This window comes from Pseudooctadecabacter jejudonensis (assembly GCF_900172275.1).
Classification (GTDB): Bacteria; Pseudomonadota; Alphaproteobacteria; order Rhodobacterales; family Rhodobacteraceae; genus Octadecabacter; species Octadecabacter jejudonensis.
On the sequence record NZ_FWFT01000001.1, the window covers coordinates 792,777 to 848,921 of the forward strand.

Below are 56,145 nucleotides of genomic sequence, written 5' to 3' on the forward strand. Positions count from 1 at the left end.
GGTCGGCGCTGTCACGGCGGATCAATTCCAACCGGCCGCCAATATTGCTCAGCGGTGTGCGCAGATCATGGGCCACGCCGACGCTCACGCCCTCAATATTGGCAGTCAGACGTTCCACCTCATCCAGCATGGTGTTCAATCCGCCCGCCAGACGGTCAAATTCATCGTGTCGTCCAGATTGCGGGGCGCGGACCTCCATCTCACCGGCGGCCACGGCGGCTGTGGTGTCTGAGATATCCTCAATCCGGCGAAACACCCGTTTGCTCACGGCAAAGCCCGTGATCAGCGACAGCGGCAAGACGATCAGCAACATCGCCAAAGTCGCAAAAATCGCAAATGACAGCGTGTTTTCCCGCGCGGGATCCACAAAAGCCCCGATCGACAATCTGTCCCAGCCGCGCAAGACCACCGTGTTGACGCGCACAGGCGTGGTGATCTCTGGGTGCTCCAGGGTGACCACCTCCCAGCCTTCTTCGCCGTGCAGCCCGTCAAAGCCCGCCTTGGGCGTGTAATCATCCGCCCGCAGCACCCACAGCAAATCCCCATTCTCCAACAGCTCAAAAATCAGGTCATCGGACCAAATAACATCTTCGTCGTCCCCAATCGCCTCCTCGATCAGGTCCTCCTCACCTCGGCTGTAGTAGACCTCTTGGGCGTATTCGACCTCCGCCTCAATCCGCGCCACCTGGGCTGCGTCGATGCGCCAGATCATGGCCCAGCAGATGGCCCAGAGGATCGCAAGGCTGACAAGCACAAAGGCCGCGCTGGACCTCAAGATGTGTTGAAACACCGTGGATCCCAGCGTGTTGGTGGCGCGCGGACGATCAGCCAAGGACATATCCTGCCCCCCTGACTGTGCGAATAACCTCTTCGTCGAAGGGCTTGTCGACCTTGGCGCGCAACCGGCTCATGTGGGTCTGGACCAGCGATGTTTTCGGGTCGAACCTGTAGCCCCAAACCTGTTCCAACAGGATGGTGCGCGTCACGACCTCACCTGCGTGGCCCATCAGAAAGTCCAGCAGACGGAATTCAAGCGGCGACAAATCCAGATCGGTCCCCTCGCGGGTCGCGACACGGGTCACGCGGTTGATGTGCAAAGGCCCTACGGTCATCTCCGTCACCTCCGGCGTGCGCGCGGGCCTGCGTGCAATGATCTTGAGCCGCGCCAGAAGTTCGGACATGGCGAACGGTTTCAAAAGGTAATCATCCGCCCCGGCCTCCAACCCTTCAACACGGTCATGAATGGCGGTGCGGGCGGTCAACATCAAAACGGGGGTGGTCACCCCTGCCCCCCGCATCAAACGCAGCGCGTCAACGCCGTCCATGCCCGGCAACATCCGGTCCAACACAACCGCATCAAAATCACGGGTCGAAACCGCCAAGATCCCCTCCTGTGCTGCGGTGCACAGCTGCACGTCCCATCCGGCCTCTTGCAGGCCGCGTGTCAAATAGGCGCCCGTCTCGGCGTCGTCTTCGATGATCAGAATGTTCAAACCGCAGCCACCCGAAAATCGATCTAGGGAATCGCGATGGCGGCACGGTCAAACGTCGCCTCAGCCGCGGTGCCGTCGTCATAGACAATCTCAACCGTAACGGACGTCACGGACCCTGCGGGCCGGATCACATAGGGCAGAAAATTCGCCACATCCGTGATGGCATTGGGGGTTGTGGTCTCTGCATAGCAGGGCTCCATAGCCAGAACATTGTCTGCAGGGGCGCCGTTGAACCCATAGCGGATGTCCCAAAGGCCGCAGCGCCAGGCCAACAGATGGGTGAAATAGACGTAATCCTGCCCGTTGTAATCCCGCACGCCCACCCAATTGGCGCGGGTGACATCAAGGATCGGGCGCACTTCGGTCGCGGTGGTGAACCGGCCCGTGGGCGTCTGGTCTTCGGCGGGGCGGCTGGCGTCCATGTCATCGCCTGTGCCGGTGATGTCCGTGGCAGCGGTGGCACTCGGCACGACGGGTGGGGCCGCGTCTCGGCCAGGCGCGTCAATGCCCAAAGCCAACCCGAAAATATATGGAATAAACAAATCAATCACGGATCGTCCCCTTCACCCAGCCCCCCATATTGATGGGTTTCGTGCGTCTTGTGTCAGCACTATAGTCCCCCCAACAGGTGAACGGGCAAGAAAAATGGCAAAACCGAAAACAGGTGCGGATTTCGACATTGTGGCTGTCGCACAAGCGGGCCGGCTGCAATATGAGGCGATTTTGCTGGCCGCCTCCCTGCGGGCCAATGCGCCTGATTTTGCAGGGACATTGTATATTGCGGAACCACAGCCCGGTCCGCTCTGGTCCAAAAATCCGACCATGCGGGATGAAATCAAGGCGGCGTTGCAGGACTTTGGGGCCGTGATCCTGCCCTTTGAAAACGTAGCCTTCGGGGAAAGCTATCCCCACGGCAACAAGATCGAGGCGCTGTGCGCCATGCCTGCGGGCCGCGATTTTCTGTTTTTGGACACCGATACCTTGATCCTGGGCGATCTGGGCGGGCTTACGACAGATTTCAGCGCGCCATCGGCGTCGATGCGGCGCACGGGCACATGGCCCGAGGAGGAGCTTTATTGGCCAGGCTACGCGGCCACGTGGAAATCGCTTTATGATCGGTTTGGGCTGGAGTTTGAAAGCACCCTCGATCTGGATCAACCGGATGAATACTGGGAACGGTATTTGTATTTCAACGCAGGCTGGGTGACGGGCCATGATGCGCCGACCTTTGGGGCACGCTGGCGCGATTGGGCGGTGGACATCCGCGACAACCGCCCCGAAGAGCTGGTTCTGCAATCGCTGGATCCCTGGCTGGATCAGGTGAGCCTGCCTCTGGTCATCCACAGTTTTGGCGGCGGACGCCCCGGCCCGGACCTGGCGGGGCTGGACGGTGATTTGACCTGCCATTACCGCATGTTGCCGCTGCTTTATGCCCGCGAGGCAGACGCCGTGGTGGCGGCGCTGGAGGCGGTGAGTGCGCCCAACAAGGTCAAAAAATGGCTCAAGCAATACGATCCGTTCAAGCGGATGATCTATCAAGGGCGCGGCGCCAAGGTCCGTGCGCTGTTCGATCAGGATGATCTGCCCCCCCGCGAACGTCAAATCCGCAACACCATCAAGCGGGAAGGGTTCTGGATGCGGTAGTCTGGATCTGACGATCCGGTCCTGCGGACGGCGGGGGCCAAATTTTCTGACGAAAATTTGGGGCGTTTTATCGGTGGTGGACCGCTGTGTGTCATAGGTCGCGTTTGAGGTATTTTTGACCCAAAGAAGCAGGCCGTCCGCGCGCCCACGCAGGTGTGATTTTCGGATGCGCGGGCGGCGGTGTTAGGGGGGGGGATATGAGACAGCTGTTGGTGTGTTTATGGATGGGTCTGCAGGCCCCTGTTGCCCAAGCCTGCACCGGCCAGGACGCTTGTGAGTTGGGGGAGCGCAGCTATCATTTGCGCGTTCCGGACAGTTGGGACGGGGCCAGCCCCCTGCCCGTTTTGTTGCATTTTCACGGGTGGGGCCGCGCGGGTGGATTGATTGTGCGCCATGACCGGATTGCCACGGGCAAGGTGGCGGAGGATGTGCTGCTGGTGGCCCCGACAGGGCTCGGCGGATCGTGGGATTTTCGGCGGGTTGGATCGCGTGACAGTGCCTTTGCACGCGCGGTGTTGGAGGATGTGGCCGCGCGGTATCCGGTGCTGGCCGATGCGATCTTTGTGTCAGGGTATTCGTACGGGGCCTATATGGCGTGGCGATTTGTCTGCGACGATGGCGCAGATATTGCGGGTTTGCTGGCTGTGGCAGGCAGTTTTGCAGACACAGCCCCGTGTGAGGCCGCGCCGCGTGAAGTGCGCCAGGTTTACGGGTTGTCGGATCAGGTGTTGGATTTTCCTTACGGCCCCGCGGGCGAGACAGACACCCCCGTGGCCCTTTGGCGAGACCGGTTTGACTGTAACGAAGCGAACGAAAACCCCACACCGACCGAATGGAACGCGCGGTCGTTTTTGACCTTTGAGCGTCAGATATGGACCTGCGCAGGCGGACGGATTGTGCTCGACCTTCACCCCGGCGGGCATTTCATCCCCCACGACTGGATCCCCATTCAGGTGGATGAGATTTTACAAGACCAGCGGCCCTAGGAACATGTGTCCCAATCGCACCCTTTGCGTGGGTTGCGTGTTCGCACATGGGGCCAATCTTGCGAGAAATGGTCTTGCCCCTGTCCATCACATTGAGGTTATGGCCCGTCCTCGGTACAGTCTGGACCAATTCAACCAAGGATAGACCATGACCGACACACCCACCTATGGCTTTGACACCCTGCAAATCCACGCAGGCGCCCGCCCCGATCCTGCCACCGGCGCACGCAATACACCCATTTACCAATCCACCGCTTACGTGTTTCGCGATGCCGACCACGCAGCCGCTCTCTTCAACCTGCAAGAAGTCGGCTACATCTATTCCCGCCTGACCAACCCCACCGTGGCCGTTTTGCAAGAACGCATCGCCACGCTTGAGGGGGGTGCGGGCGCTGTCTGCTGCTCCTCGGGTCATGCGGCCCAGATCATGGCGCTGTTCCCGATCATGTCACCCGGCAAGAACGTCGTGGTCTCCAACCGCCTTTATGGCGGCACGATCACCCAGTTCAGCCAGACCATCAAACGGTTCGGCTGGGAGGCAAAGTTCGTCGACATGGACGATCTGGATGCGGTCAAAGCCGCCATCGACGACAACACCCGTGCGGTGTTCGGGGAGGCGATCGCCAACCCCGGCGGCTACATCATGGACGTGCGCGCCATTGCGGATATCGCGGATGCGGCTGGCCTGCCGCTGATCATCGACAACACCACCGCCACGCCGTACCTGTGCCGCCCCATCGAACATGGCGCCACCTTGGTCGTGCATTCCACCACCAAATACCTGACTGGCAACGGCTCCGTCACGGGGGGCTGCGTCGTGGACAGTGGCAAGTTTGACTGGACCGCATCCGATAAATTCCCGTCGCTGAGTGAGCCGGAACAGGCCTACCATGGCCTCAAGTTTGCGGAAACCTTTGGCCCGCTGGCCTACACGTTCCACGGCATTGCCATTGGTCTGCGCGATCTTGGCATGACGATGAACCCGCAGGCGGCCCACTATACGTTGATGGGCATCGAAACCCTGTCGTTGCGCATGGACCGTCATGTGGAGAACGCCACCAAGATCGCCAAGTGGCTGGAGGCCGACGACCGGATTGAGTACGTCACCTACGCGGGCCTCGAAAGCTCGCCTTATTTTGAGCGTATCAAAGACGTCTGCCCCCGCGGTGCGTCCTCGCTGTTCACCTTTGCCGTCAAGGGCGGATACGACGCCTGTATCAAACTGGTCGACGCGCTGGAAATTTTCAGCCACGTGGCCAACCTGGGCGATGCGCGGTCGTTGATCATCCATTCGGCGTCCACCACCCACCGTCAGCTGACCGCAGAACAGCAAGAAGCTGCGGGCGCAGGCCCCGGCGTGGTGCGCGTGTCCATCGGATTGGAGGACGCGGATGATCTGATTGCAGATCTCGATCAGGCCTTGTCCAAGGCCGTGTCGTAAGTCAAACGACAAAACGCAGACTGCGGTCCACGCACCTGCGGGATCGTCCTTGATCACAAAAGCCCCCCGCACCCTTGGGCGCGGGGGGCGAACGTTTCTACAGCGCTTTGCGAAAGATCACCTTGTCGTCGCCATGCGCCCAAAAATCGCGAATGCGGGCCTCTTCTTCATAGCCATTCTGGGCATAGAACTGACGCGTCAAGGCGAAGTCATCGGTGCCAGAGGTGTCCACGATCAGGATGCGCTGCCCCTTGTTCTTGAGGTGTTGCTCGGCGGTTTTGACAAGCGCCGCCCCGAGCCGCTTGCCTTGCATGTCCGGACGGACAGCCAGAGCAAGCATGTTCCACGTGCCCTCGGCCAATTCTTCTGGAACCGTGTAGCACAGACCGACCGCCTCGCCGCCCTTGTGGCAGGTCAGCCAGAAGGCTTCCGTGTCACCTGACAAAAATGGTGCCAACATGTCTGGCAGCATCTCGCTTGGGAAAAGCTCGGTCCCATCCAACACGGCCTGTAGCCCCGCAATGTCGTCAGTTGATGTGGGTCTGATAATTGGGTTTGTCATTTTCTTGATGTCCTTTTCGGGTGTCATACTGAGGGATCACGGACCAACTGCCGAGGTTTGTGGCGCGGTCAGGTCGTCCGTTTTCTGATGTGATGAACCGCCGTGTCTTCAGGCGTTCGGTAAGCTTCAGTAGGCAATCAGCCAGAACTTGGCCGTCGCCCGCAAAGCTTGCGACACTGCGCACTTTGCCGTTCGTCATGCGCTCAAAATGGATGGATCCACCTTGCGCCAGAACGTGCAAAACACGTCGCTCGTCTCTTGAGATGTTCAATGGTTTGTCTCTTGATTTTATGTCACGCAAAAAGGCCTCCGGCATCTCGCGCGGAAGTCTCTTGGTTCAATCTGGTCCAATCGGGCGGACCTTAGCGGCGGGCCGCAATCGTAAACATAAAATCTCCATCGCTCTGCATCCTTGCAGGGCATAGCAACAGCTTATTGCAGACAGCGCCTGTCGGCAAGTCGACGTGACGCCCAACCGTCAAGGCGTCCGCCTAATCGTCCATCCCAAACACCATGTTGATGCTGGCCGACACCTCAATCTCACCCGCAGCGACGGGCACATCGAAGGACGGGGCTGAGGCCATGGCCTCCATCATCACCGGCTCCGCACGCAAGGCGCGGTACTGTGGCGCGCCCTGTTCGGCGATCTGCAAAACGTCTCCCACAGCCACGCCCGAGGCTTCGGCATAAAGGGCTGCACGCGCAAGGGCGTCGGCCACGGCACGACGGCGGGCCTCATCCATGGCTGCGGACGGGTCTTGCAATCCAAAGCTCACCCCATCCAGCCGGTTGGCGCCGTCGCCCACAAGTGCCGCCAACAGCCCGCCCAGGTCATCCAAATCGCGCACCTGCACCACGACCGTGTTGGTCGCGTGATAGCCCACAATCTGCTGGCCGCTGCTGATGACACTGTTGGAATAGCGCGGACGCAATTGCACAGCACCTGATTGTACGTCTGCCGCCGCGACGCCCTCGGCATCCAGCCGCCCCAAAATCGCCAAGGTGGCCGCACTTGCCGCATCAAGCGCCTGCGCGGCCGCCTCCCCTTCGGTTTGTACACCCAACCGGATGGTCGCCATATCAGGGGGCAAGGACACCTCGCCCATGCCCGTGACAGAAATCGTGCGCGCGGCCTCATCTGCTTTGGCAGACACACCCGCCAAAACCAAAGTCGCAACAACACACATCAGGGCAACAAAAGACCGCATCATAAAATCCTCACATAATCGAATGCTCTTAGTATGACGTTAAAGCAGCCCCGATCCTTGGGGGAATTCTCAAAAAATCTCCCGCTTGGTTTGGGCGAAACCATGCCTTACAAAGCGCCCCAACTGGAATGGGGAGTTTGCAGCCCCGCGCGGGGATGCTAAATCACGGCCATGACACCAAATTTTGCCCTTTCGCTCTCTTTCGATGGCCTGCGCCTGATGCACCGTGTGGACGGGGGCTGGCTCTTGGTGGGTCAAGTGGCGTTGGACGATCCGGACATGGCGGGGGCGCTGGCGCGGCTGCGCACGGCGGCCCAAACGCTTGATCCTGCGCCGATGGCCACAAAACTGCTGATTCCCAACGATCAGATCAAATACATCGCCCTCGACACCACCCGCGCAGACGAAGACGACGTGCGCGCCGCCCTCGAAGGGGCCACGCCCTACGCCGTGGATGAACTGGTGTATGATTTCGCGAAGGGCGGCGGGCGCACCTACATCGCCGCCGTCGCACGGGAAACCTTGGACGAGGCACAAGCCTTCGCCAGCGAACACGACTTCAATCCGGTCAGTTTTGCGGCTGTCCCCGAACCGTTTACCTATGTGGGTGAGGCGTTTTTGGGGCCGGTGGGCGACCATCCCGCCGAACGAGACAGCGATGCCGTCGTGGTGATTGGTGAGGCAGACGTCACCCTCCCCGATGCGCCGCTCCCGACCCAAGAAACCGCCACAGCGCCAGATACGATGCCTGCTCCGATGCCTGAGGTCGAGGCCGAGGCGGGCGCACACGCTGAGGCAGAAGCGCAAGCCGCGCCCGCCGAACCTGCACCCCCAGCTGAACCGGACACCACCGATCCGACGGACGCCAACCCTGCGCCGGAAGCAGAAGCTCAGCCGGAAGCAGAGGCGCAGCTCGAAGCAGAGGCGCAGCCCGAAGCAGAGGCGCAGCCCGAAGCAGAGGCGCATCCGGAAGCAGAGGCGCAGCCCGAAGACACCGCACCATCCACTGAAGACGCTGCGCCTGATCCAGCCCCAGCGCCCCTTGATCAAGCAGACGACACTGCCACTGCAGTGGCCCCGCCCCCTGCTGATCCATCGCCGGACAGATCCCCGCAAGAGGCCGATCCCGCAGAGGCCCCGATCGTCCCCACACCTGCGGACAGTGAGGCGCCCGAAACTGCGGCAAATGATGACGCCACCCCGACCGAGGGCCAAACGCCCCCCCCTGCGGGACCAAGCACTGAGGCATCCTCTGCCCCCGCGCCTGAGGCCGACACCCCCCCGATGTTTGCGTCCCTTCGGGCGGATCGGTCTGACGGTCTCCCCCCCGCGCCAGCGCCAACCACCCCAGAACCATCAGCCGTCGAACCACTAGCCACAAACACCCGCACAGAGCCGACCTTGGCCCGCCCGACGGGGGCCACCCTCGCCGTGCCCACAGGCCAAGGCACCGACCCGATGCCACCTGTTGCGGCCCCCCCTCGTGACGATATCGCAGCCCCACCCGTTGCAGCGCCCGATCCACAGGTCCCTGGCGGGGCTGTCGATGCCGCACCCGCCATCACCGGTGAGGCCGCAGCAACCGTGACACCAGACGTGACCGCCGCCACCCTGCGTGCGGACGCCGACGCTCAAGTGCCCGCTGAAACAGACAGCAAAAGCACAGGTGCCGCAGCCCTTGGCGCAGCCACGGCAGTCGGCGGCGCGGTCACCGGCGCGGTGGGCGGCATGTTTGCCAGCCGCCGCATGGCCCGCGCGGATCGTCAAGCCAAAGAGGCCGAGGCCGCAGCAGCGGCCGCAAAACCGGATGAAAAATCTCGGCTGACGGTCTTTGGCGCGCGCAAGAAAACGCCTCCGAAGAAAAAGGTGGTGGGCGGCAAACCGCGCTTCCTCGGCCTGATCCTGACGGCGATCTTGTTGCTGTTGCTTCTGGCGGTGGCCGCCTTTGCAGCACTGTCCAACGAAACCGTGGCCCGCTGGCTGGGCCTTGGCGGGGCCGACACGCAAATCGCCGCCACCGACGACACCGCCCCGGTTGACGACACCGCAACGCCAGAAGCGGTAGTCCAGCCCGACGTCACAGAGCCCGAGGTCGCCGCAACAGACACGCCCGCCCCGCCAGCCGCCCCTGCGACGGGCCGCATCCTCACGCCCGAAGAAGCCCAGCGGATTTATGCAGCCACCGGCGTGTGGCAACGCGCCCCGCGCATCGGCCAAACCCCGCGCACCACAACTCTCGCCACCCTTGATCTGGCAGTGTCGCCTCGCCCCGTGCCCCGCGTGCCCGCCAGTCCCTTGGCCGACGCCAACAGCGTGGCGGGCGACGCGGTCATTGCCACGCCGGTCGATCCCCCGCCGCCCTCCGCCACGTTCAATTTCGGCGCCGATGGCCTTGTCGTCGCCACCCCTGAGGGCAGCGTCACACCGGACGGCATTTTGGTGATCGCGGGCACACCACCGCTCAATCCGCCCACGCGGCCCGGGACTGTCGCGCCTGAAATCACACCGCAAGATCAGCTCGCCGCCGTGGTGCCTGACACAGCCGCCCCCCTCTCTGACGCCCCTGATGGCGTCATTGTCATTTCTGGCAGCCCCGCGATCACACCGCCCATCCGGCCCGGCACAGCGGCCCCGGCGCCCACCCCGACGACGCAGGCCCTGGCCGAGGGCACAGCGCCCTTGGTGGCCACCGACGGGCTTGTTGTTCTGGCGGGCGCGCCGCCCGTCCTGCCCCCCGTCCGGCCGGGCACCGTCGCCCCCGTGGTGACACCCCCCGTCACGCCACTCGTCACGCCACCCGCAGCCGAACCTGCACCAACCGCACCCGCCGAAACAGTTGAATCCGCACCGGATCAACCCGAAGGCCTGAACGTGATCGCAGGCTCACCGCCTGTCTTGCCGCCCGTTCGCCCCGGCACCGTGGCCCCGCAAGAGGACGCCAGCGCCCCCGATTTGACCACCGATGCGACCACAGCGCTTGCCACATCAACCGCGCAAACGCCGACCCCTGACACCCTGCGCCCGGCCCCGCGCCCCAACGCCATTGTCGAGGCCGCCGTGGCCCGCGCCAACACCCCCGTGCTGGGCACGCTGACCTTTGCACAGGCCGCAGCCTTCCGCCCGCAAACGCGGCCCGCAGGCCTTGCCCCCGCGCCTGATACAGGGCCTGATACCGAACCTGAACCAGACCCAACTCCCGCCGCCGCCGACCCCACTGGGCTGCAACTGGCGCCAGAAATTGCCGCCGCCGTACAGGCCGCCGCGAACCGGCCCAACCCTATTGTAAACCCGACGCGTCAGGCCATTGCCGTCTCTGAACGCCCCGACAGCCGCCCACGCAACATGGCGCGCATCGTTGAACGCGCGCAGGCCGCACAGGCCCGTGCCGCCCAACAGGTCGCCGCCGTGGCCCCGCGCACCGTGCAACCCAGCGGGCCGACAGGCAGCGCCGTTGCCCAGAACGCCACGTTGGACAACGCGATCAACCTGCGGGATCTCAACCTCATCGGCATCTATGGCGGCTCCGGCGACAGGCGGGCCCTCGTGCGGCTGGCCAATGGCCGCTATCAGCGTGTCACGGTTGGCGACCGTCTGGATGGGGGCCGTGTGACCGCCATCAGCGCCGGCGCTCTCAGCTACACCAAACGCGGCCGTGCCATCACCCTTGAGGTCCCGGGCTAAGCCGCAGGCGCATCTGCGGCCTGCACACCCCCCCCTGCCTCTTGCCAACCGCGCGGCACTGGCCGATAGCTAGGGCATGCAGGACATCCTCCTTCTCGCCACGCTCCTTCTGGGCGCCGCCGTCATCGCGGTGCCACTGGCTTCGCGCCTGGGCCTTGGGTCGGTGCTGGGCTATCTCTTGGCTGGCATCGCCATCGCCCCCCTTATCAGCGCCGAAGCGGCAGAGCTTCAACACGTGGCCGAATTCGGCGTCGTCCTGATGCTCTTTCTCATCGGGCTTGAGCTTGAACCCCGCGTTCTTTGGGGCATGCGCCACCGGCTCATTGGGTTGGGCGGCTTGCAAATAGGCCTCTCTACGATGCTGTTGACGGCGCTGTTCTGGGCCACCGGCCAGCCGCTGATCACAGCCTTCGCGATCGGGCTGATCTTTGCGTTGTCCTCCACCGCGATCGTTCTGCAAACCCTGTCCGAAAAGGGGCTGATGCAGACGTCCGGCGGGCGCAACACCTTCTCGGTGCTGCTGACCCAGGACATCGCCGTGATCCCCATGCTCGCGATCTTGCCCCTTTTGACGCTGCGCCAACCGGTCATCATCCAGCAAGACGGCTCCATGACCCGTGCGGCTGAAGACCACGCCGCCCCCCACGGCTACAGCCTGGTGGAAGGCCTGCCAGGCTGGGGGGTCACCCTTGTGACCATCGGGGCCGTCGCTGCCGTGGTGCTGGTGGGCGTCTACCTCACGCGGCCGGTTTTCCGCTATATTCATCAGGCCAAACTGCGCGAGATGTATACGGCGTTGGCGCTGCTGATTGTGGTCTCCATCGCCGCACTCATGGGCCTCGTCGGTTTGTCCGCCGCCCTTGGCTCCTTTTTGGCGGGGGTTGTTCTGGCGAACTCCGAATTCCGGCACGAATTGGAAAGCGACCTTGAACCGTTCAAGGGCCTGCTCCTTGGCCTCTTTTTCATCACCGTGGGTGCGGGCATCGACTTTGGCCGCCTGCTGTCAAACCCCGCAGGCCTTATCGCACTGACACTCGCCGTCATTGTGATCAAAGGCGTGGTCCTTTATGCCCTCGCCGTGCTCTTCAAAATCAAGGGCCGCGCCCGCTGGCTCTTCACCCTTGGCCTTGCACAGGCGGGCGAATTCGGCTTCGTCCTCATCGCCTTTTCGCTGCAACAAAACGTCCTGTCTGCCGCGTTGGGGGCGGATCTGTTGCTCATCGTGGCGCTCTCCATGCTGGTCACCCCGCTGATGTTCATCGCCTACGACCGGTTCTTTCACGGGATGGACGAAGGCCCCTCCGTCCCGGCCGACGACATCGACGACCAAGGCACCGTCCTCGTCGCAGGCATCGGCCGCTTCGGCCAAGTCATCAACCGTCTGGTGCAAAGCGCGGGCTTCAGCACCGTCGTCCTCGATCACAACTTGGAGACCGTGCAGCTCATGCGGACCTTCGGGTTCAAAGGCTACTTTGGCGATCCCACCCGCCCCGATATCCTGGCCGCAGCGGGCCTCAAAGACGCCAAGGTCCTCGTCGTGGCGCTGGATGGCAAGGCCGAGGCGATCAAGCTGGTCAAATACGCCCGCAAAACCCGCCCCGATCTGCACATCGTGGCCCGCGCCCGTGACCGCGTCCATGTCTACGAACTCTTCGCCGCCGGGGCCGACGACATCGTGCGCGAACTCTTTGACAGCTCCCTGCGCGCGGGCCGATACGTCCTCGAAAACCTCGGGCTCAGCGAATATGAGGCCGCAGAGGCCGAGATGAACTTCTACCACTACGACCGCCACATCCTGCGCGACTTGGCCGAGCTCTGGGATCCAGACATCCCCATCAGCGAAAACACGGCCTACGTGGACCGCGCCCGCGCCGCCAACCGCGACCTTGAAACCGCATTGGCCGAAAAACTCGATCAGTCAGAACGCATGACCCGCCCCCAAACAGGTGGCAACAAAACCGGACGCGGCAGCGCGCCCCGCCGCCCCGGCGGCCGCGCTCCCAAAAACAGCGAATGACCCAAAGCGGCACCAAAATCATCCTGTATCATGGCGCGCGCCTCATCAGCCTGCTGCGCGATGACGTCCCGTCGATCCCCTACCCCAACCACTGGGATCTGCCCGGCGGCGGGATCGAGGCGGACGAAGACGCAAAAGACGCAATTCTACGCGAAACGGCTGAGGAAATCGGCCTGCACATCGCCCCCGCAACCGTCACATGGACGCGCGCCTATTCAAAGGCCAATGGCTTTACCTCCACCTTCTATGCAGCCCCCGTCACTGCAGCTCAAATCGCGGCGATCACATTGGGCAACGAAGGCCAGGCATGGTCCCTCATGCCAATCGCCACCTTTTGCAGCCACCCACAGGCCGTCCCACATTTTCGAACCCGCGTCCGCGACTACCTCACAGACGCCCGCAAAACCAAGACCGAGGCATGACAACGGCCGCGCAACGCGCCCGCCCCTTCATCTGACCAGAAAAACTCAAATCCCGGGCTATCCGTCCGCCACTCCGGCTTCGGCAAAGGTTGCCATGCCCGAATGACAGGCCACAGCGCCCTTCAGCACCCCGATCGCCAGCGCCGCACCGGATCCTTCGCCCAACCGCAGCCCCAAGGACAAAAGCGGCGCTTTTTCAATGCCGTCCAGCAACCGCTGATGCGCGCCCTCGGCTGACAAATGGCCGGCCACGCAGTGATCCAAGGCCCCCGCATGGGCCTTTTCCAAAACAGCCGCCGCCGCCGAACAGATAAACCCATCCAAAATCACCGGAATGGAATGATGGCGCGCCGCCGCAATGGCGCCCGCCATGGCCGCCAACTCGCGCCCGCCCAAACACCGCAACGCCTGCAACGGGTCAGCCACGTCATGCAACGCCAATCCCCGGGCCACCACATCAATCTTGCGTTGCAGACCTGCGTCATCCACGCCCGTGCCGCGCCCAACCCAATCCTCGGCCGCGCCCCCCAAAACAGCGGCGGCCACAGCCGCGGCGGAGGTCGTATTGCCGATCCCCATCTCACCCGTCACCACCAGATCAGAGGCCGGATCGACCGCGTTCCACCCCGTGATCAAGGCCTGAATGACCTCCGCCTCGCTCATGGCAGGGGCCGCTGTGAAATCCTGCGTCGGCATGTCCAGATCCAGGGCATACACATTCATCGTTGCGCCAAACGCCTTCGACAGCTGATTGATCGCGGCCCCTCCGGCCTTGAAATTGGCCACCATCTGCACGGTCACCTCAGAAGGGAAGGCCGACACGCCTTGCGCACAGACCCCGTGATTGCCTGCAAAAATCAACACCTGCGGCGCCGTCAGCTGAGGCTGCGCCTGCCCCCGCCAGCCCGCATACCAAATCGCCAAATCCTCCAGACGGCCCAAAGCCCCCGGCGGCTTGGTCAATTGACCGTTGCGATCATTGGCCGCCGCCAATGTCTCCATATCTGGCCCGGGGGCGTCTTCCAATGTGCGGCGAAACTCGTCCAGCGTGGCGAAAGGGGCAGTCATATCAGGGCCTCATTGCAATCTCTTGGCCCAATCTCTACCGATTGGGACAGGATTGACCAGACAGGAAACGGCCAAGCGATGACAAAGGACGACACCACCCCCCTTGTCACCCTCACAGACATCCCCGCCGCCTTGGGCCTGCTGTCGCGCTTGCCCGTCCCCGTGGATTTTGAGGCCGCAACCGCGCGCGGCCCACGCTCCGCTTGGGCCTACCCCGTCGCGGGCCTCGTCCTTGCCCTCATTGCAGCGCTCTGCGCTCACATCGCCCTCAGCCTCGGCCTGCCGGCGCCGGCCGCAGCGGGCCTTGCCCTCGCCACTCTGGTGATGACCACCGGCGCCATGCACGAAGACGGTCTGGCCGACAGCGCCGATGGCCTTTGGGGGGGCTGGACGTCCGAGCGCCGCCTCGACATCATGAAGGACAGCCACACCGGCGCCTACGGCGTCATCGCCCTGATCCTCGGGCTGGGTCTGCGCTGGGTGGCCCTGACAGCGGTCATCGATGCCGGAGCGCTGTGGGCTGGCCTTATCGCCACAGCAATGCTCAGCCGCGCTGCCATGGTTCCGCTCATGGCCCGCCTGCCCCACGCGCGCAGCACGGGCCTCAGCCACAGCGTCGGCCAGCCCAGCATCACAACCGCACGCCTCGCCGAAGCCTTGGGCGTCGCAGCCTGTGTCATCCTGTTTGGGTGGTGGGGCCTCGCCCTTGTTGCTGTGGCGCTCGTCACAGCCACCGCCTGCGCATGGATCGCCAACGCCAAAATCGCTGGCCAAACAGGCGACATCCTCGGCGCGACACAGCAGATGACGGAAATCATGCTCCTGCTGGCCATGGCCACGCTCACATCCCAGTAACAGGGCACACCGCCCTGCTTCTTTGGGTCAAAAATACCTAAAATCCAACCTCACCACAGCCACACCGCGGGCTGCGGTTCACCCGCACGTCATCGCCCGCGCGACAGCCTCGTGCGAAAAAGGTGCCACCGATCTTGTGACCAACGCGCCGTCCGCCAACACGCTCACCATCACATCCGACCAATCCGCATCTGCGGTCACCAAGGCCCTCACACCGTCACAGGTCCGCAGGCCGCCGGTGATGAAATCCTCTCCAATCCGGTGATTGGTCAAACCGCCCAATTCGGCCTCCAGCTGCAGCGCACTGCCGTCCCACTCAAACACCCGCAGCACTTTTGCCAGATGGGGCCGGTCCACAAACGCAACCTCAACCCGCCCGTCACCGTCCAGATCAGCCGCAGCCACGGGCGCCAACCACCGGTTGGTGCGCCCGATGTGCGGCGTCTCAGCCCGTTTTCCGGTCTGATCATAGACCGCCAAAGATCCACCCAACCCCATGTCCGTCTCAATCACCACAACTTCAGGCGCACCGTCGCCCGTGATATCCCACAGCCGCGGTTCAAGATCTTCGAACACATGATCATCGGGCAGGCTGACCCTGTATTGACGGGCAACACCTGCGTCATCCGTCATGATGACAAGCTGGGTAAACTCGACCGCATCGCCCAAAATGCCATGCCCGTAGCGTGTCGTAGGCCCCTCGAAACGCGCCTCCACGATCGTCTCAGCAGAGGCCCCGCCCGCCACAAGACCCGCCAGCCCCAAACCGAACAGACCCCGCACGCCGCGCAAGGGACCGCGCCACCCGCGCACCGGTCGACGCGGCGCCTCCATCAGATCAAATCTGCTTTTCAGGCATATGGACGACCAAACCGTCCAGCGCATCCGTGACCTTCAACTGACAGGTCAGACGGGACTTCGCCGCATCCGGCTCATAGGCGAAATCCAGCATGTCTTCTTCCATCGGGTCTTTCGCAGGCAGCTTTTCCACCCAATCGTCCGACACATAGACATGGCAGGTCGAACAGGCACACGCGCCCCCGCAATCGGCCTCAATCCCCGGAATGCCGTTGTCACGCGCGCCTTCCATGACCGTCAGACCATTGGCCACGTCCACCACATGTTCCGTGCCGCCGTGTTCGATATATGTGATTTTCGCCATCTCCCGAGGCCCCTTCTTTTCTGGTTTCGACACAATAGATAGGCGCAACATCCGCCCCCCGCCAGTGCGATTTTTCCCAAAACTGCAAAGCTGCGGGTGACGCGCGAAAGACACGGGCGGGGCCTGCAATCCGCGCGAGGGCCACTGCAAGGTTTGTCGCGCGCACAAAAGCGGCTAGACTGCTGTCAAAACAAGGGCAAAGCCCGACCTCCAATGAGGCCCGAGCAGGACCAGACCAAGATGATCAAACCGATCCCCCTTTTGGGCCTTGTGCTGGCCTGCGCGACAGCGACGGGCTGTATGGAAGCCAGCGTGGCGCGCGCGCCAACCGCACCGGCGGCCGATACAATCGCGCCCCTTTCGGCGCCAGAGGTGGTCGATGCGCAAACCGGAACCTGTTTTGCACGTACCACAACACCGGCGTTGATCGAAACCGTGACGGAACAGATCATGGTGCAACCGGCACTCATCCGGTCGGATGGCAGCGTCGAGACCCCTGCCGCCTTTCGCACCGTCACCCGCCAGCGCATCGTGCGCGAACGCCGTGAGGTTGAATTCGAAACGCCTTGCGCACGGGTTTTGACGCCCCCTTTTGTGGCCTCCGTCCAACGTGCGCTTCTTGCGCGTGGATACTACCGCGGCCCGATCACGGGCGTCCAAGACGCCCGCACCCGCGCCGCGATTGGCCGGTTTCAGGCGGATCGTGATGATGTGCTGACGGATATGCTGACATTGCGGACGGCCCGTGATCTGGGCTTGGTGGCCGTTCCACGCGATACGCTTTGATGGGCCCGTCGCACGGGGCTGAGGTGCCGGATTTTAGGTATTTTTGACCCAAAGAAGCGAAGGTCGTGCGCCGCCTCGAACCGGTCAGCTCAACCGGACGTAGAAGGTCATGCGGGCATTTTCGGACAGCGACGCTCGGTGAATGGGATTGCGGCCTCGGGACAGCGCAGGTCTTTGAGGTATTCAAAGCGGCTGCCCGCCTTTGGTTTCTGGATCAAAAGCGTGATGGCAAAGGACGAGTTGTCGAAATGCCAGCCCAGTTCCTGCCCCCGCGCCGCATAGTGGATATTGATAGACGATAACGGGTCGGCATAGGGGAAAAGCCCCTCTTGCCCCGTCACCAACCGGACAAAATCCCGAAAGTCGGCACTGTCATAGAGCTGGCGCAGATCAGAGTCTGCCGCCACATCGTCATTGCAGATGCAGCCCTTGGACGATGTCACTTTGCGATTGGCCGCGTGAACTGCATCAAAGGCCAGATCATCGGGGGTCAAGTAGACCGAGTGGTCCTGAGCGCAGAAAGAGGCCTTTTCCAACCCCGGCCGCCGCCTCTGCCTGCATGCATGCATGCAAGTACTGGGGCTTGGATGAAATCAGCAAGCACCAACACCCCGTCACGGTTCAGTGTCGCGGCAGAGGTTTCTGCATAGGCGGCGGTGCCAATCGGGTGGCGATCCATGTCGACGATGGTGTGAATAATTGGTCCCTTGGTCAGACCCCCATCAAGCCGCGCGGCACCTCGTAGCGCAACACCCCTTATCAACGAAAAAGGCGCCCCCGGGCTTGCGGGGACGCCTTTGTCTTGAACGTGAAAATCTGCGTTATTCGAGGCCAAGGGCCACGAACCGTGGCGCACCATCACGGCGCACCAGCAGCAAAAGCGACTTGCGGCCAGCCTCTTGTGCCTCTTCCACGCGCGTCTCGAAATCCGCAATACTTGCGACCTTTTGCTGACCTGCTTCTGTGATCAGATCGCCGGAGACGAGGCCTTTCTCAGCTGCCTCAGATCCGTCTTCGACCTCAACAATCACAAGACCTGCACCTGCGGTGATGCCCATGGCCTCGGCCATTTCAGGCGTCACTTCGGACAGGGTCATGCCAAGCATGTTGGTCGTCTGGGGCTCCGCCTCTTCGCCGCCCTCTGGGAAGGCCGCAGCCTCAGCCGTTTCACGGCGCCCCAAAGTGACGGTCAGGTCGATCATGTCGCCCGCACGCAGGATTTCGACCGGCACATCTTTGCCCACGGGGCTGTTGCCAACGATCTGCACCAGTTCGCGGGTGTCCTCAATCTCCACCCCGTCGAACGTCAGAATGATGTCGCCCGCTTCCATGCCCGCATCCTCAGCGGGGCCTGCGGGAACATCGGTGACCATCGCGCCGCGCGCCTCGGCCAAGCCATCAATCGCGTCGACCATATCGACCGTCACGTCCTGGATGCGCACGCCCAGCCAGCCGCGGCGGGTTTCCCCGAATTCCTCAAGCTGGTCGACCACATTGGTCACCACAGCGGAGGACATCGCAAAGCCGATCCCGATGGACCCGCCGTTGGGCGACAGGATCGCCGTGTTCACCCCGATCACGTCCCCGTCCATGTTGAACAGCGGCCCGCCAGAGTTGCCGCGGTTGATCGCCGCGTCGGTCTGGATGTAGTCGTCATAGGTGCCTTGCAGCGACCGGTTGCGCGCAGACACAATCCCGGCGGAGACAGAGAACCCCTGCCCCAGCGGGTTGCCCATCGCCATCACCCAATCGCCCACGCGCGCGCCCACGCCGTCGCTGTCGCCAAATTCGACGAACTGCAGCGGGCTGTCATATTCAACCTTCAGCAGTGCAATATCCGTGTTCGGATCCGTACCCACCAGTTCGGCGGGCAACAGCTCAGACGGTTGCCCCTCGCCTGGGAAAAACTCAATCTCGATCTCGTCGGCGCCTTCGATCACGTGGTTGTTCGTGACGATGAAGCCATCGGCGGAAATTACGAAACCGGACCCAAGCGCAGAGGAGCGGCGCGGTTCATCCCCCCCGAAATCGTTGAAGAAATCCTCAAACGGGGAGCCTTCGGGCACCACGCCCTGCGGCCCTGTGCGGCCGGCCACGACCGTGGATGTGGTGATGTTGACCACCGACGGGCTGACCTGTTCGGCCAGATCGGCAAATGTGGCAGGGCGTTCTTGCGCAAAGCCCGGTGCAGCCAGCAGGGCCAGCGCCAAGGCCAAAAGGGCGGCCATCATCCATCCGGCCCGTTGCGAAAGTGTGTCGCGGTGTGTGGCGGCAATGGCCACTGCCTGTGATCTTGATGTGTTCACGTGATGAACCTCCTCACGAATATGGATTGCACGACAGGCACTTTGGCCTGCGGTCTGCCTCAAATGTAGGCGGCTTGCACGGCAGCGCAACGTCAAACACGACGATAAGGCAAAACCGTCACCGGAACGTGAACAGCGAGTGAGGTTAAATTTCCAATGACATCAGTGACTTGGCAAATTTCCGCCGATCTGCAGAACTTGACCACCCCAGACGGACACATGAATTTTGTTGCCAGTCGCCGGATCCTCAGGTGAAGCTGTGCGGGCGCGACCGCCCTGCCCGTATTGAGACCCCACATGACCGAAATCTTCACCCCCGCCGTCTTGATCACCTGTGCAGGCGCGACCTTCGGATTGGGGTATCTGATCATCAATCAGATGGCCCTGCGACTGATGATGTTGATCGGATCAGGGTTCTATCTGGCCTATTACGCAACGGCGGCGGATCTGCCGCTGTGGGGGGCCATTTATACCACCGCCGCGATGATGGTCGCCAATGTGATCGGGATCACAGCCCTCGTGGCACGGCGGTTCCGGCTGTCATTGCCGCGCGCCCATGTGGACATTTATCCGCATTTCGATGTGCTGACGCCCGGCGATTTCAGGCTGGTCATGAAACACGCCGAACGCCTGACCCTCACGGAAGACACCCTTATCACCGAAGAAGGGGCCGCGGTCTCCCACGTGTATTATGTCGTGTCGGGCACCGTGACGGTCACCAAACGCGGGCTGACCTTTCCGCTGCCCGATGGGCTGTTTGTGGGTGAGGTCGCCTACCTTCTGGGCCGTCCCTCCGTGGCGTCAACCCACCTGCGTGCGGGGGCCGAGGTCATTCGCTGGGATCTGGGCCATCTGGCCCAAACCGCCCGCCGCAACCCGCGCTTCAAGCTGGCGATTGATGCGATGTTGTCACGCGATCTGGCGTCCAAAGTGGCCGAGGCCGTCGCCCAGCAAAGCGCGCCCTTCGCAGGGCGCTAACGTCCTACCCCAGCGCGCCCATCAGGTGGGCCAGCCACACCAAAACCGCACCAGTGGCCAAGGTCGCCAACCCCAACAGGCGTCGCGCCTCGATGGACAACGTGCGCAACGCGGCCAACAGATCCTCAATAAGCGAAGGGGCCAGTGCGTACACCAGCCCCTCGACAATCAACACCAACCCGAGGGCCAGAAGAATGATTTCCATTTTAGTTGTCCACAGCAGCTGTGCCGTTTTCGTTGCGCAGATAGTCGAAGAACTCGTGATCCGGGCTCAGCACCAGACGGGCGTTGCCCGTGCCGATCGCTTTGCCGTAGGCCTCAAGTGAGCGGTAAAATTCGAAGAATTCACCGTCTTGACCATACGCCTGCGCAAAGATCGCATTGCGTTCCGCGTCCGCCTCACCCTGAATAACACGGGCTTCGCGGTTGGCGTCAGACACCAGTTCCACCACGGTCCGGTCGGCTTGCGCTTCAATCCGCTGGGCGGCCTCACGGCCACGGGCGCGTTCGTCTTCTGCCTCACGCTCCCGTTCCGCAATCATCCGCGCAAAGGTCGCGTTCAGGTTTTCTGCCGGCAGGTCGGTGCGTTTCAGGCGCACGTCGATCACGCTCAGGCCCAGCGCATTGGCCTCGGCAATTGCCGCATTGCGGATCCGCAACATCAACGCGGCACGGTCGGTGGACAGGATATCGTTCGATGACACAGACCCCAGAACCTCACGCGTTTCCGCGCGCAAAATGCTGTCCAGACGGCGGGCTGCGGCGTCTTCGCCACCTGTACCCACAGCCTGACGGAACCGTTCCACATTGGAAATCCTGTAGCGGGCAAAGGCATCCACGATCAACCGGCGGTCATCCAGCGGTGTGACCTCAAGCGGGTCCACGTCCAGCGCCAGAATGCGGTCGTCATAGCGCACGACCTCTTGGATCAGGGGGATTTTGAACCCGATGCCGGGCTCCTCTTTCACCTGAACAATCTGACCAAATTGCAGAACCAACGCCTTTTCACGTTCGTCCACAATAAAGATCGACGACAGCGCCGCAGCAATCGCAATCACGATCACGGGCAGTGCATAAGCAGAGCGGTTCATCAGTTGGACCCTCCAGTGTTGGTGGCCGGACGGCGCACTTCGTTCAGCGGCAGATAGGGCACAACACCGCCCCCACCCTGTCCGTTGTCATCCAGAAGGATAATATCGGTCGATCCGAACACAGCCTCAACCGTTTCCAGATACAGTCGTTGGCGCGTCACTTCTGGGGCCTTTTGGTATTCCTCCAGAACGGCCAAGAAACGGCTCGCCTCACCTTGGGCTTCGTTCACCACACGGGCGCGATAGGCTTCGGCGTCTTCAAGAACACGGGCCGCGTCACCACGGGCCTGGGCCGTCACGCGGTTGGCGTAGGCATCCGCAAGGTTTTGCAAGCGGTCGCGTTCCTGTTCGGCGTCCTGCACATCGCGGAACGCAGCAAGGGGCGAGGTCTGGCGCGAGTTGCCGTCGATATCGTCCACCGTGATCGTCTGGCTTGGGGGTTCGACCGCCTGAAGGTTCACACGGATGATGTTCACACCCGCATCATAGCTGTCGAGCGTCGCTTGCAGCTGATCCATCACACCATCGGCAATCGCACCACGATCGCGGTTCAGGATCGGGGCCAATTCGGACTGGGCGATGATCTCACGCATGGAGGATTCCGCCACGGCCGCAATGGTCGGCGCCGGATCGGCAAGGTTGAACAAAAAGCGTTCAGGCTCAGTGATGTTCCAAACCACCTGGAAATCGATGTCGACGATGTTTTCGTCACCCGTCAGCATCAGCCCCGCATCGGCGGCGGCCCCACGGCCCACGCCCACGTCGATGGTCTGTTCCTGCGTCACGTTTACAATCTCAGCCGTGACAAAGGGCCACGGTGCGAAATTCAGGCCAGGTTGGCCGATGGACGAAAATTCGCCCAAAAACAATTCCACGGACTGCTGTTCGGGCCGCACCGTGTAAAAGCTTGAGAACGCCCAAAGCGCCACAGCCGCCAGTGCCCCAAGGCCGACCATGCCGCGGGTGATCTGCGGGCCACCGCCGCCACCGGTGCCGCCGCCGTTCATGCCGCGCCGGCCATCGCCGCCGCCGATCAGAACACGCAGTTGGTCCTTGGTTTTATTCACGATCTCATCGAACTCTGGGATCTGTGGTTCATTCTGCCCCCGTTTCCCGTCGTCGCGCCCACCTTGTGGACGAAAGCGGTCGTCGTCGTCACCGCCACCGTTGCCTCCGCCCCCCCAGGGGCCGCCATTGTTTCCAGCCATTAAGCCTGATTTCCCTTGTTGCCGGACCCCGCATCGGGTCCCTTTGTATAAGTGGACTTTGTGCCCCTGAATTCAAGCGCACATTCAATCACCCGCCCTGGGGCATGATGCGCAGACAGCCTATGCCGTGCGCATCGGCTCTCGCATGGTGACCAGTTCTTCGGAGATGGTGGGATGCACCGCACAGGTCGCATCGAATTGTTCCTTGGTGGCCCCCATCTTGATCGCCACACCGGCCAGCTGGATCATCTCTCCCGCATGGGGGCTGACGATATGGCACCCCAGAACCTTGCGGCTGTCCTTGGCCACGATCAGTTTCATCAACACACGGTCGGGCCGTTCTGCAAAGGCCGTCTGCATGGGCCGGAACGAGGTGCAGTAAATCTCCACCGGTTCCTGATCCCGCGCCTCTTCTTCCGTCAGACCGATTGTGCCCATCTCAGGCTGGGTGAAAATGGCCGAGGGGATCAGATCGTGATCCACCTTGGTGGGATTGCCCTTGAACACCGTCTCAACAAAGGCCATGCCCTCGCGGATCGCCACCGGCGTCAGCTCGACCCGTTTGGTCACATCCCCGATGGCATAAATGCTGGGCACCTTGGTCTGGCTGTAGTCATCAACGACAACCTCATCGCGGCGGCCAATCTCAACCCCCGCCTCCTCAAGCCCTAGGCCTTTCGTCGCAGGCGCGCGGCCCGTGGCGAACATGACGTGATCATAGACCGCCTCCTTGCCGTTGGTGGCTTTGACCCAGATCGGTCCCTTGGCGCCTTGGGCCGTGTCGCTCTTGGGGTTGTCGGCGATCCCCCCATCAATGCCCTTGGCATCCTCCGACGGCGCACCCATGGCCGCATCCGATGCCGTGGGAAGGGCGTCCGTATCGGGCCTGTCACACGCCTGCGCCATTTCCACAATGTTGGTGCCCACGTGAATGTCGATGCCCTTTTCACGCATCATGTCAGCGATCAGCCCGCGCGCTTCGTCATCAAAGCCCCGCAGGATCTGCGCGCCGCGATAGTACAACGTCACATCCACACCCAACCCGTTCAGAATACAGGCAAATTCACAGGCGATATACCCACCGCCGATGATCAGGATCGACTTGGGCAGCTCCTCCATCAGGAAAATATCGTTGGACACGATGCCCAGCTCCGCATTGGGCATATCGGGCCGCACAGGGTATCCCCCCGTGGCCACCAAAATATGCTTGGCCGATTTTTCCGTGCCGTCCGACAAGACCACCGTATGCGGGCCCTTGACCGTCGCGCGGGCATCGAAAATCTCAACCTCGGAATTGCCCAGCAACGTGCGATAGACCTGTTCCAGACGGTCCAGCTCCGCATGCAGGCGCTTGCGGAACTTGGGCCAGTTGAAATCGCCGTCCTCCACGTCCCAGCCATAGGCGCGCGCGTCGCTGAACGCTTCGCGGTATTCAGACGCGAAGACCATCAGCTTTTTGGGCACACATCCGCGGATCACACAGGTGCCGCCCATGCGGTATTCCTCGGCCAAGGCCACCTTGGCCCCCGTGGACGATGCCACCCGCGCCGCACGGACGCCGCCGGATCCGCCCCCAATCACAAACAAATCATAGTCAAAGTCGGACATGGTCAGGGCCTTTCATAGGGTCTTTCCTAAAATCGCCCGCGCGACGGCATAGCAGCCTTATGTCACGCGGCGTTGACGACGGGTAAATCACAGCGCCTGCACGAAGACCAGTGACCGCCATCCGCCCCTGCACCCCAAGCCCCCACAATGACGTGAGGCGGCCCGGCATCCCGTGGGCCTCAGTCGTTCAGATCCGCAAACAGATTGTCCGTCTCGATAAAATCGTGCCGCGCCTCTTGCACCATACCTTCGTTGATGTCGCGCATCTCAACCCGCCCGTCGCCGTGGCCAATGACCACAATATCGCAAATGTCGATAAACAACCCGTTTTCAACAACGCCGGGGATCTGGTTCACCACCAAAGACAGCTGCCGCGCGTTGCCGATGCGGTTCAGATGCAAATCCAGAATGTGGTTGCCCTCATCCGTATAAAACGGAGCTTCCCCATTCATGCGCAGGCTCACCTTGCGGCCCAGCACATCCATCCCGATCAACGTCTCCTCGATCAAGGTCTTGGTCGTCTGCCAGCCAAACGGCACGACCTCCAGCGGCAGAGGAAAACCCCCCAACGTCTCAACCGATTTCGACGCATCCGCGATCACAACCATCTGGTCCGACGCGGTCGCCACAATCTTTTCTTGCAACAACGCGCCACCGCCGCCTTTGATCAGGTTCAGGTTGCCGTCGTATTCGTCTGCCCCGTCAATCGTGATGTCCAGCCAGCGGGCCTCATCCAGCGACATGACCTCAATCCCCACCTCACGGGCCAGGGCTGCCGTGCGCGACGACGTAGGCACACCTTTGATCTTCAGGCCGTCGTCCTGCACCCTCTCGCCCAGGCATTTGACCAACCACGCGGCGGTTGATCCGGTGCCAAGGCCCACCTTCATGCCATCCTCAACATAAAGGCTCGCCTGTTTCGCGGCCACGAATTTCGCCTTGTCGATGGGGGACAGGTCAGATGGCATCGGCGGCTCCTTGTGGGTCGTGCGGGTCTGTGGCGGGGCGTCCCGCATGGTCTTGAACACAGGTATAGGCAAGTGTGCGTCCTTGGGCGAGTCCCCTGTTCAGCGCGACCTACAGCACACCCGTTAACAAGTCTCCCAACGGCCCCAGGATGGCTGCGCTGCCATACGCCAGCCATACGCGTGCCATACGCAAACCATACGCCCGATTTAGCCCCAAAACTGCGATTAACCTTTTGCGCAAACCGCCCCTTGAGTGTCGTTTTGAGGTGGGCCGTTTCACCCAGCTGCGCCATGATGCCCCCAATCAATCAGAAAGGCCGCGGCACGTGTTTCTCTCCGTCTTTGATATGTTCAAAGTGGGCATCGGCCCGTCCTCGTCCCATACCATCGGGCCGATGGTTGCGGCCGGCCGGTTTCTGGATCATCTGCGTCAACAACCCTTTGAAATCAGGGGCTTGCGCGCTTCTCTTCATGGGTCTTTGGCCTTTACCGGCGTGGGCCACGCCACCGACCGCGCGACGATCTTGGGCCTCGCAGGGTTTCGCGCAGAGGATTACGACGCAGACAAAGCGGACGCCGAATTGGCCCGCATCATGGCCGAAGGCACAGTGCAGCCCGACGGGTTCCAACCGCTTGTTTTCAAACCAAAAGAACACCTCGAATTCGACTACGGCCCCGCCTTGCCCGGCCATGCCAATGGCATGATCCTGATGGGCACCGACGCCCAGGGAGACGTGGTCACACAGGTGACGTATTACTCCATCGGAGGCGGGTTCGTCCTCACCGAGGACGAGGTCGCCGCCGGGGCCGACAAAGACGACGGCCCACCCGTTCCATACCCGTTCAAGTCTGCCGCAGAAATGCTTGAAATGGCGTCAAAAAACGGTCTCAGCATCGCACAGATGAAACGTCAAAATGAACTCAGCCGGCGTTCCAGCGCCGACCTCAATCACGGCCTAAATCGGCTGTGGCAGGTGATGAATGACTGCATCGATCGCGGGCTTGCGACCAATGGCATCCTGCCCGGCGGGCTCAACGTGAAACGGCGCGCAAAGGGCATCCACGACGCCCTCAAGGCAGAGGCCGGCGTGAACCTGAATGCGCCGCACACCATCAACGACTGGATGTCGACCTACGCCATGGCCGTGAACGAAGAAAACGCCGCCGGGGGTCAGGTCGTCACCGCGCCCACCAATGGCGCGGCAGGCGTGGTGCCCGCCACGATCCGCTACTACCTCGATCATGTGCCGGGGGCATCCGTGTCCAAAGTGCCGGATTTCCTTCTGACGGCAGCGGCAATAGGCGGTCTGGTCAAATTCAACGCCTCCATCTCGGGGGCGGAGGCAGGGTGTCAGGCCGAGGTCGGCAGTGCCGCCGCCATGGCTGCCGCTGGCCTGTGCGCCGTGATGGGCGGCACACCGGAACAGATTGAAAACGCGGCTGAAATCGCCCTGGAACATCACCTCGGCATGACCTGTGATCCCGTGCGCGGGCTGGTGCAGGTGCCCTGTATCGAACGCAACGGCCTTGGCGCGATCAAGGCTGTGTCGGCCGCGTCCCTGTCCATGCGGGGCGATGGCACACATCTGGTGCCGCTGGACGCCGCCATTGAAACCATGCGCCAGACGGGGGCCGATATGTCCGAGAAATACAAGGAAACGGCACTGGGCGGCCTTGCCGTGAATGTCCCCAATTGCTGACCGTCCGGCCCGCCTGCGCCGCAGACGCCCCCGCGATACGGGCCTGCGCCCGTGACGCCTACGCCCAGTACATCCCGCAAATCGGCCCTCATATCCCACCGATGGACGCGGACTTTGAAGGCGACATTGCCACGAAATCCGTTCACGTCGCACACATCGACGGCACCTTTGCAGGCTACATCATTTTCTACCCGCAAGGCCCTGATATGCTGTTGGAAAATGTGGCCGTCACGACCCCTGGTCAGGGCATCGGCCCGCGCCTGATCGCCGTCTGCGAAGACGCCGCCCGGGCGCAAGACATCGCCCGTGTGATCCTCTATACCAACATTCACATGACAGGGCCGAGGGCCCTCTATCCCCGTCTGGGATACGTCGAAACCGACCGCCGGAGCGAGAACGGATTTGACCGCGTCTATTTTGCCAAAACGCTGGCCGATGAGCTGGCCGACTAAAGGGTCAGCACCACGCGCGGGGACGCCACGCGCCCCGCATTCAAATCGTCAAAGGCTGCTGCCGCGTGGGTCACGGGCCGCGCCTCATACCAATCCAGCGCGCCCAACCGCCCTTCAAACACCGCCTCTGCGGTTTGTTCAAAATCCAGGGCGCTGTAGGCGTAGGTGCCGATGATCGTGACCTCATTCATTGTCAGGCGGCGCATGTCAAAACCGCCCGTCACGTCCCCCAGCCCGATGTGGCCAATGATGCCGCCTGCCCGCACCCGAAGAGAGGCCAGCGCCCGCGACGCCACCGACCCGACAGCGTCAATCACGATGTCATACGCATCCTGCACGGGAAGGTCGGACGGGGCTGTGACAGGCATATCCGTCTTCCCCTTTAAATAGTCCGCCCGTATCGCGTTTTCCTCAACCAACCGCGTGTTATCAACGCCTTGGGTTCGCAGGCTGAGGGCCGCCGCAAATCCAAGCGCGCCCCCCCCGATCACAAGCGCCGTGCGCCCTTTCGGAAACGCCCGTCGCGCGAGCCGCGCCACATGCCACCCGCGGGCGAGAGGATCGATCAGGCTGGCCTGCTCAAACCCCAGATGGTCGGGCACCCGCATCAGATTGCGCCTCGGCACATCCACACTGCCCGCAAGACCGCCCGCCACGGAGCCAGAGCCCAGAACCTGACGGTTCTGACAAATATTGGTTTGCCCTACGACACAGGCATCGCATTCCCCGCAATAGATCAGGGGGTTTACGGCGACACACGCGCCGGTGTCATCCACACCGGAAATTTCATGGCCCAACGTCATTGGATAATTCTGGTCTGATATATCGCCACGCCAAGCGTGCACATCAGCGCCGCTTATGCCCACAGCGCGCACCGTCACGCGCACACCCTTGGCCGCATCCACCTGGGTGGCGTCGCGAATCTGCATCTTGCGCGCAGCTTCTAGGATTAGGGCATGTTCCGGCACTCGGGTCTCTTTCTTGGCGGTTATACGTTAAACCTAGCACGTCCGCGGCCCACGCGAAGGGGCGATCTTGTTACAGCCTGTCACCATCGCGTCACCTGAAGGGTCGGTTTTGGGCAGACACAGGCACGAAAAATCGGCCAAGACACACTATGACCACAGCTGCACAAACCTCTGTACGACCGGACCGCATCCCGCTGGGCATGGCGCTGATCGTGGGCTTTTGCCTGGTGGCGCCCTTGCTGGACGTCTGCGCCAAACTGGCCGCGGACCACGTGCCCGTGGGCCAGATCACTGCCGCGCGTTTTTTGGTGCAAACAGCATTGATGCTGCCGGTCTGTCTGATGATGAGGTTGCGGTTGCGTCTGTCGTCACGCTTGTGGCCGCTTATCTTCTGGCGGGCGGTGTTCTTGATTCTCTCGACCTATTTGATCATCGCCGCCTTGCGGTTCATGCCCTTGGCCGATGCGCTGGCGATTGTGTTTGTGGAGCCGTTCATCATCCTTTTGTTTGGAAAGCTGATGTTTGGTGAACAGATCGGCCCGCGCCGGATTATGGCGGCCTGTGTGGGGTTTACGGGCTGTCTTTTGGTGATCCAACCCAGCTTTGTGGCCTTTGGTCTGGTGGCCCTGCTGCCGTTGGGCACGGCCGTCAGCTTTGCGGCCTATGTTCTGGTGACACGCGCGTTGCGCGACCAAATGCACCCGGTTGAGATGCAGTTCCAGACCGGGCTGGCCGCCAGTCTGCTGCTGGTGCCCTTGATGGTGCTGGCCTATGGGCGCGGCTGGGGCGCGCTGGACCTGATTGTGCCACAAGGCATTGATTGGGCCCTGCTCTTTGGTGTGGGCTTCTTTGCGACCGTAGCCCACATGATGATGACCTATGCGCTGTCGGTGGCCCCCGCGGCCACCCTCGCCCCGCTTCATTATCTTGAGATCATTACGGCGGCGATCCTTGGGTATCTGGTCTTTGATGACATCCCCAACGGCCTTGCCCTGTGGGGGATCGTGGTGATCATGGTGTCGGGCCTTTATGTAGTGCACCGCGAACGGGCGACTGCTGCGGCCATCACCCAGCCCCCCGGCCCAATATAGTCCACCTCACAGCACCCCGATATTTCACCGGACGGTCCCCCTCGCCATTCGCAGCCCGGCCCCCTATCGTGCCCCAATGACTGATCGACCATTTCTGGGCGTCCTGCTGATGCTGGGCTTTTGCGTGCTGGCCCCCTTGGGCGACGCCACCGCCAAGGTTCTCGGGGATGAGATGTCGGTGGGCTTCTTGGTCTTCATCCGGTTTAGCGTGCAGGCCCTGCTGTTGCTGCCGCTGGTGTGGTTTGTGGGCTACCCGTTGCCCAAAGGCGCGCGCCTGATCCGCCTGACCGCCCTGCGCACGGCGCTGCACATCTGCGGCATCGGCCTGATGTTTTCGGCCCTGCAATATCTGCCGCTGGCCGATGCCATTGCCATTGCCTTCGTGATGCCCTTTCTCATGTTGCTTCTGGGCCGCGTCTTTCTGGATGAGGAAGTGGGCCCCCAACGGCTGGCCGCCTGCGCCGTGGGCTTCATCGGCACCCTTCTGGTCGTGCAACCCAACTTTGCCACCGTCGGCTGGCCCGCCCTTCTGCCCATGGGCGTGGCCGTTGTCTTTGCCTTGTTCATGTTGGTCACCCGTCAGATCGCCAAGGACGTGGACCCCATTGGCCTACAGGCGTTGTCGGGCCTGATGGCCGTGCCCCTCGTGGGCGCAGCACTGCTTCTGTTCCCACAGGTTCCCATCCTTGCCGTCTCTCCCGTCTCCGGCGGCGATTGGATCCTGTTGGCGTGGCTGGGCACGCTGGGCACCCTCGCCCATCTGCTGATGACGTGGAGCCTGCGATTCGCCCCCTCGGCCACCCTCGCCCCCATGCAATACCTCGAAATTCCCATCGGCACGATCATCGGCTATCTGGTGTTTCGCGATCTGCCCAACGGGCTTGCGGCGCTTGGCATCTGCATCACAATTGCCGCAGGGCTTTACATCATCGTGCGGGAACGCCGCCTGTCAACTCGGCCCAAACCGACCCCAACGCCTCCGGCGGCATAATCACCGCCATGCCGGGCGTCGCGCGAACCTCCACCACCTGCGCCGTTGCTTCATTCGAGGACCCGATGAAATCGCGCATGGACATAGGCGCGTCCGTGACCTCCCATTTCAACCCACGAGAGGTGACGATGCTGTCGGTGACAGGCATCAATGACACGCGTTGGCCCAGGACGGCGTCAAACCGCACCTGATCCGGCACCATAAAGACCAGATCATCCGCCCCCAGCAGCACAATCGGGCGACGATACTTTTGCAGCACATGCAACACAGCCAAGGTGTGATCCACACGGTCGCCCAAAAACCCCACGCCAAGGATTGCAGGCGCTTCGATGTTGCGCAGGCACTTGTCAAAATCTGTGCTGTTCTGTTCTGCGATGGGATGCAGAACCGCACCATACGCCGTTTTTGCGGCGGCACTTGCACTGTCCATGTCGCCGATCACAGCCTCAACCGTCAGCCCTGCGGACAACGCCGTATCGGCGCCCCCATCGGCACAAACCACTTTTGGTGCGTATCTTAACGCTTCTGTAAGAACACTATGGGCAACTTTCGCACCACCGATCAGTGTGATCGGTTCTGTACTTGAAACAATCGGTGGCTTCACGTTTGATTACCCCTGAATTTGGAAACGTGCCCCAATTTGGTCACGAAATAATACCCAAGATAACGCAGGTCTGTTCCGGATTGCGAACCAATTGATGGTAAACAACACCTCAAAGGTTTGAGTAGAAAGCGAGCTATTATGGTTGGAACAAGCAAGATTTTAACCGTCTCCTACGGGACGTTTTCCTGCACGCTGGAGGGATTCGACGATTCCTTCAACACGATGAAGGCAATTGCTGAGTACTTCCGCGGTTTGGCCGCTGATGACCGCTACTTCGGTGCGGAGCCTCCGACGCCGGACGCCGAAATGCTCGCCCGTATTGCCGAGCGTGAGATTTCGCGCCGCGTGGACGCGCGCATGGAAGACGACGGAATCGTGCTGCGTCCGGCCATGCTCGCTTCGGATACGCGGACAGGGGACGAAGGCACAGCTGACGCCGAGACTGAGAATAAGGCCGCGACTGAGGCCGCCGCCGAAGCCGACGCTCAAGCAAAGGCAGAGAATGATCGCCTCGCCGCCGAGGCAGAGGCCCGCGCCGCCCGCAAGGCCGCCCGCGAAGACGCACACCGTGCCAAACTGGCTGCCGAGGCCGAGGAAAAGGCCCGGGCTGAGGCTGAGGCTGAGGCTGAGGCTGAGGCTGAGGCTGAGGCTGAGGCTGAGGCTGAACAAAGCACCGAAGAAAGCGCAAGCGCGCCCTCAAGCACCGTGGAACTTGCAGCGCAAGACGATCAGGCCGAGGACAATGCGGAACCTGCGATGCCCGACGCTGACAACGCACCAAGTGCTGCGGAAGGCGCAGAGGCGGATCTCGACAACGCCCCCCTCGACGCGGCAGACACTCAAGTCGCCTCCTCCACTGCCCCGGCGCATCCTGACGACGACAGTGTCGCCGCCAAGCTGCAGCGCATCCGCGCCGTCGTGGGCCCGGCAGACAGTGACCCCACAAACGACCTGACCGAAGACTTCCTGCCCGCCGCCACAACCCCGGACGTGGCAGACGAGGCGGACACATCCGAAGCAGAGGTGGACACCACCAAAACGCCAGCCGCACCGGATATGATTTCGCGCCTGTTGGCCCGTCAGGCCGCCACAACACAGGACGACGACGCCGATGCCAATGCCCCGGCAGAACCCGACGCCTCGGCTGAACCACCTGCCCAGCCCAATGCCGAACCGGATGCCGAGGCCGCACAGGACGCGCCGGCCGCGACCGAACCGCGCGCCCGCGTTGTCCGCATGAAACGTGCCGACTATGAAAAATCCCAGCACTCTGAAACCGACGCGCCCGCGTCATCAGATGCGACAACACAAGCGGATGATCCAACCGAGCAAGCCCCGACGCCGGACACAGGCCCAAACCTCGGCCTTCTCGACGGGGCAGATGATCTGGACGAATACCTCGAAGACAGCGACTTCAACGACGATGACTTCGACGCAGATCTCGCCGCCGACCTGACATCAATCGCGTCAGAGGCAGCCCCAACAGCCGAGGATACAGCACCCGTGGAGGATGCACCGGCCCCAGCGAACACAGCGCCCGACACTGAAGATCAGGTCGCACAAGGCTTCATCGCGTCCGAAGAAAACGTGGATGATCAGGCGATTGATCGGCTGATGTCCGAAACCGATGTCAAAATGCAGGACCCCGAAAGCAGCCGCCGCCGCGACGCGATTGCGCAGCTCAAGGCCGCGGTGGCCGCAAAAGAGGCCGCACGTCAGGTGGGCGACGATGATACCTCCGCGCAAGAGGTCGAAAACGCCTTTCGCAACGACCTCTCCGAGGTTGTCCGCCCGGAAGGTGCGCCCCGCCCCCGCCCTGTCGTGCGCGGCCCGGCACGCACCGAACGCCCGCGTCCCGCGCCGCTCAAACTGGTGGCAGCCCAACGCGTCGATCTGCCCGCGGGCGACACACCAGCGTCGGACACACCCGTGACCCCTCGTCGCGTGGCCGCACGCACCGGTGCCCCCGCCCAAGATGCCGCCGCCAAATCCTTCGCGGAATTTGCGGAAAACATGGGCGCACGCGACCTGCCCGATCTGCTTGAAGCCGCAGCCGCCTACACCTCCTTCGTCGAAGGCGCAGGCGAATTCTCTCGGCCTCAAATCATCCGGCGCGTCCGCGCGGTGTCTGATCAGGATTTCAACCGAGAAGACGGGCTACGCAGCTTTGCAGACCTGCTGCGCGCCGGCCGGTTCACCAAAATCCGCAACGGGCGGTTCCAAGTGGCCGATGACAGCCGGTTCAACCCCGAACGTCAGGCCAGCTAGGCCCCACTCAAAATCCAAAAACGGCGCGCAGGTCCCCACCCGCGCGCCGTTTTTGCACTTCGTGACCTTGGCTTCTTTGGGTCAAAAATACCTGAAGATCCACAGTCAAACCGCAATGCTCACCTTAGGGATCAGGGCTCACACCGGCCCCAAGCGCCCGTAAATAACGGGCCGCGCAGCGGCTCTACTGGATCACTCTTGCGCGTCTGGGTCGCCTTGCCCAACGCCTTTGAAAATGAATTTGAACGGCATGGCCCACAAAATACCCAAGCCCACGTAAATCCCCAATTCGACCCAAAGGGGCGGACGGTTCAGCGGGTCAGGATACAGCCAATTGAGGATCGACACCGTCAGCACCACGTAAACCGGCAACCCGACCAACAGGATCACCAACGCCCATCTTTTGCGTGCCTTCAATGTCATCGCCTGCAATCCCTCAGTCAGCGAAAGGGTCCGTCACAAGGATCGTGTCCTCGCGTTCCGGTGAGGTGGAAACTAGGGCGACAGGGCAATCAATCAATTCTTCCACACGGCGCACATATTTGATCGCCGCTGCCGGCAAATCCGCCCACGACCGCGCACCTTCTGTGCTTTCAGACCAACCCGGCATCTCTTCGTAGACCGGAACGCAGCGCGCCTGATCCTCGGCAGCGGTGGGCAGATAATCCAACCGCTCCCCATCAAGGTCATAGCCCACACAGATCTTCAATGTCTCGAACCCGTCCAACACGTCCAGTTTGGTCAGGCAAATGCCCGTGATACCCGATGTGGCACAGGTCTGTCGCAACAGTGCGGCATCAAACCAACCGCAGCGACGTTTGCGCCCTGTTGTGGTGCCAAATTCGTGGCCACGCTCCCCCAACCGCTGACCGTCGGCATCTTCCAACTCGGTCGGAAACGGGCCCTCGCCCACGCGGGTGGTATAGGCCTTCACAATGCCCAAGACATAATCAATCGCCGTCGGGCCAAGGCCCACGCCAGTGGCGGCCTGTCCTGCAATCACGTTGGACGACGTCACGAAAGGATAGGTCCCAAAATCAATATCCAACAGCGCACCTTGTGCGCCTTCGAAGAGAATACGTTTGCCCGCTTTGCGCTTTTCGGCCAGCACTTTCCACACTGGGGCGGCATAGGGCAAAATCTTCGGTGCGATCTCTTGGAGTTGAGCGATCAGCGCGTCGCGGTCGATGGGGTCAATCCCAAGCCCCTTGCGCAATGGATCATGGTGCTGCAACGCACGGTCCACACGGGCCTCCAACGTGGCAGGGTCGGCAAGATCTGCGACGCGCACGGCGCGACGGCCCACTTTGTCTTCATAGCATGGCCCGATGCCGCGACCGGTTGTGCCGATCTTGGTCCCTTTGCTCGCCGCTTCTTCACGTGCGCGGTCCAACTCCCCATGGAACGGCAGGATCAGCGGCGTGTTTTCCGCAACCATCAGTGTTTCGGGCGTGATTTCAACGCCTTGTGCCTCGATCGTTTCAATCTCATTCAGCAGGTGCCAAGGGTCCAGCACCACGCCGTTGCCAATGACGCTCAGCTTGCCGCCGCGCACCACGCCGGAGGGCAAGGCATGCAATTTGTAGACGGTCCCATCAATCACCAACGTATGGCCCGCGTTGTGCCCGCCCTGAAACCGCGCGATCACATCGGCGCGTTCCGACAGCCAGTCCACGATCTTGCCTTTGCCTTCGTCGCCCCATTGAGCGCCGACAACCACTACGTTTGCCATCAGATCAGGCCCCTTGCTTGCAGAAATCCGCGCTCCTCATAGGGCATTGCGCGCTGGGGTGAAAGCACGCATTTGAGCCCCCATAGAAACCCGCATCTGGACAGCCCGCGCGCGCGCAGCCATCTTGGCCCCTGATTTGACACAACCAGCTTGGATGGGGCTTCGATATGACCGGTTTTCTTCTGCGGTGGCTCTTTGCGTTTGTTTTGCTGGCGGCGACCTACAACCCCACGCCCTACAACTTCATCCGTTGGGTGCAGCAAAACGGGACAGAGACCTTGTCCATCGCCGTCTTGGGCGGGCTGCTGTTGGTGATCGGATACATCATTTACCTGCGCGCCACCCTGCGGTCCATCGGGCCGCTGGGCATGATCCTGGTGCTGGCCTTGGTGGGCGCTGGCCTTTGGGTGGCGTTTGATCTGGGCTGGATCAACTTTGAAAATCCGACCGTAAACACCTGGATCGCCCTTGTGACGTTGTCGTTGGTGTTGGGCGTGGGCCTCAGCTGGTCGCATGTGCGCCGGCGCCTGTCCGGTCAGGCAGATATGGATGACGTGGACGAATAGTCAGCCCATAATTATCCTGAATTTCGCCATATTGCTTTGCCAAACTGATCGAACGACAAAAAACAATGGCGCACCGCTATGGCGAACTCACACTCAGAACCGCGGATAAATGAACCTGATTTCATGTGGTCGGGCGGGCTCCTTTTGGCGCATGTGTTGTGCTACGTGGGCATGATCGCCTCTGCCGTGGCCGGGGGCGCGATGTTGATCTACATGATCCTTTTGTTGCCCCTATACCTCTCCTGTCTGGGCGCGGGCGCAGGCCTTGCGGCGCGTCAGCTTTATGAATGGCATCTGTCAGGTCTTCCCGCCCATGGGGCACCGACCGGCCCGACTTACGCGGAAATTGAAATCGCCCGTCTGATATTCGGGGCCAAGATTGCCCTTGGGATCAGTGTTGTTTTGGGCCTTGGGTTCTTTGCATTGATGCAGGAGGGGTGGGCCATCGCCATGATCCCCCCCGCCTTCAGCGCGGCAAGCCTGTGGTTTGCCTTTGCCCATATCATCCGCCGCACAGGTGTCAGCCGCACCGAAGCCAAACACCAAGACGCAGTGCACGCCGATCGGCCGGGCGTGCGTCGTGAACGGATGCGCCAGAACACACGTTGGATCATGTTCAAACGGGGGCTGGTCTGCCTTGTCCCCTTCGTCATTGCCAGATGGTGTGTCGACATCATGGCCCCCGGCAGTGATTTGGTGCCGGTCGTGAACCTGTTGTGGATTTGTGTGACCATGGGCGTCGTGCTTTTGCCCATCAAACCCCTGCCCCGATATCACGCGGGCCCTGCTGCTGGACTGCCCGAAGGTCTGCGGATGCCGCGCCGAAGGTTCTAGAAACCGTCCGATCCTCTGCACACCGATCAAAGTCATCGTGCGAAACGCCCGACAGGGGGTTGCGGGCCTTTGCATTCGCTTCTAGATACCGCCTGTCCCATCGCCAAAGGCCTGTCCCATGGAAAACGTCGTTCTTGTTGTTCACTTGCTCCTCGCTCTCGCGCTGATTGGCGTGGTTTTGTTGCAGCGGTCTGAGGGCGGCGGTCTTGGCATTGGTGGCGGCGGGGGCGGTGGCGGTGCCATGACAGGCCGTGCTGCTGCGACGGCTTTGGGCAAAGTCACATGGCTGTTGGCCATCGCGTTCATTTGCACCTCCGTTGCGCTGACCATTTTGTCGGCCAGCCAGGCCAGCGACGCGTCTGTGGTGGACGGCGACAGCCTGCTGCCCCCTCCGGCTGAGGGCGCACCGGCACCCAGCGCAGGCGACAGCCTGCTGCCCCCTTCTGTGACCACTCCGACGGACGAACCCCTGGTTCCTGACGCCAACTAAACTGGCGTAATCCTACGATCTGTTGTGGGCCTATGGCCCACGACGTCACGATATTGCGGTTTTGGCCGCCTGTTTGGTCATGGATTGGTTGCCACGGGACGGCGAATCCGGATAGACTTAAATCCCGTGATACATGCAATCCGGCGGGCGCCAGTAGGCGGCTGAAGGATGCAGTTCAATGAAATTTCTCCGGCAAGGGCCGGATCACGGGGGGCCTTCATCCATGGCGCGTTTTGTTTTTATCACCGGCGGTGTGGTGTCCTCTTTGGGCAAAGGCCTTGCGTCGGCGGCGCTGGGATCGCTGTTGCAGGCCCGCGGCTTTTCGGTGCGCCTGCGCAAATTGGATCCCTACCTCAACGTTGATCCGGGCACGATGTCGCCGTTTGAACATGGCGAAGTGTTCGTAACGGACGACGGCGCCGAAACAGACCTTGATCTGGGGCACTACGAACGGTTCACAGGCGTGCCCGCGCGCATGACGGACAGCGTGTCATCGGGCCGGATCTATTCCAACGTGTTGGAGAAAGAACGGCGCGGCGATTATCTGGGCAAAACCATTCAGGTGGTCCCCCATGTGACCAACGAAATCAAAGACTTCATCTCAATCGGGGAAGACGAGGTTGATTTCATGCTGTGCGAAATCGGCGGCACCGTCGGCGATATCGAAGGCCTGCCGTTCTTTGAGGCGATCCGCCAGTTCAGCCATGACAAACCCCGCGGCGAATGCATTTTCATGCATCTGACGTTGCTGCCTTATCTGGCGGCCTCCGGTGAGTTGAAAACCAAGCCTACCCAACACTCGGTCAAGGAATTGCAGTCCATCGGGATTGCGCCTGACATTCTTGTCTGCCGGTCTGAACAGCCCATCCCCGAAAAGGAACGCGAGAAGATCGCGCTGTTCTGTAACGTTCGCAAGGAAGCCGTTGTTGCAGCCTATGATCTGAAATCTATCTATGAGGCCCCGCTGGCCTACCACGAACAGGGGCTGGATCAGGCGGTGCTGGATGCCTTCAACATCACGCCCGCACCGGCCCCCAATCTGTCCGTCTGGCATGACGTCAAAGACCGCATCCACAACACCGATGGTGAGGTGAACGTGGCCATCGTGGGCAAATACACCCAGCTTGAGGATGCCTATAAGTCGATCAAGGAGGCCCTGACCCATGGCGGCATGGCCAACCGTGTGAAGGTCAATGTGTCTTGGGTCGATGCTGAAGTCTTCGACCGCGAAGACGCCGCCCCGCATCTTGAAGGCTATCACGCGATCCTCGTGCCGGGTGGTTTTGGTGAACGCGGCACCGAAGGTAAAATCAAGGCGGCCGAATTCGCCCGCACCCGCAAAATCCCCTATTTGGGCATCTGTCTGGGCATGCAAATGGCCGTGATTGAGGCCGCGCGCAACGTGGCGGGCATTGGGGCTGCGGGATCGGAGGAATTCGACCATGAGGCGGGGCAGAAACGATTTGAACCGGTTGTCTATCACCTGAAGGAATGGGTGCAGGGCAACGCCAAGGTGCAGCGCAAAGCGGACGACGACAAGGGCGGCACCATGCGGTTGGGCGCCTATGACGCGACGCTGACCAAGGGCACCCGCGTGGCTGAGGTTTATGGCGACACCGCCATCGAAGAACGGCATCGCCACCGCTATGAGGTCGACGTGAAGTACCGCGAAAAGCTTGAGACAGCGGGGCTGTGTTTCTCAGGCATGTCGCCGGATGGCCGCCTGCCCGAGATCGTGGAATGGAAAGATCATCCGTGGTTCATCGGCGTGCAATTCCATCCCGAATTGAAATCCAAACCTTTCGCGCCCCACCCGTTGTTTGCGGATTTCGTGCGCGCTGCCGTCGACACGTCACGTTTGGTTTGACCTAAGGCAACGTCCGGCCAGTGGGGAATACCCGACTGGTTTGACGGCCCCGCACACGGCACCCTTTGCTGACCTAGACGGAGGTCAGCCCATGGGGTTCTATGTCATCGCCCATCGAGTGAACGATGCCACCAAGCTGCGCCGCGCCTTACAGGCGGGGGCCAATGCGCTTGAGATTGACATCACGCGAAAGGCCGACAGGTACAAAGCATGGCATGGGTCCGAGATCATTGACTGGAATTCCGCCAATCTGGAACCGCATCTGGATGCCGTTGCCCGTGCGATTTCTCGTCCTGCGAACTCAAACGTCAGCCTGTTGATTCTTGATCTGAAATACAATCAGAACGCCAAGATTGAAGCGCGCCATATTAACGAAATCCGCCAGATCGTGACCGATCATGTTCTCACCCCGATCAACGGGCCCAATCCGCGCCCCGATCGCGGGCTCTTTGCGCTGTATACGGTGAGCCGTCCTTATCGACGCATCTTTGATGATGCGATGGCGATTGAGGGGCTATCAGATCATGAGGGGGTGAACCTGGATGCCGTGTCCTACAGCAGAACAGACCGGATGTCCCCGCGCTCTGCCCTGCGGTGGCGGGACCGGAGCCGCGCGGTGCCGCTTCGCAATTTCATGTATTCCGCTGGGATTTCGGCCACATCCCACAGCCGTCAGGCCAAGCGCGACCTGCAAGAGGCCCAAAGGATCGGGGCGGCAGGTGGCGACGACCAGATGTCCACCTACGCCTGGACCTTCAACCGCGCCAACAACGCAAGCCATTGGGTTCGTGACTACGCGTTGGACGGCATCATGGGAAACATGGCGCGGAATTTCCGCCATTTGGCAGGGGATCCGGGTTACTATGGGCTGGAGACAAGGCTGCACACACGAGAGATGACCCCGCCTTTTCAACGTCCCTTTTAAAGCATCTGTTTTTTCAGTAGGCCGTTTCGAACGGGCAAGGCCCGTCCGACCCGCGCCCCTGACGGGGCGCAAAAGGGGGCGCTGCCCCCGCCCTTCGGGCCCCCCCGAGGTATTTTTGACCCAAAGAAGAAGGGAACGCTGCTGTGCTGTCCTATCAACACGGATTTCATGCGGGCAATCTGGCGGATGTGCATAAGCATGCAGCCCTTGCGTGGATCCTGTCTTATATGACCCGCAAGGACAAACCGCTGAGTTATGTTGAGACCCACGGGGGGCGCGGGCTTTATGACCTGTCGAGCGCGCAGGCGGTGAAGACGGGTGAGGCTGCGGCAGGCATTGAGGCTGTGGGCGCTTGGGTGCAGGGCACGCCTTATGGTGATGTTGTGGCGGACTGTCGCGCTGAGAATGGAGCGGAGGCCTATCCGGGCAGCCCGTGGATTGCATCACGCTTGTTGCGCGGGGACGATGTGCTGCACATTGCGGAACTTCACCCCCAAGAGAACACCGCCCTGCGCGCGGCTGTGCCTGCAGCGCATATTCACCGCAAAGACGGGTTCGAGATGGCCTACTCTGTTTGCCCGCCGACACCACGGCGGGGGCTGATGGTGGTTGATCCTTCTTATGAAGTGAAAGACGACTATGCAGTGGTGCCGCGTCATTTGGCGAAGCTGGCCAAGGCGTGGCCTGTCGGGGTTTTGCTTTTGTGGTATCCTGTTCTGACGGATCACCGTCATTCTGAGATGCTGGGCGCTTTGGGGCATGCCTTTCCGGACGCCCTGCGCCATGAAGTGGGGTTTGCACCGGCGCGCCCTGGACATCGGATGGTTGGATCGGGGCTGTATGTTGTGAACCCGCCTTGGGGGCTGTCCGAGATGCTGGATGATCTTGGGGCGAAATTTGCCACATTGTGATGATGGATTTTGAGGCTTGCGCGGCCCTGTCATGCGCCTATTCTTGCGGGCATGTTTGATCGAATAATTGCGCGTCTTCGGGCCGCTGCCACCGAAATCACCCCCATGCCCGAAGCGGATGCGCGCCATGCGTTGGGTGCGCTTTTGGTGCGGGTGGCCAAGGCCGACGGGGCCTATCTGTTTCAAGAGATTGAAGAAATCGACCATCTTTTGGCGGATATTTACGCCCTGAATGCGGTCGAGGCGGCCAAAATGCGGGCCGAGTGCGAAAAGCTTGAGGGGGCGATGCCCGACACCCATGAGTTGGCTGATGTCCTGACGACAGCCATTTCAACCGGCGAACGGGATATGTTTGTGCGCGCGCTTTGGAAGGTCGCAGACGCCGATGGGCAGCGCCATGAACGCGAACAGCAAGTCGTGGCCATCGCCACGCAGACGTTCGGCATGGCCCCCGAGGCTGCGGCGGCCCTGCGGGACTGATGGGTTGGCCTTTGGCGCGCGCCTGCCTATATCTCCACCATGTTTGCTGATCTGTTCAAGCGGTTGACCGCGCCCGACCCCGCCCCCCTGTCCCCCTCCGATGCGCGCGTGGCACTGGGTGCCTTACTTGTGCGTCTTGCCAGGTCGGATGGGAATTACGATGCCGACGAAGTGGCCCAGATCGATGCGGTGCTGGCCACGCGGTATGGCCTGTCAGAGGCGGAGGCAGCGTCCCTGCGGGCCGAATGCGAAACCGCCGAGCAAGAGGCGCCGGACACCGTCCGTTTCACCCGTGCCATCAAGGATGCAGTCCCTTTTGAGGACCGCATCGGCGTCATTGAGGGGCTGTGGTCGGTGGTTTTGGCCGATGGCAAACGCGACAAGGCCGAAGACGCCCTGCTGCGGATGGTCGCCCCGATGTTGGGCGTGTCGGATCAAGACAGCCATGCCGCCCGACTGCGTGTCTCATCCGACAGCTGATCCAATGATCGCTGCCCTTCCGATGTATGACCGGCCCGAAACAACGGCCGCGCTGGATGCCTTGTGGGCTGGGGTGCGGGATCATCTTGGATACGGGCCCCGACACTTGACCCGTGATCTGGCCTATGATGCGGCATGGGGGCGCGAGGATCTGCTGTTGGGGCAGATTTGCAACCTGCCTTACCGCGCGCGGCACCGCGATGATGTGACCGTGCTGGGTGCGGGGGATCACCGGCTGCCTGACACCCCCGCGGGCTACTACACTTCGGTGTTCATCGTGCGCGCCGAGGATGCGCCGCGCGGCCTGGCCCCTGCCGCCTTGGGCCGTTTTGCCTATAACGATGCGCTGTCGCAATCGGGCTGGGGCGCGCCTTTGGCCGCCCTGACCGCGCGGGGCCTGCAGTTTCACACCACCCTGCGCACCGGCGCCCACGCCGACAGCATGGCCGCCGTTGCCACAGGCCGTGCAGATCTTGCCGCCATCGATGTGGTGACATGGCGCATGTTGGAACGGTGGGATCCGCTGGCGGCGCAGGTGCGGGTCATCGGACGAACGGGGCTTTCGCCCGCGCAAACCTTTGTCACTGCCAAGACCAACGATCCCACGCCCCTGCGCGCTGCCCTCCAGGCCGCGATTGTCGGCCTGTCGCCTGATCACGCCGAGACGCTACAGCTTTTTGGCTTTGCCACCCTGCCCAAATCGGCCTACGACATTCCGCTGCCGCCCTCCCCCACGGGAACATGTGCAGACACCTTGCAATCAGCCGCGATTTAGGGCCAAGTCCTCAGGCACTTTTACCCACACGACCTGAGGCCCCATTTGACCGATCCCGTCATCGAAATCCGCAATCTGCACAAAGCCTACGGCGATCTGGAGGTGCTGAAAGGCGTCGACATCACGGCCCCCCAGGGCCATGTCATCAGCCTTATCGGCTCATCGGGGTCGGGCAAATCCACGCTGCTGCGCTGTGCCAACCTTCTTGAGGACAGCCAGCAGGGCGACATTCTGTTTTGCGGTGAACCTGTGACGTGGAAAGGAACAGGGGCGGCACGTCATCCGGGCGACCGGGCGCAAATGATCCGCATCCGTACGAACCTCAGCATGGTGTTTCAACAGTTCAACCTGTGGGCGCACATGACAATCCTTGAGAACGTGATGGAGGCGCCCGTCACTGTCCTCAAACGTGACAAGGCCGAGGTTGAGGCCGCCGCCCGCCGGTACCTCGACAAGGTGGGCATCGGCGACAAATGCGATGTCTATCCGGCAATGCTGTCGGGCGGCCAACAGCAGCGCGCCGCCATCGCGCGGGCCCTTTGCATGGAACCCAAGGCGCTCTTGTTTGATGAGCCGACCTCGGCGCTGGATCCGGAATTGGAACAGGAAGTTGTCAAGGTCATCAAAGACTTGGCGGCTGAGGGCCGCACCATGTTGGTCGTTACTCACGATATGCGGATGGCCCATGACATCTCTGACCATGTGGTGTTCCTCCACCAAGGTCGCATCGAAGAACAGGGCCCACCGGCCGAGCTGTTCACCGCCCCGAAATCAGACCGTCTGCGCGGCTTTTTGTCCGTAACCGCCCCCGCATGAGGTCGCTTGCCCTGCTCCTTACGCTGGCGGCAACGGCCCCTGCAGCGGACACCCTGACCATCGCGACGGGCGGCCACTACCCGCCCTATATCTTCGATCCCGGCACCGATGACGTGCGCGGTTTCGACAAAACACTGGTGGATGAGCTGTGCGCGCGCGGTGGCTATACCTGCGAATGGGTCGATCTGCCCATGGGCGATATTTTTCAGGCGCTGGCCCGCGGTGACGTCGATATTGTAACGGGCGGTTTCGGGTATTCCATGGCGCGCGATCGCATCGTCGACTTCACCTGTCCCTATGTCACCTCCGGCAATGAAAGCGGTGAATTCATCGCCACACAGCCCACGGTGGATCTGTCCACAGCAACCATCGGCGTGCTGGATCAATCTTTGTATCACGCCGCCATGGATCAGGCAGGGCGCAAAACGCAGGCCTTCCCAACGGAGGAGGCCGCATTGGCCGCCCTCGCCGCAGGTGAGATCGACGCCCTCTTTGGCTCGCACAACGCCCGCGCCCAGATCACCGATCAATCGGGGTACTACGTGGTGGGTGAATATCCCACGTTTTCCGGCGGCTCCGCCCTTGCCATCGCTGAAGATGCGCAGGATCTGCTGCGCCACTTCGATGATCTGCTGGCCGAGGTCTCCGCCGATGGCACCCTATCGCAGTTTCAACAGCAATGGCTGGGCACCGATCAGGGCGACCTGATCGCACAGTGCCGCACCCTTGATGGTTTGGCCTGATCTGACCACAAAAATTCGCACCTGCCCTTGCGTCTGATTTAGACCGAAACCCCTTGTATCATGGGCCAAAAAACAGCAGGGTGCCGCAGTCAAGACGACAAGACGTGTCACCCAACAGGAGAACTCACATGAAATATTTGGCAACTGCAGCCGTCGCAGCCCTGCTCACGGCAACCACCGCCATGGCCGATGGCCATTCCGTCGTTCGCATGGGCACCGAAGGCGCCTACGCCCCTTGGAACTTCCTCAACGACGCCGGCGAAGTCGACGGTTTTGAACGTGAGCTGGGCGATGAGCTCTGCGCGCGCGCTGAACTGACCTGCGAATGGGTCACCAACGAATGGGACAGCATCATCCCCAACCTGGTGTCCGGCAACTACGACACAATCATTGCAGGCATGTCCATCACAGATGAACGTGACGAAGTCATCGACTTCACACAAGCCTACACTCCAGCTGATCCGTCCTCCTACCTCGCCTTGTCCGCAGACACCGAAGTCGAAGGCGGCGTGATCGCGGCCCAAACCGGGACCATTCAGGCGGCATTCATTGCCGAACAAGGCTGGACCGTGGTTGAATTTGCAACCCCGGAAGAAACCATCGCCGCCGTGCGCAACGGCGAAGCCGACGCTGTGCTGGCCGACAAATCCTTCCTGTTGGGCGCCATGGACGGCTCTGACGAGCTGGTGATGCTGGAACGCGAAGAATCCATTGGCGGCGGCGTCGGCATGGGCGTGCGCGAAAGCGACGCAGATCTGAAGGCCGCATTCGATGCCGCCATCACCTCCATGAAAGAAGACGGCTCCCTCAACGCACTGATCGTGAAGTGGGAAGTGGCGTCCACGTTCGAATAATCGAACCAACGCAGAACGATCCGGTCCGCGCCCCCCGTTTGCGGTGGGGCGCGGACCCTTCCTTCATCTGACCCGAAAAACTCAATTCCAAAGTATCCACAGGCGACCCCATTTTTAGCTATTGCACAGACCCCTCCGCCCTCGAAGGCCTGACATGGTTGTCGTGCTACCTGACCACGGGCAAGCACATGGGGTTCTATTGGTCGTTCCTGACAGTGCTCAGCCTGCTGGCCATCACCGCACCTTTGTCGCTGTCCTTTGGCTTTGGGGGCGCCGTGGCCGCCCGCAGCCGGATTGCCCCATTGGCGTGGTTCGGCAAAGGCTACATCGCCATCGTGCGCGGTGTGCCTGACATCGCCTTTTTCCTCTTTTTCGTGATCGCGCTGGATCAGGGCATCGAATACTTGCGCCATCAGGTGCTGTGCCCCGACTGGCCCGACGCCATCCGCCAGGGCAATGATTTCCTCGTCTGCCCCGAAGCAAAGATGCCTTTGGGCAACGCGCCCCAATGGCTTCATGAGACATATGGGTTCTTCCTCGCCGTCTTCACTTTTGCCATTGTCTTTGGGGCTTTTGCCGCCAACGTCCTGTTCGGCGCCATGCGCGCTGTCCCAAAGGCGCAACTTGAGACGGCAGAGGCCTACGGCATGACCCGTCGCCAAACCTTCTGGCGCATCATCGTTCCGCAAATGTGGGTCTATGCCCTGCCTGGGTTGGGGAACCTGTGGATGGTCCTGATCAAGGCCACACCGCTGTTGTTCCTTTTGGGGGTCGAAGACGTCGTCTATTGGGCGCGTGAACTTGGCGGTACGAAAACCCCTCGCTTTACCGACTACCCCCATGGGGACTGGCGCATGTGGTATTTCCTTGTGCTGCTGATCTTCTACCTCGCCTTCACCCGTGTCTCGGAAATTGTGCTCGATCGGCTGATGCGTCGCCTGACCCGCGGGCAGGCCACAGCCGCCGGTGAGGCCCAACGCAAGGCCGCCGCATGACCAAATTTTTGCAAAAAATTTGGCAGCAGAGTTTTTCCAAAACTCTGGCGCCCCCAGAGAACGGACACGCCTGATGGAAGAGTGCCTGAACACCATCGCCCAATACGGCCTGCGCTCCATCGGGATCGGGGAACGTTTGTTGCCGCGCAGTGATTATACCCTCTGCCAACAGTTCACGCTGATCGGCTCCGGCATGATTTGGAACATCTACTTTGGCACTGTCGCCCTGCTGGCAGGGTTTGTGCTGGCCACGGCCGTGGCCTTGGGCAAAGCGGCGCGCAACCCCGTGATCCGGAAGGCCTCCGAATGGTTCATCTTTCTCTTCCGCGGCTCCCCACTCTTTATCCAATTTTTCTTCGCGTATTTCTTCTTTCTGAGCCTCAAAAGCCAATACGCCTTTTTTGACCCTTTCACCTCTGCGTGGCTGGGCGCGCTGATCGTGCTGTTTCTCAACACCTCCGCCTATACCGGCGAAATTTTTTATGGCGCGCTTCAGTCCATCCCCAAAGGCGATACCGAAGCCGCCGACGCCTATGGACTGGCGGGCTGGTCCCGTTTTCGCCGCGTGATCTGGCCCACGATGCTGCGTCTGGCGTGGCCCGCCTACACGAACGAGGCGATCTTTCTGTTCCACTCCACCACTCTGGTCTTTTTCACCGGCTTTCCCGCCTGGCAACAACGGGGCGACGCTCTCTATTATGCGAATTTCTTTGCCGACAAGACGTTCAATCCCTTCGTGCCCTACCCCATTCTGGCGTTCTATTTCATCCTGCTGACCTTGGTGGTTATCGGCCTGATGGGTCGCATCGGCAAACGTCTGAACGCCCACCTGCCGCAGGATGTCAAACGCCCCCGCGCGCGGTTTTTGCCTCAAATCATCCGGTGACCCCATGACATGGCTGCACGATCATCCGCACATCAAAACCATCCGCGTCGCGGCCTCTGACCTCAACGGGGTGGCGCGCGGCAAACGCATCCCCGCACGGTTCGCCCAGAAAATCGAGGACGACGGCACCCGCTTTCCGCTGTCTGTGCTGAACCTCGACATTTGGGGCGAAGACATCGCCGGATCGCCTCTTGTGTTTGAGGCCGGCGACCCAGACGGCGTGGCCTTGCCCACCGACCGTGGCTTTATACCCATGCCATGGCTCGACAGCCCCACAGCGCTTTTGCCTATGTGGATGTTTCGCGAAGATGGCCGCCCGTTTGACGGCGACCCCCGCCATGCCCTGAACGCCGTCCTCAAACGCTACGCCGATCGCGGCCTGACACCCATCGTGGGGACAGAACTTGAATTCTACCTTGTCGATGACAGCGGCAAAGATCTGCAGGTCGTCCCCTCGCCCCGATCCGGCAAACGCCGTCCAGGCGCTGAGATCCTCAGCCTGCGCGCACTCGATGCCTTTGACGGGTTCTTCACCAAACTTTACGACGGGGCCGAAGCGATGGATATCCCCGCCGAAACCGCCATATCCGAGGCTGGGTTGGGCCAGTTCGAAATCAACCTCTCCCACGGCCCTGCCATGAAGGCCGCCGATGACGCGTGGCTGTTCAAACTGCTGGTTCGGGGCCTCGCACGGCAACATGGGTTCGCGGCCTCGTTCATGGCCAAACCCTATGCCGAGTATTCCGGCAACGGCATGCATGTGCACTTCTCCGTGCTGGACGAAAACGGCACCAACATCTTCGACAACGGTGGGCCAGAAGGCACTTCCGCCCTGCAGCACGCGATTGCGGGCTGTATGAACGCCCTTGCGCCGTCTGCCTTGATCATGGCGCCCCATGGCAATTCCTACGACCGTCTGGTGCCCAATGCCCACGCGCCCACGTCGATCTGCTGGGCCTATGAAAACCGCACCGCGGCGATCCGCGTGCCCGGTGGAACGCCCGCGGCCCGCCGCATCGAACACCGCGTTGCAGGTGGCGATGTGAACCCATACCTGATGCTGGCCGCCATTCTGGGCGCCGCCCTGACGGGCATCGAAGACGCGGCCCCCCCGCCCAGCCCGATCACAGGCAACGCCTACGACCAAGACCTGCCGCAACTGCCCGATCGATGGACCACCGCAATCGACGCCTTTGAGGCAGACCCCACAATCGCGCGCATTTTCCCGTCCGAGCTGATCCGCAACCTTGTTGCCACCAAACGACAAGAGGCACAGGAATACGCTGGCCTGTCAGACGAAGAAAAAATCGACCTCTACCTCGACACTGTCTAACGGCGCCGCAACCCGTGCCTCGGTCCAGATGACAATCCGCTGCGCGCGGCGCATGGATCCGGTGCCCTACGACCGGCCGCCCCAATCATACGCCTCTCCCCACAACTGCGTTAAGGTTAATGCAGGCCCGATCAAAGGCCCTTCGCACACAGACACCACCCAACGCATCACCCTGCCCGCGCCCCACTCTCGCCAGATCCAACGGCCACGCGCCCGACGAAGCCACACGATGAACCTCAGCGCCTCCGTGTCCGATAAAACCCTCTCGGCGGCGTCCCCCCTTCATCTGACCCGAAAAACTCGCCCCGCAGGGCCGGCCCACCATGCGACGCCCCGCTTGCGGGTCCCGCACCATGGGTCTAATCTGGACGCACCCAAACCACAGGTGCTTCATGAAAATCGGTATTCTGCAAACAGGCCACGCCCCGGATGAAGTGCGCGCTGATCTTGGCGACGTGAACGACTTCTTCATGCGCCTTCTGGAGGGACAAGACTTCACCTTCGAAACCTTTGCAGTGGTTGATGGCGACTTTCCCGACGCCGCCGATGTCTGCGACGGTTGGCTGATCACCGGATCCAAACATGGCGCATACGAAGACCACCCGTGGATCCCACCGCTGGAATCGCTGATCCGCGACGCTTATGCCGCCGCCATCCCCATTGTTGGCATCTGCTTTGGCCATCAGATCATCGCGCAGGCCTTGGGCGGCACCGTTGAAAAATTCGATGGGGGCTGGGCCGTGGGACGGCAGACCTATGATTGGCAAGGCACCGAGGTCACCCTCAACGCGTGGCATCAGGATCAGGTCACAAAGGCCCCCGCAGACGCCACCACCTTAGCGTCCAATGCCCATTGCGAGAACGCCGCACTCGTCTATGGCGACCGCGCCTTTACCGTGCAGGCCCACCCTGAATTTGTCGACGACATGGTCCGTGGCCTGATTGAAGCGCGCGCAGGCACCGTCCCGCCGGACCTCATCGACCGGGCCAGATCCAACTTGGGCAAAGGGACAGACAACGCACAACTGGCCGCACAAATCGGCACATTCTTTCGGGAAAAACGGGTATGAGTTGGCTGAACAAAATCCCGCAGGCCGCCCGCGATTACCTTGATCAGAATCGTTTGGATGAGGTCGAGTGCATGATCTCGGATTTGCCCGGCATCGCCCGCGGCAAGGCAGTGCCTGCGGCCAAGTGGGAAAAACAAACCCAATTTCATCTGCCCGAATCCATCTTCTTTCAGACCCTCACAGGCGGCTGGGGGGAGGCTGCAGGCGACGATGGCTTTACCGAACCGGACATGATCCTGAAGCCTGATTATGCCACAGCCACGGCCGCCCCGTGGACCGAGGACGGCACACTTCAGGTCATCCATGACGCCTATTCGCGCAAAGGCAAACCCATTGAATTCAGCCCCCGCAACGTGCTGAAACGCGTGGTCAAACTCTATGAAAAGGAAGGCTGGACACCGGTTGTGGCCCCCGAGATGGAGTTCTTCCTCGTGGCGCCCAACACCGACCCCGCCAAACCGATTGAGCCGATGATCGGCCGCTCTGGCCGCCCTGCTGCCGCCCGCCAAGCGTACTCGATGACGGCCGTGGATGACTACGGACCGGTGATCGACGACATCTATGAATACGCCGAAATTCAAGGGTTTGAGATTGACGGCATCACCCAGGAAGGCGGCGCGGGCCAGTTGGAAATCAACCTCAACCACGGCGATCCGGTAGAGCTGGCAGATCAGGTCTTCTACTTCAAACGTCTGCTGAAGGAGGCCGCGCTCAAACACAATTGCTTTGCCACGTTCATGGCCAAACCGATCGAGGATGAACCCGGCAGTGCGATGCACATCCACCACTCGATCCTCGACAAAGATGGCCACAACATCTTTTCTGGCCCTCAGGGCGGCGAAACGGATGCGTTCTTTCAATTCATCGGCGGGCTGCAAACCCACCTGCCGTCCGTCGTGGCCGTCATGGCGCCCTATGTGAACAGCTACCGACGTTATGTCAAAGATCACGCGGCCCCGATCAATCTGGCGTGGGGCCGCGACAACCGCACCACGGGCATCCGTGTGCCCCTGTCGGATCCAACGGCACGGCGCATCGAAAACCGGCTGGCGGGGATGGATTGCAACCCCTATCTGTGTATCGCGGCCTCATTGGCGTGCGGCTATCTTGGGATGAAACAGGAACTCTGGGCTGAAAAACGCTTCGAAGGCGACGCTTACGATGGGGACGGCGATCTGCCCCAAGGCCTCTATGCCGCGCTAGAGCTGTTTGACGCCAACACCGCAATGCACAAGGTTCTGGGCCCCGATTTCGCCCGCGTTTATTCCATCGTCAAACGCGCCGAATACGAAGAATTCCTGCAGGTCATCAGCCCGTGGGAGCGTGAACACCTCCTTCTTAACGTATGATCCGGCTGGCGTTTTTGGGTGTTGTTCTGGGCGCGGGCCTTCTTGCCTATCTGGGCTTTGCGGTCATGCGCAGCAGCGGAGACGCCCCTGCCCCCACCGCCGAAAGTGCCCCGACCCCCGAAATAACCGAGGCCGCTGACCAACCGTCCGCCGCCCCGCGCAGGGTCTTTTTGCAAGGCGAAGATCTGAGTAACGGTATGCTCGTGCTGGTCTTGCACGGCGCGGGCACAGGTGGCGCTGATCTGGTCGTCACCGACCGTGACGCTTTGATGGCCGCGCAAGACAGCGCTTGGGTGACCGAAGGCGATACACCCATCGCCACGCTTTACCGCGATGACGCCACCGCCCTGACCGTCACGGGCGACGCAGAAAATGCTGATCTTTCCACCCTCACCGCCGCGGCAGATCCGCTGATCCAGATCGACGACGTCTATGACGATTATACCGCCTATTTGGATGCGTTGACGGCCATCGCTGCCGATCCTGACTTTGCCCTTTTGGGTCATGCCGACGTGCACCCTGCCCCGCAACAAACCCCGTCTGCAACCTTGGTCCTGCCCACGATCACCCGACCTGCCACACAATCCCTGAATGTAGAGACCCACACCGCCCTTGTGTCCGCCCTGGTGTCGGATGCGCTGCCTGCGGGGACCACGCTGAAGGCGTTGACCATCACCCCGCTGGGCGCACCCATCGTGATTGATGCAGACAACGGGCGGGCCGCCACAGCAGGCGGTGCCGAAATTCCATTCCCTGAGGTGCAGGTCTACTCCGTGACGGCAACGCTGTCTGGCACAAGCGATTTGTCTGACGAAACGCTGCAATCCCTGACCGACCAAACGACGTTGACGATCGACTACACCGACGAGGCCCGCGCCTTCATCGCCCGTCTTGGCCTGCCCTGCGCCGACTGCTTTGCGATAGCCCCCAAGGGCGACACCTATACCGAAGCGACCATCACGACCCGTCAGGCGGAGGCCTATCCCCTGTCCTATTACGACCTGCGCGAAGCGCCCTGATTCCATGTCGAACCCGCTCTATCGCAACGATCGTCCCGCCACCTTCCCCGACAGCTATTATGCGGCCACGGCACAGATCCCGACCGAACGCGCGGCCCTGCGCGGCCAGATCCCTGCGGACGTCTGTATCGTGGGTGCAGGTTACACCGGCCTTATGGCCGCACTTGAACTGGCCGAGGCTGGAATGGATGTCGTCGTGCTGGACGCTCACCGCGCAGGCTGGGGTGCATCGGGGCGCAACGGCGGACAGGTCGGCAGCGGGTTCAACAAAGATCAACGCTGGCTGTCCGCGAAACTGGGCAGCGGGCCCGCCCGCGCCCTATGGGATCTGACCGAAGAGGCCAAGGCGCTGCTGATCGAACGGGTCGCCCAACACGCCCCCGATGCCAACTTCAAACCCGGCATTGCCCTTGGCGCCTACGACGCGGTTGAGGCGCGCCATCTGCGGGACGAAGGCGAATACCTGCGCCGCACCTACGGTTATGAACACGCCAAACCGCTGACCCGCGACGCCTTTCAGGCCATCGTCAAATCCCCCAACTATCAAGGCGGGCTGTTGGATCTGGGCGCGGGTCACATCCACCCGCTCCGTTATGTTTTGGGGTTGGCCGCCGCCGCCGAACGTGCGGGTGCGCGGATTTTTGAACGGTCCGAGGTCCACCGTATCGACCAAGGCGACCCCGCCACCGTCGCCACAGGCCATGGCCGCGTCACAGCACCCTTCGTGATCTTGGCTGGCAACGGCTATCTGCCGAACCTGAACCGTCATGTGGCTGCGCGGACCATGCCGCTCAATTCCTTCATCGCGGCCACAGAACCTTTGGGCGCGCGCGCACAGGACATCCTGACCCAAGACATCGCCGTGGCTGATGACAAATTCGTCGTCAATTATTTCCGCCTGTCCGAGGACAAACGATTGCTGTTCGGAGGGCGTGAAAATTACACGGTCGCCTTTCCGACCAACATCGAACCGGCGCTCTCCCAACGCATCGGTGCGATGTTTCCGCAGATCAAAGGCGTCAAAATTGACTACGTCTGGGGCGGCACCTTGGGCATCACGCCCACACGATTGCCGCTGATCACCCGTGCGGCCCCCAATATCCTGAGTGCGGGGGGATTTGCCGGCCACGGCGTGGCGCATTCGGGGTTTGCGGGCAAACTGATGGCCGAGGCCGTCCGGGGACAGGCGGAACGCTTCGATGTGTTCGCATCCCTGCCCGTTCCGGCATTTCCGGGCGGCACGATGCTGCGCGCACCGCTGCTGGCGGCTGCGATGACATGGTATAGCCTGCGCGACCGCCTCGGGCTGTGATTTCGGTCACCTGACTGTCCAGATTGCCCTTCGGCGCACAACTCAGGGTGGAGAAAGAAACTTGACGCGGAGGTAAGGCATTTGCTAGCGTCAATCATATGAAATGAAAAACTATTTTTAGTGAAACTGAAATTTGCAGATACCTTTGCCCACCGCATCTTATTGGCGCCGGATATCTCCACGGACTGCGTCATCGGACGTCGCCGCAACGGTGACGTCTTTGCATCAAACGTCACGAAAGATTTGGGCGCCCACCCCTCTTTCACCCCCTAAACGCGAGCACTCCCTGTTCGGATTCGCGTTTTAGCCCCGCATTTGTCGGCGCCAATGTCCCAGTATCCAGTCTTAACAAGTGTAATTGGCCACGGCGAATGCGGGGATCTTGATCCCTCACTTCACGTCACAGAACCCGCATTTTTCCGTCCAACCACGGGGCATCCTCAAGGGCTGGCTTTACCACGCAATCAGTGAGAATGCGGCGCAACTTTAGGGCCATTTGGTCTGGCATGTCGCCCAATGCGCCCCGTCGCGCCGTCAATGAAATGCGACGTGACACCCCCTCGAACGGCAAAGGCACCAGATCAACACTCTCGCGGAACCGCTGCGCGCGAAGCCATCCCAAAGGCGTCAGGATCGACCAGCCAGTCCCCGCGGCCACCATCGCCATAATCGCGTGATAGCTGTCCAGTTCAAACCGCCCCGCCAGACGCACGTTCTGACGTGCCAAGTGATCTGCGATAATGCGGCCCATGTGGTGTCTGGTGGTATATTGTATCAACGGAAGTCGCCGCAACTGACGCGCGACATCCCCTTGGGCCAGCACGCCTTTGGGGACAGCCGCCACAAAGGGCTCTTCGAACAAAGGGTGGATTTCCATCCAATCTGCCGCCACACCGATTTCACTGGTGACAATCACATCCAGACTGCGGGTTTCCAGCAGATCATGCAGCTGATGAGAGGCGCCAGTTTCCAGCAGAAATTGACACGACTTCAAGGCCTCTCCCATTTCGCTCAGCAAACGGGGGGTGACGTTCGCGTCGAAGTCCTCAATCATGCCCAACCGCAGCCGTGTCAGGCGGCTCATGTCTGTCAACGCCAGATCAGAGCGCGCCATCTCGGCCTCATTCAGGATCGCATTGGCACGGCGCAGGAAAATCTCACCCGCGGGGGTCAGGCTGACCGGGCGGGCGGAGCGATTGAGCAAGGCCGTGCCCAGCGCCCCCTCAAGCGAAGTCAACTGCTGGGAGACGGTCGCCGCCGAGGTTTGCAGGCGCTTTGCGGCACCCGAAATCGACGTCTCTTGCGTCGTGGCCACGAAGACTTCGATGTTCCACAACGTGATCCGCCCGTTAGATTGTGACATAACAGACCCTCCTGCCCCTTTAATGGTCAATTAACCAAACTGCGGCAAGGTTTGAGGATGACCTACCAAATCACCGCCCCCAGAACCCGGGTCCATGGCAACATGTGGCTTCACCAGATTTTTCAGTGCCGTGCCGCCGAAACTGGCGGCATCATCAAACGTCAGCTGCATGATGTCGAAAAAGAAGTGGGGCTTGGTGTGCTGATCCACGAAGTGAAACGTCGCAATTTCCGCCTGCTGCGGACAAACGCCCATGTCATCATCATCTGTGACCCCGGCCCGATCCGCGTGCTTGTCTAAAATTCCGGAATTTTAGACCCTGTAACAAAATTCCGGAATTTTGTTATTTCCCCAGCTTCGACAGTTTTTCCTGCAACGCGGCCAGTTCGGCCTTTATATCCGCCAGGTCTTCGCCACTTTCTTTTGGCGCCTCGGCTTTCGGCATCATGCCGCCTGTCATCGCTTTCATGAACGCCTCTTGTTGGGCGCGCATGGCTTCAAATCCGGGCATCTGGGCCATCGGGTTCATGGACCCCATGTTTTCCATCATCTTGGATTGGCCGCTTTGCAACATCTCGAACGATTGAGCCAGAAACTGCGGCACCACGGACATCGACTGCGACGTATAAGACCGCACAAGATCGGTCAGCACGTCCACGGGCAGCACACTTTCGCCACGGCTTTCGTGCTCCGCGATGATCTGCAACAGATATTGCCGTGTCAGGTCATCGCCGGATTTCAGATCAACGATCTGCACCTCACGGCCCTCCCGGATGAAGGTCGCAATGTCTTCCAACGTCACATAATCGCTTGTCTCGGTGTTATACAAACGCCGGCTTGCGTATCTTTTGATCAGCAGGGGTTGTGATGTCTTGGCCAACGGGCGCCCTCCCAAGCGGTGCTGCACTGCAAAGAAGCCTAAGCCGCGTCGCAGCAAAAAGAAACCGCTAAAAGCAAAGACCCCACCGTTGGGAGGAACGGTGGGGTCTTATAAAAACGTCGGCGCCTCAGGTTGGGAGGAGATCGGCGCCTGGCGTTTAAAACCAATTACTTGGCAGTCGCGGCTTTCTTGGCGGCAGCTGTCATGTCGTTGGTGGCTTTCTTGGCGGCAGCGGACATGTCTTCGGACATATCTTTGCCAGCGGCCATCATCAGTTCCAGCGTTTCTGTCTGGACCTTCTTGGCGATCTCGGCAAAGGCGGCCATGTGCTCGGCTGCGGCTTCGGCGGAGGCCGAGGCGAAGTCGGTCATGGATTTGGCGTAGTCAGCTGGCTCTGTCTTGGCTTTGGACAGGTCTGTCATTTTGGACAGTGTGTCCTGGGCCCATTTGGCGCTCAGCTCAGTGGATTTCTGTGCGGCGTCAATGGTCACGGAGGACAGCTTTTCAGTCAGGGTCGCCTGCGTTTTGTACGCATCTTCCATGGCTTTCGTGTCTACGGGGAATGCGCCCATCATGTCTTTCATGACAGCGGTGAAGTCTTGTGTCTTAGCAGCCATTTGATAGCTCCTTAAAATCTCGATACCGGAGTATTCCGGTGTTTCTGCAACTGCATCCTATCTACATGCTGCAGCGCGGCATTTCAAGGTTTTTCTGCAGTGCAGCAAAAAAGGGCTGAAACGCGGGAGATCCCCCATAACCCTTTGCAAAGACTACAAAATAGACAGAATGCTCCGTCCGCCCTACACGTTTGATCAGATTTTTTTCTGTCGAAATACCCGCTATGCGGGCAAAACATAGGTCCCAGGGGCGGGGGAAATGGGGGGAAATGTCTTTGACCCAGGCGCCC

58 protein-coding genes (2 of these 58 running past the window's edge) are annotated in these 56,145 nt (G+C 61.3%); 34 read left to right on the forward strand and 24 right to left on the reverse strand.

The features are described 5' to 3' along the window. The 3 genes in view from PSJ8397_RS03750 to PSJ8397_RS03760 are tightly spaced (at most 23 nt apart) and all read right to left on the reverse strand, a layout consistent with a single transcriptional unit that may run on beyond the window. Positions 1-832, reverse strand: partial view of a sensor histidine kinase gene (locus PSJ8397_RS03750; protein ID WP_159453086.1) — the 5' portion only. The gene continues 560 nt to the left of window position 1, outside the view; the window shows 832 of its 1,392 coding nt (coding positions 1-832); it begins with the start codon at positions 830-832; its stop codon lies off the left edge, out of view. Further along, a complete protein-coding gene (locus tag PSJ8397_RS03755) occupies positions 825-1,493 on the reverse strand; it encodes a response regulator transcription factor (protein WP_085863194.1) in 669 nt (222 codons plus the stop codon). Before PSJ8397_RS03755 ends, PSJ8397_RS03750 begins: the two co-directional genes overlap by 8 nt. A gap of 23 nt (positions 1,494-1,516) precedes the next feature. Further along, positions 1,517-2,044, reverse strand: coding sequence for a hypothetical protein (locus tag PSJ8397_RS03760; RefSeq protein ID WP_085863195.1), 528 nt, complete (start codon positions 2,042-2,044; stop codon positions 1,517-1,519). A 94-nt stretch (positions 2,045-2,138) separates the two neighbouring features. Here PSJ8397_RS03760 and PSJ8397_RS03765 point away from each other — a divergent pair, with 94 nt between their 5' ends. The 3 genes from PSJ8397_RS03765 (at position 2,139) to PSJ8397_RS03775 (ending at position 5,564) form a co-directional block, all read left to right on the forward strand. Then, positions 2,139-3,137 (forward strand): hypothetical protein, encoded by a 999-nt coding sequence (locus PSJ8397_RS03765; protein ID WP_085863196.1) that lies wholly within the window; start codon positions 2,139-2,141, stop codon positions 3,135-3,137. 197 nt (positions 3,138-3,334) lie between these two features. Then, on the forward strand, positions 3,335-4,123 hold the full coding sequence (locus tag PSJ8397_RS03770) for an alpha/beta hydrolase family esterase (protein WP_085863197.1): 789 nt from the start codon (positions 3,335-3,337) through the stop codon (positions 4,121-4,123). A gap of 148 nt (positions 4,124-4,271) precedes the next feature. Next, on the forward strand, positions 4,272-5,564 hold the full coding sequence (locus PSJ8397_RS03775; RefSeq protein ID WP_085863198.1) for an O-acetylhomoserine aminocarboxypropyltransferase/cysteine synthase family protein: 1,293 nt from the start codon (positions 4,272-4,274) through the stop codon (positions 5,562-5,564). 97 nt (positions 5,565-5,661) lie between these two features. Here the strand turns inward: PSJ8397_RS03775 and PSJ8397_RS03780 are convergent, their stop codons facing one another. The 3 genes from PSJ8397_RS03780 to PSJ8397_RS03790 all read right to left on the reverse strand — a co-directional run bounded on the left by PSJ8397_RS03780 (position 5,662) and on the right by PSJ8397_RS03790 (position 7,337). Beyond that, a complete protein-coding gene (locus PSJ8397_RS03780) occupies positions 5,662-6,126 on the reverse strand; it encodes a GNAT family N-acetyltransferase (RefSeq protein ID WP_235000559.1) in 465 nt (154 codons plus the stop codon). Continuing rightward, complete coding sequence (locus PSJ8397_RS03785) at positions 6,092-6,442, reverse strand: YjhX family toxin (protein ID WP_235000560.1); 351 nt, start codon at positions 6,440-6,442, stop codon at positions 6,092-6,094. Before PSJ8397_RS03785 ends, PSJ8397_RS03780 begins: the two co-directional genes overlap by 35 nt. A 175-nt stretch (positions 6,443-6,617) precedes the next feature. Continuing rightward, entirely contained in the window at positions 6,618-7,337 is a 720-nt protein-coding gene (locus tag PSJ8397_RS03790) for an SIMPL domain-containing protein (RefSeq protein WP_235000561.1), read from the reverse strand. A gap of 168 nt (positions 7,338-7,505) precedes the next feature. Here PSJ8397_RS03790 and PSJ8397_RS03795 point away from each other — a divergent pair, with 168 nt between their 5' ends. The 3 genes from PSJ8397_RS03795 (at position 7,506) to PSJ8397_RS03805 (ending at position 13,454) form a co-directional block, all read left to right on the forward strand. Then, the gene (locus PSJ8397_RS03795) at positions 7,506-11,015 is read left to right on the forward strand and encodes a hypothetical protein (RefSeq protein ID WP_235000562.1); all 3,510 of its coding nucleotides are present in this window, start codon (positions 7,506-7,508) and stop codon (positions 11,013-11,015) included. A gap of 76 nt (positions 11,016-11,091) precedes the next feature. Continuing rightward, positions 11,092-13,032, forward strand: coding sequence for a cation:proton antiporter domain-containing protein (locus PSJ8397_RS03800; protein ID WP_085863200.1), 1,941 nt, complete (start codon positions 11,092-11,094; stop codon positions 13,030-13,032). Then, positions 13,029-13,454 (forward strand): NUDIX hydrolase, encoded by a 426-nt coding sequence (locus tag PSJ8397_RS03805; RefSeq protein WP_085863201.1) that lies wholly within the window; start codon positions 13,029-13,031, stop codon positions 13,452-13,454. The genes PSJ8397_RS03800 and PSJ8397_RS03805 overlap by 4 nt, the downstream gene beginning before the upstream one ends. A 57-nt stretch (positions 13,455-13,511) precedes the next feature. On the opposite strand, the gene cobT is transcribed toward PSJ8397_RS03805, so the two are convergent. Beyond that, complete coding sequence (cobT, locus tag PSJ8397_RS03810) at positions 13,512-14,522, reverse strand: nicotinate-nucleotide--dimethylbenzimidazole phosphoribosyltransferase (RefSeq protein WP_085863202.1); 1,011 nt, start codon at positions 14,520-14,522, stop codon at positions 13,512-13,514. A 78-nt stretch (positions 14,523-14,600) separates the two neighbouring features. On the opposite strand from cobT, the gene PSJ8397_RS03815 reads away from it, so the two are divergent. Beyond that, complete coding sequence (locus tag PSJ8397_RS03815; protein WP_085863203.1) at positions 14,601-15,377, forward strand: adenosylcobinamide-GDP ribazoletransferase; 777 nt, start codon at positions 14,601-14,603, stop codon at positions 15,375-15,377. Between the two features lie 78 nt (positions 15,378-15,455). On the opposite strand, the gene PSJ8397_RS03820 is transcribed toward PSJ8397_RS03815, so the two are convergent. Then, positions 15,456-16,211, reverse strand: coding sequence for an FG-GAP repeat domain-containing protein (locus PSJ8397_RS03820; protein ID WP_085863204.1), 756 nt, complete (start codon positions 16,209-16,211; stop codon positions 15,456-15,458). Positions 16,212-16,215: 4 nt separating this feature from the next. Next, positions 16,216-16,539, reverse strand: coding sequence for a 2Fe-2S iron-sulfur cluster-binding protein (locus PSJ8397_RS03825; protein ID WP_085863205.1), 324 nt, complete (start codon positions 16,537-16,539; stop codon positions 16,216-16,218). A gap of 240 nt (positions 16,540-16,779) precedes the next feature. On the opposite strand from PSJ8397_RS03825, the gene PSJ8397_RS03830 reads away from it, so the two are divergent. Further along, the gene (locus PSJ8397_RS03830) at positions 16,780-17,325 is read left to right on the forward strand and encodes a peptidoglycan-binding domain-containing protein (RefSeq protein ID WP_085863206.1); all 546 of its coding nucleotides are present in this window, start codon (positions 16,780-16,782) and stop codon (positions 17,323-17,325) included. Positions 17,326-17,432: 107 nt separating this feature from the next. Here the strand turns inward: PSJ8397_RS03830 and PSJ8397_RS03835 are convergent, their stop codons facing one another. Both PSJ8397_RS03835 and PSJ8397_RS03840 read right to left on the reverse strand, forming a co-directional pair. Then, complete coding sequence (locus PSJ8397_RS03835) at positions 17,433-17,819, reverse strand: HalD/BesD family halogenase (RefSeq protein WP_143515331.1); 387 nt, start codon at positions 17,817-17,819, stop codon at positions 17,433-17,435. 327 nt (positions 17,820-18,146) lie between these two features. Beyond that, a complete protein-coding gene (locus PSJ8397_RS03840) occupies positions 18,147-19,556 on the reverse strand; it encodes a Do family serine endopeptidase (protein WP_143515369.1) in 1,410 nt (469 codons plus the stop codon). A 372-nt stretch (positions 19,557-19,928) separates the two neighbouring features. Here PSJ8397_RS03840 and PSJ8397_RS03845 point away from each other — a divergent pair, with 372 nt between their 5' ends. Then, on the forward strand, positions 19,929-20,609 hold the full coding sequence (locus PSJ8397_RS03845) for a Crp/Fnr family transcriptional regulator (protein ID WP_085863207.1): 681 nt from the start codon (positions 19,929-19,931) through the stop codon (positions 20,607-20,609). Positions 20,610-20,613: 4 nt separating this feature from the next. On the opposite strand, the gene PSJ8397_RS03850 is transcribed toward PSJ8397_RS03845, so the two are convergent. From PSJ8397_RS03850 to rpiA, 5 genes are all read right to left on the reverse strand, one after another. Continuing rightward, positions 20,614-20,814, reverse strand: coding sequence for a DUF2065 domain-containing protein (locus tag PSJ8397_RS03850; RefSeq protein ID WP_085863208.1), 201 nt, complete (start codon positions 20,812-20,814; stop codon positions 20,614-20,616). Between the two features lies 1 nt (position 20,815). Then, entirely contained in the window at positions 20,816-21,700 is an 885-nt protein-coding gene (gene hflC, locus PSJ8397_RS03855) for a protease modulator HflC (protein WP_085863209.1), read from the reverse strand. Further along, a complete protein-coding gene (gene hflK / locus PSJ8397_RS03860; RefSeq protein ID WP_085863210.1) occupies positions 21,700-22,908 on the reverse strand; it encodes an FtsH protease activity modulator HflK in 1,209 nt (402 codons plus the stop codon). Before hflK ends, hflC begins: the two co-directional genes overlap by 1 nt. Before the next feature lie 120 nt (positions 22,909-23,028). Then, positions 23,029-24,516, reverse strand: a complete 1,488-nt coding sequence (locus PSJ8397_RS03865) for an FAD-dependent oxidoreductase (RefSeq protein WP_085863211.1) — start codon at positions 24,514-24,516, stop codon at positions 23,029-23,031. 179 nt (positions 24,517-24,695) lie between these two features. Next, on the reverse strand, positions 24,696-25,484 hold the full coding sequence (gene rpiA / locus PSJ8397_RS03870) for a ribose-5-phosphate isomerase RpiA (RefSeq protein WP_085863212.1): 789 nt from the start codon (positions 25,482-25,484) through the stop codon (positions 24,696-24,698). 326 nt (positions 25,485-25,810) lie between these two features. Between rpiA and PSJ8397_RS03875 the strand changes: the two genes are divergently transcribed. Both PSJ8397_RS03875 and PSJ8397_RS03880 read left to right on the forward strand, forming a co-directional pair. Next, on the forward strand, positions 25,811-27,184 hold the full coding sequence (locus PSJ8397_RS03875) for an L-serine ammonia-lyase (protein ID WP_085863489.1): 1,374 nt from the start codon (positions 25,811-25,813) through the stop codon (positions 27,182-27,184). Continuing rightward, on the forward strand, positions 27,178-27,636 hold the full coding sequence (locus tag PSJ8397_RS03880; RefSeq protein WP_235000563.1) for a GNAT family N-acetyltransferase: 459 nt from the start codon (positions 27,178-27,180) through the stop codon (positions 27,634-27,636). The genes PSJ8397_RS03875 and PSJ8397_RS03880 overlap by 7 nt, the downstream gene beginning before the upstream one ends. Here the strand turns inward: PSJ8397_RS03880 and PSJ8397_RS03885 are convergent. Beyond that, positions 27,633-28,565, reverse strand: coding sequence for an alcohol dehydrogenase catalytic domain-containing protein (locus tag PSJ8397_RS03885; protein ID WP_085863213.1), 933 nt, complete (start codon positions 28,563-28,565; stop codon positions 27,633-27,635). The two genes, PSJ8397_RS03880 and PSJ8397_RS03885, sit on opposite strands and share 4 nt — an antisense overlap. 188 nt (positions 28,566-28,753) lie before the next feature. On the opposite strand from PSJ8397_RS03885, the gene PSJ8397_RS03890 reads away from it, so the two are divergent. Both PSJ8397_RS03890 and PSJ8397_RS03895 read left to right on the forward strand, forming a co-directional pair. After that, positions 28,754-29,695: a DMT family transporter gene (locus tag PSJ8397_RS03890; protein WP_085863214.1), complete on the forward strand. Its 942-nt coding sequence runs from the start codon at positions 28,754-28,756 to the stop codon at positions 29,693-29,695. Positions 29,696-29,771: 76 nt separating this feature from the next. Beyond that, entirely contained in the window at positions 29,772-30,686 is a 915-nt protein-coding gene (locus PSJ8397_RS03895) for a DMT family transporter (protein WP_085863215.1), read from the forward strand. Here the strand turns inward: PSJ8397_RS03895 and PSJ8397_RS03900 are convergent. Continuing rightward, entirely contained in the window at positions 30,622-31,290 is a 669-nt protein-coding gene (locus tag PSJ8397_RS03900; RefSeq protein WP_085863216.1) for a thiamine diphosphokinase, read from the reverse strand. The genes PSJ8397_RS03895 and PSJ8397_RS03900 overlap by 65 nt on opposite strands. A gap of 138 nt (positions 31,291-31,428) precedes the next feature. Here PSJ8397_RS03900 and PSJ8397_RS03910 point away from each other — a divergent pair, with 138 nt between their 5' ends. Then, positions 31,429-33,558 (forward strand): hypothetical protein, encoded by a 2,130-nt coding sequence (locus PSJ8397_RS03910; RefSeq protein WP_143515332.1) that lies wholly within the window; start codon positions 31,429-31,431, stop codon positions 33,556-33,558. 192 nt (positions 33,559-33,750) lie between these two features. Here the strand turns inward: PSJ8397_RS03910 and PSJ8397_RS03915 are convergent, their stop codons facing one another. Both PSJ8397_RS03915 and PSJ8397_RS03920 read right to left on the reverse strand, forming a co-directional pair. Then, positions 33,751-33,981 (reverse strand): DUF2842 domain-containing protein, encoded by a 231-nt coding sequence (locus PSJ8397_RS03915; RefSeq protein ID WP_085863219.1) that lies wholly within the window; start codon positions 33,979-33,981, stop codon positions 33,751-33,753. Positions 33,982-33,994: 13 nt separating this feature from the next. After that, positions 33,995-35,290 (reverse strand): adenylosuccinate synthase, encoded by a 1,296-nt coding sequence (locus PSJ8397_RS03920; RefSeq protein ID WP_085863220.1) that lies wholly within the window; start codon positions 35,288-35,290, stop codon positions 33,995-33,997. Between the two features lie 167 nt (positions 35,291-35,457). On the opposite strand from PSJ8397_RS03920, the gene PSJ8397_RS03925 reads away from it, so the two are divergent. From PSJ8397_RS03925 to PSJ8397_RS04015, 19 genes are all read left to right on the forward strand, one after another. Then, entirely contained in the window at positions 35,458-35,856 is a 399-nt protein-coding gene (locus PSJ8397_RS03925; protein ID WP_085863221.1) for a DUF6524 family protein, read from the forward strand. A 78-nt stretch (positions 35,857-35,934) separates the two neighbouring features. Further along, positions 35,935-36,690: a hypothetical protein gene (locus PSJ8397_RS03930; protein WP_143515333.1), complete on the forward strand. Its 756-nt coding sequence runs from the start codon at positions 35,935-35,937 to the stop codon at positions 36,688-36,690. Positions 36,691-36,808: 118 nt separating this feature from the next. Then, positions 36,809-37,180, forward strand: a complete 372-nt coding sequence (gene secG, locus PSJ8397_RS03935) for a preprotein translocase subunit SecG (protein WP_085863223.1) — start codon at positions 36,809-36,811, stop codon at positions 37,178-37,180. A 223-nt stretch (positions 37,181-37,403) separates the two neighbouring features. Next, entirely contained in the window at positions 37,404-39,047 is a 1,644-nt protein-coding gene (locus PSJ8397_RS03940; protein WP_085863491.1) for a CTP synthase, read from the forward strand. Between the two features lie 91 nt (positions 39,048-39,138). Further along, positions 39,139-39,972: a PI-PLC domain-containing protein gene (locus PSJ8397_RS03945; RefSeq protein ID WP_085863224.1), complete on the forward strand. Its 834-nt coding sequence runs from the start codon at positions 39,139-39,141 to the stop codon at positions 39,970-39,972. Positions 39,973-40,115: 143 nt separating this feature from the next. Further along, positions 40,116-40,883 (forward strand): 23S rRNA (adenine(2030)-N(6))-methyltransferase RlmJ, encoded by a 768-nt coding sequence (gene rlmJ / locus PSJ8397_RS03950; RefSeq protein WP_085863225.1) that lies wholly within the window; start codon positions 40,116-40,118, stop codon positions 40,881-40,883. 51 nt (positions 40,884-40,934) lie between these two features. Then, entirely contained in the window at positions 40,935-41,363 is a 429-nt protein-coding gene (locus tag PSJ8397_RS03955) for a tellurite resistance TerB family protein (protein WP_085863226.1), read from the forward strand. A gap of 39 nt (positions 41,364-41,402) precedes the next feature. Then, positions 41,403-41,843, forward strand: a complete 441-nt coding sequence (locus tag PSJ8397_RS03960) for a tellurite resistance TerB family protein (RefSeq protein ID WP_085863227.1) — start codon at positions 41,403-41,405, stop codon at positions 41,841-41,843. A 4-nt stretch (positions 41,844-41,847) separates the two neighbouring features. Further along, positions 41,848-42,618, forward strand: a complete 771-nt coding sequence (locus PSJ8397_RS03965) for a phosphate/phosphite/phosphonate ABC transporter substrate-binding protein (protein ID WP_085863228.1) — start codon at positions 41,848-41,850, stop codon at positions 42,616-42,618. A gap of 45 nt (positions 42,619-42,663) precedes the next feature. Next, positions 42,664-43,434, forward strand: a complete 771-nt coding sequence (locus PSJ8397_RS03970; RefSeq protein ID WP_085863229.1) for an ABC transporter ATP-binding protein — start codon at positions 42,664-42,666, stop codon at positions 43,432-43,434. Next, a complete protein-coding gene (locus PSJ8397_RS03975) occupies positions 43,431-44,177 on the forward strand; it encodes a substrate-binding periplasmic protein (protein WP_085863230.1) in 747 nt (248 codons plus the stop codon). Before PSJ8397_RS03970 ends, PSJ8397_RS03975 begins: the two co-directional genes overlap by 4 nt. A gap of 128 nt (positions 44,178-44,305) precedes the next feature. Beyond that, complete coding sequence (locus PSJ8397_RS03980) at positions 44,306-45,031, forward strand: transporter substrate-binding domain-containing protein (protein ID WP_085863231.1); 726 nt, start codon at positions 44,306-44,308, stop codon at positions 45,029-45,031. 110 nt (positions 45,032-45,141) lie between these two features. Next, positions 45,142-46,026: an ABC transporter permease gene (locus PSJ8397_RS03985; protein WP_200811285.1), complete on the forward strand. Its 885-nt coding sequence runs from the start codon at positions 45,142-45,144 to the stop codon at positions 46,024-46,026. Between the two features lie 73 nt (positions 46,027-46,099). After that, positions 46,100-46,912: an ABC transporter permease gene (locus PSJ8397_RS03990; RefSeq protein WP_085863233.1), complete on the forward strand. Its 813-nt coding sequence runs from the start codon at positions 46,100-46,102 to the stop codon at positions 46,910-46,912. A 4-nt stretch (positions 46,913-46,916) separates the two neighbouring features. Further along, on the forward strand, positions 46,917-48,245 hold the full coding sequence (locus PSJ8397_RS03995; RefSeq protein WP_085863492.1) for a glutamine synthetase family protein: 1,329 nt from the start codon (positions 46,917-46,919) through the stop codon (positions 48,243-48,245). 392 nt (positions 48,246-48,637) lie between these two features. Next, positions 48,638-49,315: a type 1 glutamine amidotransferase gene (locus PSJ8397_RS04000; RefSeq protein ID WP_085863234.1), complete on the forward strand. Its 678-nt coding sequence runs from the start codon at positions 48,638-48,640 to the stop codon at positions 49,313-49,315. Then, entirely contained in the window at positions 49,312-50,664 is a 1,353-nt protein-coding gene (locus tag PSJ8397_RS04005) for a glutamine synthetase family protein (RefSeq protein WP_085863235.1), read from the forward strand. Before PSJ8397_RS04000 ends, PSJ8397_RS04005 begins: the two co-directional genes overlap by 4 nt. Next, positions 50,661-51,683 (forward strand): hypothetical protein, encoded by a 1,023-nt coding sequence (locus PSJ8397_RS04010; protein WP_085863236.1) that lies wholly within the window; start codon positions 50,661-50,663, stop codon positions 51,681-51,683. The genes PSJ8397_RS04005 and PSJ8397_RS04010 overlap by 4 nt, the downstream gene beginning before the upstream one ends. A gap of 4 nt (positions 51,684-51,687) precedes the next feature. Continuing rightward, on the forward strand, positions 51,688-52,995 hold the full coding sequence (locus PSJ8397_RS04015; protein WP_085863237.1) for an NAD(P)/FAD-dependent oxidoreductase: 1,308 nt from the start codon (positions 51,688-51,690) through the stop codon (positions 52,993-52,995). 400 nt (positions 52,996-53,395) lie between these two features. Here PSJ8397_RS04015 and PSJ8397_RS04020 read toward each other — a convergent pair whose 3' ends face one another. Then, positions 53,396-54,358, reverse strand: coding sequence for a LysR family transcriptional regulator (locus tag PSJ8397_RS04020; protein ID WP_085863238.1), 963 nt, complete (start codon positions 54,356-54,358; stop codon positions 53,396-53,398). Positions 54,359-54,415: 57 nt separating this feature from the next. Between PSJ8397_RS04020 and PSJ8397_RS04025 the strand changes: the two genes are divergently transcribed. Next, a complete protein-coding gene (locus tag PSJ8397_RS04025; protein ID WP_235000564.1) occupies positions 54,416-54,658 on the forward strand; it encodes an N-(5'-phosphoribosyl)anthranilate isomerase in 243 nt (80 codons plus the stop codon). A gap of 43 nt (positions 54,659-54,701) precedes the next feature. Here the strand turns inward: PSJ8397_RS04025 and phaR are convergent, their stop codons facing one another. From phaR to PSJ8397_RS04040, 3 genes are all read right to left on the reverse strand, one after another. Further along, positions 54,702-55,238: a polyhydroxyalkanoate synthesis repressor PhaR gene (gene phaR, locus PSJ8397_RS04030; protein ID WP_085863239.1), complete on the reverse strand. Its 537-nt coding sequence runs from the start codon at positions 55,236-55,238 to the stop codon at positions 54,702-54,704. 167 nt (positions 55,239-55,405) lie between these two features. Beyond that, positions 55,406-55,855: a phasin family protein gene (locus tag PSJ8397_RS04035; protein ID WP_085863240.1), complete on the reverse strand. Its 450-nt coding sequence runs from the start codon at positions 55,853-55,855 to the stop codon at positions 55,406-55,408. A 222-nt stretch (positions 55,856-56,077) separates the two neighbouring features. Next, on the reverse strand, positions 56,078-56,145 hold the end of the coding sequence (locus PSJ8397_RS04040) for a PHA/PHB synthase family protein (protein WP_085863241.1). 1,726 nt of this gene lie beyond the right edge of the window; the window shows 68 of its 1,794 coding nt (coding positions 1,727-1,794); its start codon lies off the right edge, out of view; its stop codon occupies positions 56,078-56,080.

What these genes read in the sequence shown, in the direction of transcription:
- PSJ8397_RS03765 (WP_085863196.1), top strand. Translation starts at nt 2,139, where the DNA reads ATGGCAAAACCGAAAACAGGTGCGGATTTCGACATTGTGGCTGTCGCA.
- PSJ8397_RS03770 (WP_085863197.1), top strand. Translation starts at nt 3,335, where the DNA reads ATGAGACAGCTGTTGGTGTGTTTATGGATGGGTCTGCAGGCCCCTGTT.
- PSJ8397_RS03775 (WP_085863198.1), top strand. Translation starts at nt 4,272, where the DNA reads ATGACCGACACACCCACCTATGGCTTTGACACCCTGCAAATCCACGCA.
- PSJ8397_RS03780 (WP_235000559.1), bottom strand. Translation starts at nt 6,126, where the DNA reads ATGACAAACCCAATTATCAGACCCACATCAACTGACGACATTGCGGGG.
- PSJ8397_RS03785 (WP_235000560.1), bottom strand. Translation starts at nt 6,442, where the DNA reads ATGCCGGAGGCCTTTTTGCGTGACATAAAATCAAGAGACAAACCATTG.
- PSJ8397_RS03790 (WP_235000561.1), bottom strand. Translation starts at nt 7,337, where the DNA reads ATGATGCGGTCTTTTGTTGCCCTGATGTGTGTTGTTGCGACTTTGGTT.
- PSJ8397_RS03795 (WP_235000562.1), top strand. Translation starts at nt 7,506, where the DNA reads ATGACACCAAATTTTGCCCTTTCGCTCTCTTTCGATGGCCTGCGCCTG.
- PSJ8397_RS03800 (WP_085863200.1), top strand. Translation starts at nt 11,092, where the DNA reads ATGCAGGACATCCTCCTTCTCGCCACGCTCCTTCTGGGCGCCGCCGTC.
- PSJ8397_RS03805 (WP_085863201.1), top strand. Translation starts at nt 13,029, where the DNA reads ATGACCCAAAGCGGCACCAAAATCATCCTGTATCATGGCGCGCGCCTC.
- cobT (WP_085863202.1), bottom strand. Translation starts at nt 14,522, where the DNA reads ATGACTGCCCCTTTCGCCACGCTGGACGAGTTTCGCCGCACATTGGAA.
- PSJ8397_RS03815 (WP_085863203.1), top strand. Translation starts at nt 14,601, where the DNA reads ATGACAAAGGACGACACCACCCCCCTTGTCACCCTCACAGACATCCCC.
- PSJ8397_RS03820 (WP_085863204.1), bottom strand. Translation starts at nt 16,211, where the DNA reads ATGGAGGCGCCGCGTCGACCGGTGCGCGGGTGGCGCGGTCCCTTGCGC.
- PSJ8397_RS03825 (WP_085863205.1), bottom strand. Translation starts at nt 16,539, where the DNA reads ATGGCGAAAATCACATATATCGAACACGGCGGCACGGAACATGTGGTG.
- PSJ8397_RS03830 (WP_085863206.1), top strand. Translation starts at nt 16,780, where the DNA reads ATGATCAAACCGATCCCCCTTTTGGGCCTTGTGCTGGCCTGCGCGACA.
- PSJ8397_RS03840 (WP_143515369.1), bottom strand. Translation starts at nt 19,556, where the DNA reads ATGATGGCCGCCCTTTTGGCCTTGGCGCTGGCCCTGCTGGCTGCACCG.
- PSJ8397_RS03845 (WP_085863207.1), top strand. Translation starts at nt 19,929, where the DNA reads ATGACCGAAATCTTCACCCCCGCCGTCTTGATCACCTGTGCAGGCGCG.
- PSJ8397_RS03850 (WP_085863208.1), bottom strand. Translation starts at nt 20,814, where the DNA reads ATGGAAATCATTCTTCTGGCCCTCGGGTTGGTGTTGATTGTCGAGGGG.
- hflC (WP_085863209.1), bottom strand. Translation starts at nt 21,700, where the DNA reads ATGAACCGCTCTGCTTATGCACTGCCCGTGATCGTGATTGCGATTGCT.
- hflK (WP_085863210.1), bottom strand. Translation starts at nt 22,908, where the DNA reads ATGGCTGGAAACAATGGCGGCCCCTGGGGGGGCGGAGGCAACGGTGGC.
- PSJ8397_RS03865 (WP_085863211.1), bottom strand. Translation starts at nt 24,516, where the DNA reads ATGTCCGACTTTGACTATGATTTGTTTGTGATTGGGGGCGGATCCGGC.
- rpiA (WP_085863212.1), bottom strand. Translation starts at nt 25,484, where the DNA reads ATGCCATCTGACCTGTCCCCCATCGACAAGGCGAAATTCGTGGCCGCG.
- PSJ8397_RS03885 (WP_085863213.1), bottom strand. Translation starts at nt 28,565, where the DNA reads ATGCAGATTCGCGACGCCACCCAGGTGGATGCGGCCAAGGGTGTGCGC.
- PSJ8397_RS03890 (WP_085863214.1), top strand. Translation starts at nt 28,754, where the DNA reads ATGACCACAGCTGCACAAACCTCTGTACGACCGGACCGCATCCCGCTG.
- PSJ8397_RS03895 (WP_085863215.1), top strand. Translation starts at nt 29,772, where the DNA reads ATGACTGATCGACCATTTCTGGGCGTCCTGCTGATGCTGGGCTTTTGC.
- PSJ8397_RS03910 (WP_143515332.1), top strand. Translation starts at nt 31,429, where the DNA reads ATGGTTGGAACAAGCAAGATTTTAACCGTCTCCTACGGGACGTTTTCC.
- PSJ8397_RS03915 (WP_085863219.1), bottom strand. Translation starts at nt 33,981, where the DNA reads ATGACATTGAAGGCACGCAAAAGATGGGCGTTGGTGATCCTGTTGGTC.
- PSJ8397_RS03920 (WP_085863220.1), bottom strand. Translation starts at nt 35,290, where the DNA reads ATGGCAAACGTAGTGGTTGTCGGCGCTCAATGGGGCGACGAAGGCAAA.
- PSJ8397_RS03925 (WP_085863221.1), top strand. Translation starts at nt 35,458, where the DNA reads ATGACCGGTTTTCTTCTGCGGTGGCTCTTTGCGTTTGTTTTGCTGGCG.
- PSJ8397_RS03930 (WP_143515333.1), top strand. Translation starts at nt 35,935, where the DNA reads ATGGCGAACTCACACTCAGAACCGCGGATAAATGAACCTGATTTCATG.
- secG (WP_085863223.1), top strand. Translation starts at nt 36,809, where the DNA reads ATGGAAAACGTCGTTCTTGTTGTTCACTTGCTCCTCGCTCTCGCGCTG.
- PSJ8397_RS03940 (WP_085863491.1), top strand. Translation starts at nt 37,404, where the DNA reads ATGGCGCGTTTTGTTTTTATCACCGGCGGTGTGGTGTCCTCTTTGGGC.
- PSJ8397_RS03945 (WP_085863224.1), top strand. Translation starts at nt 39,139, where the DNA reads ATGGGGTTCTATGTCATCGCCCATCGAGTGAACGATGCCACCAAGCTG.
- PSJ8397_RS03955 (WP_085863226.1), top strand. Translation starts at nt 40,935, where the DNA reads ATGTTTGATCGAATAATTGCGCGTCTTCGGGCCGCTGCCACCGAAATC.
- PSJ8397_RS03960 (WP_085863227.1), top strand. Translation starts at nt 41,403, where the DNA reads ATGTTTGCTGATCTGTTCAAGCGGTTGACCGCGCCCGACCCCGCCCCC.
- PSJ8397_RS03965 (WP_085863228.1), top strand. Translation starts at nt 41,848, where the DNA reads ATGATCGCTGCCCTTCCGATGTATGACCGGCCCGAAACAACGGCCGCG.
- PSJ8397_RS03975 (WP_085863230.1), top strand. Translation starts at nt 43,431, where the DNA reads ATGAGGTCGCTTGCCCTGCTCCTTACGCTGGCGGCAACGGCCCCTGCA.
- PSJ8397_RS03980 (WP_085863231.1), top strand. Translation starts at nt 44,306, where the DNA reads ATGAAATATTTGGCAACTGCAGCCGTCGCAGCCCTGCTCACGGCAACC.
- PSJ8397_RS03990 (WP_085863233.1), top strand. Translation starts at nt 46,100, where the DNA reads ATGGAAGAGTGCCTGAACACCATCGCCCAATACGGCCTGCGCTCCATC.
- PSJ8397_RS03995 (WP_085863492.1), top strand. Translation starts at nt 46,917, where the DNA reads ATGACATGGCTGCACGATCATCCGCACATCAAAACCATCCGCGTCGCG.
- PSJ8397_RS04000 (WP_085863234.1), top strand. Translation starts at nt 48,638, where the DNA reads ATGAAAATCGGTATTCTGCAAACAGGCCACGCCCCGGATGAAGTGCGC.
- PSJ8397_RS04005 (WP_085863235.1), top strand. Translation starts at nt 49,312, where the DNA reads ATGAGTTGGCTGAACAAAATCCCGCAGGCCGCCCGCGATTACCTTGAT.
- PSJ8397_RS04010 (WP_085863236.1), top strand. Translation starts at nt 50,661, where the DNA reads ATGATCCGGCTGGCGTTTTTGGGTGTTGTTCTGGGCGCGGGCCTTCTT.
- PSJ8397_RS04015 (WP_085863237.1), top strand. Translation starts at nt 51,688, where the DNA reads ATGTCGAACCCGCTCTATCGCAACGATCGTCCCGCCACCTTCCCCGAC.
- PSJ8397_RS04020 (WP_085863238.1), bottom strand. Translation starts at nt 54,358, where the DNA reads ATGTCACAATCTAACGGGCGGATCACGTTGTGGAACATCGAAGTCTTC.
- PSJ8397_RS04025 (WP_235000564.1), top strand. Translation starts at nt 54,416, where the DNA reads ATGACCTACCAAATCACCGCCCCCAGAACCCGGGTCCATGGCAACATG.
- PSJ8397_RS04035 (WP_085863240.1), bottom strand. Translation starts at nt 55,855, where the DNA reads ATGGCTGCTAAGACACAAGACTTCACCGCTGTCATGAAAGACATGATG.